Origin of the sequence: Streptomyces sp. NPDC053542, assembly GCF_044544685.1 — a bacterium.
Lineage (GTDB): Bacteria > Actinomycetota > Actinomycetes > Streptomycetales > Streptomycetaceae > Streptomyces.
The window spans coordinates 554,649-611,372 of the sequence record NZ_JBITXL010000005.1 but is presented as its reverse complement, the minus strand read 5'-3'; the positions used below and the strand labels follow the sequence as shown (position 1 = coordinate 611,372).

Genomic DNA, 56,724 nt, shown 5'->3' with positions numbered 1-56,724 from the left:
CGGGACCAAGGGCCTGTGATCCCGGTAACGTAATAGGCCGCATCCGGCCCGGCGGAAAGAAGGGGGAGGGCCCGGCATGGACCCCTCGGCACTCGGCGCGCGGCTGGCGTCGTCCGTCGTCGCGCCGCTCGTGAAGCGGCTCTTCGTGAAGGAAGGGCCCGGCGCGGGCCTCGCGGAGAAGCCGGTACGGGTGTCCGCGCTGGTGTCGTTCACGGGCGAGAAGCGGACGCTCACCGAGGGCGATCTCCGCAAGATCGCCGAGGAGCTGGTCACGCGCGCGGTGCGCGCGGCCGGGCCCGGCGAGCGGCCCGTCCCCGCCGGCGAGGAGAGCGCCGTCGCCGACGCGCTCGCGCGGACCCTGTACGGCCTGGGCGAGCTGGCCATGGACGACGTACAGGCCGTCCAGCTCGGTGCCCCGGCACTCGCCGAGCGGCTGCGGCAGGCCAACCGCGCGCGGCTGGGCACGCTCCCCCGGGACGCGGAGCTGCTGCACGACGCCCTGCTGGGCCTGGCCTGTCTGCACATCGTGCACTTCTTCACCCAGCGCTCGACCTTTGTCGCGCGCACCCTCGTCCAGCAGAGCCGGAGCCTGGACCGGCTCGTGACGCTGACCGACGAGCTCATCGCACGAACCCCCTCGCCGCGGGCCGCGGACACCGCCTTCGAGCGGGACTACCTCGGCTACCTCGGCAAGAAGCACGGCCGGCTGACGATCTACGGCATCGACCTGGCCCATTCCCCGGACCGGTGGCCACTGGACGCGGCGTACATGAGCCTGGAGGCGACGTACGCGGACCGCGCGGCGGCGAGCGCCGAGGACGCGTTCGACGGCCTGCTGGACGACGCGTGCGATGGCCTGCTGGACGCCCCCGCGCCGCCCGCTGCGCCGGTCCCCGCCGACCACGCGCTCGCCGGGCACAGCCGGGTCCTGCTGCGCGGCGTGGCGGGCTCCGGCAAGAGCACGCTGGTGCAGTGGCTCGCGGTCTCCTGCACCCCGGTGGGCGACGCGGTCGCGATGCCGCACCTGTACGGGCGCATCCCCTTCGTCCTGCCCCTGCGCACGCTCCAGCGCGCCGGCGCGGACCTCCCCACGCCCGACCGCTTCCTCGCGGCCGTCGGCTGCCCGGTGTCCGGCGCGCAGCCGGACGGGTGGGCGCACCGGGTCCTGACGAGCGGGCGCGGGCTGGTCCTCGTGGACGGCCTGGACGAGATACCGGAACGGGAGCGCGACCGGACCCGGCGCTGGCTGCGCGACCTCCTCGACGCGTTCCCGCACAACCTGTGGATGGTGACCTCGCGCCCCTCGGCCGTACGCGAGGACTGGCTCGCGGCCGACGGCTTCACGGAGCTGACGCTCGCGCCGATGAGCCGGGACGGCGTGGCCCTGTTCATCGGGCGCTGGCACGCGGCGGCCCGCGCGGAAGCCCCGGCGGACGAGGAGCGGCTGGCCGCGTACGAGCAGTCGCTGCTGCACGCCGTACGCACCAAGGCGGACCTGGCGCGGCTGGCCACCAACCCCCTGATGTGCGGCCTGATCTGCGCGCTCCACCGGGACCGGCGCGGCTATCTGCCGCACGGGCGCAAGGAGCTGTACGACGCGGCGCTGACGATGCTGCTCTCGCGCCGCGACCGCGAGCGCGACATGAACGGCCCCGACGGCATCGAGCTGAGCGACGAGCCGCAGATCCAGCTGCTCCAGCGGCTCGCGTACTGGCTGATCCGCAACGGCCGGACGGAACTGGGCCGGGAGCACGCCGAGCGCATCATCGCGGACGCGCTGCCCGCGGTACCGGCGGCGGCCGCGCAGGGCGACGCGCCCGCCGTCTTCCGCCACCTCCTGCTCCGCAGCGGCCTGCTGCGCGAACCGGCCCCGGGCGCCGTCGACTTCGTGCACCGCACCTTCCAGGACTACCTGGGCGCGCGGGCCGCCGTCGAGGAGTGGGACATCGGCCTGCTGATCGCCCACGCCCACGACTCCCAGTGGGAGGACGTGATCCGGATGGCGGTCGCCCACGGCCGGCCGCGCGAACGGGCGGAGATCCTGCGGGAGTTGCTGGCACGGGCGGACGCGGCGGACGGCACGGACGCGGGTGCGGTACGGACGCGCCTCCGGCTCCTGGCGCTGGCCTGCCTGGAACACGCCTCCGAACTGGACCCGGCGGTCCGCACCGCCGTGGAGGAAGGAGCGGCGGAGCTGCTGCCGCCCCGCTCGGCCGAGGAGGCACGGGAGCTGGCGGCGGCGGGGCCGCTGGTACTGGAACTCCTGCCGGGCCCGGAGGGGCTGAGCGAGGAAGAGGCGGTCGCGGTCACGGTCGCCGCGTCGAATGTGGAGTCGGAGCGGGCGCTGCCGGTGCTGGCGCGCTTCCGGGACCATCCGGCGCTCCGGGTCCGCTCCCAGCTCATCTGGGCGTGGCACCGTTTCGATGCGGAGCGGTACGCGGAGGAGGTCGTCCGGCATCTCGACGCGGAACAGCTGATGTTCAGCGTGCACTCCGACGAGCAGCTGCGCATCCTGCGCGGGTTGGGCGGCCCCGAGCGGATCGACGCACGGGGCGAGGTGTCACAGGAGGCGCTGGCCAGGTACGCCGGCGAGGTCGGCCCGGAGATCCTCCGTATTGAGTCCAAGAACATCACCGACCTGGATTTCCTGCGGGGCGCACGGGACCTCACGTGGTTGACCCTGTATGCCGCGCCGGTCACCGATCTGTCCCCGCTCGCCGGGCCCCCGCTGGACCTGCTGGGGCTGCACCACCTTCCCCGGGTCCGGGACCTGCGCCCCCTTGCCGCGCTGACCGGACTCACCACCCTGCTGGTCCATCTGCCGGACGTCGACTGGAGCCCCGACGACCTGCCGAAGGACGCTCCCCTCCAGAGCCTGCGGCTGGGCGGCACCGCTTCCCGTGACTGGTCCGGCCCGCTCGCCGTGCGGGCGTGGCCGGGTCTGCGGCAGCTCCTGCTCGACTCCCGTGCCTGCCCCCGTGACGCCGCGGGCTGGGAAGCGATCGCCACGCTGGACTCGCTGTCGTCGCTCAGCGTGGATGCCGACTGCCTGGCCCACTGCCCCGCCGGACTCACGTTCCCCGGTCTCGCCACCCTCAGACTGTTCTCTCCCACCGGGGAACGGCCCGACCTGGCAGCCGTCACCCGCCACTTCCCCGGCCTCCAAGATCTCTACCTCGCCGTCCCCGGCAACCCCCTCACCCGCATCGGCCTCACTCCCCTACCCTGAATTCCCGTCAGTCCCAAGGAACTTCACCGCCGACCGGGGGACACCGTATGGATCCCACGACCGCCGCCGCCCGTCTCACCCCCGAAGCCGTCGCGCCGCTCGTCAGAGCGCTGGTCAGCGGGGAGGACCCCGAAGCGCTCGCCGGACGGCTCGTCGCGATCGCGGCTCCCGGCGAGCCGGTGGCGCGTCCGGTGGCCGGCGCGCTGGCGCGTACGCTCGGCGTACTGGGCGCCGGCGGGCTGAACGACCGGCAGGCCGTACAGCTGCCGCCCGCCGACTTCGCGCGCGAGCTGCGCGCCGCCGCGCCGGGCGCGGAGCGCGGGCTGGCCCCCGACGGCCGCGCGCTGCTCACGGTCGTGCTCGACATCGTGGCCGTACACCTCCAAGGGCTGTCGGAACGAGCCGCTCCGCCCGCCCCCGCTGACGGCACGTCAGCCCCCGCACCCGCCGACGACGCCGCCTTCGAGGAGCGGTTCGCGCGGGACACCACCGCGCTCCACAACCACCTCACGATCTTCGGCATCGATCTCGCGCACTCGCCGGACAGCTGGCCGCTGGACGCGGCCTATCTGGGACTGCAGTGCGAGCGCGGCCAGCCGCGGCTGCCCGTGGCGCCGGACGAACAGCGCGACCCGGGGCCGCAGGCCCCGCCCGTCCCCGCCGAACAGGCGCTGGCCGGGCTGGACAGGGTGCTCGTCCGGGGCGTCGCAGGGTCCGGCAAGACGACGCTGCTGCAGTGGCTGGCGGTGGGCACGGTGCGCGGCGAGCTGCCCGCAGCACTGGCCGGGGAGCTGCACGGCCGGGTGCCGTTCCTGCTGCCCGTACGCCGCTTCGCGTCCCGCTCCGGCATCCCGGAACCGGCCGGCTTCCTGGCTGCCATGGGATACCCGGGCGCGGACGCGCAGCCGCCCGGCTGGGCGGAGCGGGTGCTGCGGGCCGGCCGCGGACTGCTGCTCGTCGACGGCGTGGACGAGGCGCCGGAGGACGACCGCGAGCGGCTCCGGCTGCGGCTGCGCGACTGGGCGGAGCGGTACCCGGGCAACGTCTGGGTGGTGACCTCCCGGCCGTCCGCCGTGCCCGAGGACTGGCTGGCCGCCGACGGCTTCACCGAGCTGCGGCTGGCGCCGATGAGCCGCGAGGACGTCGCGGCGTTCATCCAGCGCTGGCACCGCGCCGCTGCCCAGCAGTCGCCCGCGGACCTGGACCGGCTCGGACACTACGAGAAAACGCTGCTGAACGCCGTACGCATCACCCGCGACCTCGGGCGGCTGGCCACCAATCCGCTGATGTGCGGGCTGCTGTGCGCGCTCCACCGGGACCGGCGCGGCTATCTGCCCAGCGGGCGCAAGGAGCTGTACGACGCGGGCCTGTCGATGCTGCTGGAGCGGCGCGACCGGGAGCGGGCGATGGTGCCCACCGACGCCATCGACCTGCCGCGGCAGCCGAAGATACAGCTGCTCCAGAAGCTGGCGCGCTGGATGCTGGTCAACGGCCGCTCCGAGATGGACCGCGACGTCGCCGTGGACACCCTGGCCCGGCATCTGCCCGCCATTCCCGACGCGGCCCGGCAGGGCGACGCCGAGGACGTCTACCGGCACCTGCTGAACCGCACCGGGCTGCTGCGCGAGACGACGCCCGGCACCGTGGACTTCGTACACCGCACGTTCCAGGACTATCTGGCCGCGCGGGCCACGGTGCAGCAGCACGACTTCGGCCTGCTGCTGGAGCACGCGCACCACACGGAGTGGGAGGACGTCATACGGATGGCGGTCGCCCTCGCCCGGCCCGACGAGTGCGCCACGCTGCTGAACGGGCTGCTGGCGCCGCACGCGGGCGTACGCGCCGCGGAGGCCCGGCACCGCAAGCTGCTGGCCGCCGCCTGCCTGGAGCACGCCACGGAGCTGGACCCGGAGGTCCGGTGGCGGGTGCAGCGCTTCACGCGCGACATGATGCGGCCGACCACCGCGGCCGGGGCCCGCGCACTGGGCTGGATCGGGCCGATCGTCCTGGAGATGCTGCCGGACCCGGCCAAGGCCACCAACGCCGAGGCGTACCTCCTCGCGCTCACCGCCACCTCCATCGGCGACGACATGGCCATCGACTACCTCACCGGGCTGCGCGAGCGGCCGCACCTGGACGTGCGGGCGCAACTGGCGAGCGCCTGGCGGCGGTACGACACCGAGCGGTACGCGCGGGAGATCATCGCCCACCTCGACGACGCCGAGCTGTACTTCCCGGTGTCCGACCTGGAGGAGCTGCACGCGCTGCGCCGGCTCGGCGGCCGGCCGCACCTCCAGATCGCCGGGCGGTTCACGCCCGACCAGCTCATCGAGGGCATCGTCGCCGAGCCGCTGACCCGGCTGTGGCTCTCCTACGACCTGGGCGTCCCGATGGACTGGCTGGCCGCCTTCCCGCGCCTGGACACGCTCCTGGTCGGCACCCGGCTGCCGCGCCCGACCGGGGTGCCGGAGGGCATCGAGGTCGTGGAGCTGTAGGCACAGGCATAAAAACGCCGCTGCCCCGGAACCACTCGGTGGTTCCGGGGCAGCGGCGGTGAGCTGCGGTGACGCTTACGCGTCCTTGCTCAGGTTCGGGCCCGAGCCGGCGGACTCGATCGGCGGGGCGTCGGGCAGGGCCGACTTCTCCTCGCCGCGGAAGGTGAACTTGGCGTTCTCCCCCTCGCCCTCGACGTCGACGACCACGATGTGGCCCGGACGCAGCTCGCTGAAGAGGATCTTCTCCGAGAGAGCGTCCTCGATCTCGCGCTGGATCGTCCGGCGCAGCGGGCGGGCGCCCAGCACCGGGTCGTAACCGCGCTTGGCGAGCAGCGACTTGGCCTCGCCGCTGAGCTCGATGCCCATGTCGCGGTCCTTGAGGCGCTCGTCCACCTTGGCGATCATCAGGTCGACGATCTGGATGATGTCTTCCTCGGTGAGCTGGTGGAAGACCACCGTGTCATCGACACGGTTCAGGAACTCCGGCCGGAAGTGCTGCTTGAGCTCTTCGTTGACCTTGTTCTTCATCCGCTCGTAGCCGGACTTGACGTCACCCTGGGCGGCGAAGCCCAGGTTGAAGCCCTTGGAGATGTCCCGCGTGCCGAGGTTCGTCGTCATGATGATGACGGTGTTCTTGAAGTCCACGACCCGGCCCTGGGAGTCGGTCAGGCGACCGTCCTCCAGGATCTGCAGCAGCGAGTTGAAGATGTCCGGGTGGGCCTTCTCGACCTCGTCGAAGAGGACCACGGAGAACGGCTTGCGGCGGACCTTCTCGGTCAGCTGGCCGCCCTCTTCGTAGCCGACGTAGCCGGGAGGCGAACCGAACAGCCGCGAGACCGTGTGCTTCTCGCTGAACTCCGACATGTCGAGGGAGATCAGCGCGTCCTCGTCGCCGAAGAGGAACTCGGCGAGCGTCTTGGACAGCTCGGTCTTACCGACACCGGACGGGCCCGCGAAGATGAACGAACCGCCGGGGCGCTTCGGGTCCTTCAGGCCGGCACGCGTACGCCGGATGGCCTGCGAGAGCGCCTTGATGGCGTCCTTCTGGCCGATGACGCGCTTGTGCAGCTCGTCCTCCATGCGGAGGAGACGGGAAGACTCCTCCTCGGTGAGCTTGAAGACCGGGATGCCCGTGGCCGTGGCCAGGACCTCGGCGATCAGCTCGCCGTCGACCTCGGCGACGACGTCCATGTCGCCGGCCTTCCACTCCTTCTCCCGCTTCGCCTTCGCGGCCAGGAGCTGCTTCTCCTTGTCGCGCAGGCCCGCGGCCATCTCGAAGTCCTGCGAGTCGATCGCGGACTCCTTCTCCCGGCGCACGTCGGCGATCTTCTCGTCGAACTCGCGGAGGTCCGGCGGCGCGGTCATCCGGCGGATGCGCATCCGGGAACCGGCCTCGTCGATCAGGTCGATCGCCTTGTCCGGCAGGAAGCGGTCGGAGATGTACCGGTCGGCCAGCTGGGCGGCCTGGACCAGCGCCTCGTCCGTGATCGAGACGCGGTGGTGCGCCTCGTAGCGGTCGCGCAGGCCCTTGAGGATCTCGATCGTGTGCGGCAGCGACGGCTCCGCGACCTGGATCGGCTGGAAACGGCGCTCGAGGGCCGCGTCCTTCTCCAGGTGCTTGCGGTACTCGTCGAGCGTGGTCGCACCGATGGTCTGCAGCTCACCACGGGCCAGCATCGGCTTCAGGATGCTCGCGGCGTCGATCGCGCCCTCGGCGGCACCCGCACCCACCAGGGTGTGGAGCTCGTCGATGAACAGGATGATGTCGCCGCGGGTGCGGATCTCCTTGAGCACCTTCTTCAGGCGCTCCTCGAAGTCACCGCGGTACCGGGAGCCGGCGACCAGGGCACCGAGGTCGAGGGTGTAGAGGTGCTTGTCCTTGAGGGTCTCGGGCACCTCGCCCTTGACGATGGCCTGCGCCAGGCCCTCGACGACCGCCGTCTTGCCGACGCCGGGCTCGCCGATGAGGACCGGGTTGTTCTTCGTACGCCGGGACAGCACCTGCATGACCCGCTCGATCTCCTTCTCGCGCCCGATGACCGGGTCGAGCTTGGTTTCACGAGCGGCCTGCGTGAGATTGCGGCCGAACTGGTCCAGGACGAGGGAGGTCGAGGGCGTGCCCTCGGCGGGGCCGCCCGCGGCGGCCGTCTCCTTGCCCTGGTAGCCGGAGAGCAGCTGGATGACCTGCTGCCGCACCCGGTTCAGATCGGCGCCCAGCTTCACGAGGACCTGGGCGGCGACGCCCTCGCCCTCGCGGATCAGGCCGAGCAGGATGTGCTCGGTACCGATGTAGTTGTGGCCGAGCTGAAGGGCCTCGCGGAGCGACAGCTCCAGGACCTTCTTGGCACGGGGAGTGAAGGGAATGTGACCGGACGGGGCCTGCTGGCCCTGGCCAATGATCTCCTCCACCTGCTGGCGGACCGCCTCGAGCGAAATCCCGAGGCTCTCCAGGGCCTTAGCGGCGACACCCTCACCCTCGTGGATCAGGCCCAGGAGAATGTGCTCGGTGCCGATGTAGTTGTGGTTGAGCATCCGGGCTTCTTCCTGAGCCAGGACGACAACCCGCCGCGCGCGGTCGGTGAACCTCTCGAACATCGTTAATCGCTCCTCAGAGCGGTCAGGCAGTTAGGGGTCGGTCCCCTCCCTGTCCTTCCGCATGCTAGTCCCGCGGGGCGGGACAGCTCATTCCAACTGCCGACACCCGTCCTTGGCCTCCTGCCCCGAACAGCCGACATCTGCTCCAACCCGATGGTGCGAGACGATGTTCCCGCAGGCCAGGCATATACGCCCCATGCCAGTACGCCCATGGCGAACGCGGCCTTGCCCGACACGCCCGCGCTTCTCGCGCGGCCGTCGCGTCCATCCCGCTCAGAGCGCCGATTCATCGTCCCTCCCCTCGCGAAAAGTCTTACCCGCTGCCTCTGACAGTCCATCCGCGCGGCCCGCCTTCCTCCGCTACGGGCGAACACCCTTGCGCCGTTTTACGCACCCGCACACCCGTCCTATACCCATCGGGCGAGCACGGTACGTATCCATGCTTCAACCCAGCGTAACTTCTGAGCATTTCGGGAGTTGCACCGGTCATGGCCCTCGCGCTCCCGCGCCCCCGAGATCCGCTGTCCGCCGCAGGCTCTGCCGCGCGGCAGTGGTACGAACAGGCGCTGGGCTGGCCGACGGCCGCCGGGGAGCCCCTCCGGCTGCGCACGGGAATCCGCTTCGACGTCCTGGAGATGCCCGCGGACGCCGGATTCGCCACGCTGCGGCGTGCCGGGCGCACGGGCCCGGTCGCGCTCGGCCGGAGCCGTGGACGCCCGTACGGCCCCCAGGAGCCCGGAGAACCGGTCCTGCGCCTTCTGGTGGCCACGGGCGCGGCGGACGAGCTGCCAGGGGTGCTGGAGTGGCTGGAGTGGGGCTCGGTGGGCCTGGAGCTGACCGCTCTCGGCTCCGGTGACCTGATGCCCGCGCCACCGCCTGTGGCGCCCTGGACGCCGGCCGCGCGGGACGCGACGGCGCCGGTCCTGGCAGCGGGGCCCGGGCTGCCTGCGGGATCCGGTCCGTGGGGGGCCGCGTGGGTACGGCCTCCGGAGCCGGGCTGCGATGTCGAGGCGACGCTGCCCTCCACGGGGAGCGGGGCAGGTCTCGGGGGCGGTGGTGGGGTTCCCCGTACGTCACGTATGGGGCGCGCCCCCGACCTCGTACGGCTCGTGAGCGTGGCGGCCACAGAATGCCACCGGGCCCGGTTGCTGCGCGTAAGAAAAGGTCGAACGGATCGCTTCCGCGGTGATCAGCCGTTGGCCTTCTCGTACGCCTCGCGGACGGTGGCGGGGACGCGGCCGCGGTCATTGACCTCGTAGCCGTTCTCCTTGGCCCACTTACGGATCTCAGCGGTGTCCTTGTTGCCGGACGAGGCAGCACGCGCCTTGCCACGGCCGCTCGCGGCACGACCGGTACGGCGGCCGGCCTTCACGAACGTCTCAAGGGCTTCGCGGAGCTTCTCCGCGTTGCTGTTGCTGAGGTCGATCTCATAGGACTTACCGTCGAGCGCGAACGTCACCGTCTCGTCCGCCTCGCCACCGTCGAGGTCGTCGACAAGAAGAACCTGAACCTTCTGTGCCACCGGTTTCCCTTTCATCGAATGTGGATTACGACGGAAAGCAAACCGCTTTTCCGGGAAAAACACAAACCCCCGGGTCGGGTTCAGATGCGACGGGTCCGGGGAACACCGGCTTCGACAGCTATGAGATAGGGGCGCGATTCGGACATAGAACACTGATCACAGGTGCAGAAGCATGCGGCTGTTGCCTAGGGTGTTGGGCTTCACTCGTTCGAGACCGAGGAACTCGGCGACGCCCTCGTCATAGGAACGCAGCAGCTCGCTGTAGACATCGCCGTCGACCGGAGTCTCGCCGATCTCCACGAAGCCGTGCTTGGCGAAGAAGTCGACTTCGAAGGTCAGACAGAAAATACGGCGCACTCCCAGCCAGCTTGCTGTACGGAGCAGCTTGTCCAGGACCAGATGCCCCACACCCGCGCCCTTGAGCTGCGGGGCGACGGCGAGGGTGCGCACCTCGGCGAGGTCTTCCCACATGACGTGCAGCGCGCCGCAGCCCACCACCTCGGCATCCTCGTCGCGCTCGGCCACCCAGAACTCCTGGATGTCCTCATAAAGCGTGACGGTGGCTTTGTCCAGCAGGATCCCGTCACGCGAGTAGGAGTCGATGAGGCGGCGTACGGCGGGCACATCACTGGTCCGGGCCCGGCGGACGGTGACGCCATTCGATAGCGGTGGCATGCAAGGACGCTATCGTTCCGACTCCTCCGCTCCGGAGCCGGGTTCCGCGACTTCCTCCGGTGTCCCCGCTTGGACGACGCGCATGGCATCGCTGAGGGCCTGCCGCTGTTCCTGGGACATCATCCCGAAGAAGGCGACGAGGGCGGCCGCGGGGTTGTCGCTCACGGACCACGCTTCGTTCATCAGTGCGGCCGAGTAGGCGGCGCGAGTGGAGACCGCCTCATATCTATAGGCCCGGCCTTCCGCTTCTCGCCGTACCCAGCCCTTCTGGTGAAGGTTGTCCAATACGGTCATCACCGTGGTGTACGCGATGGACCGTTCCTTCTGCAGATCTTCGAGTACTTCCCGAACGGTTACCGGCCGGTTCCACTGCCAGACCCGCGTCATGACGGCATCTTCCAGTTCACCCAAACGTCTCGGCACACGAGAACAATAGTGGGAGATGTCCAGAATGCCGCGTGTTCACGTCGGCGAGCGACCGATTCATCGCAGAAAAAGACGTACGGCCCGGGATGTGCAATCCCGGGCCGTACGTCACATTCGCGAAGCTCGAAGACCGGAGCGGATCACACCGCTCCGGCGCGCGGCATCAGACGCCGTGCGCCTTCGGCTCCTGGCGGGCGGACTCGGCGCTCTTGAGAACGGCGTCCACGGCCGCGTCCTCCTTGGCCTTGTTCGCGCCGCCCTGGCTCTTGATCATCGTCACGATGACCGCGGTGAAGGCGATGGCCATCACTACGGGGGGCAGCAGCGCCGATACGTAATCCATGCCGAGGGCCTCCTTGTGCGACGAGGGTTCCAGAGTACGCGCCGTGCTCAGGCCGTCCGGGCCGCGGGGGGCGCGGACGGCTTCCGGCGCGGCGGGAAGACCTCGCCGGGGGTGGGGACGGGGCGGCCGCGGCGGTCCGGCTGCGGGCCCCCGGGGCCGGGCTGCGGGGGCTTCGGCGGGGGCTGCTGACCGGGCTGCGGGGCGGGCTGCGGGGCGGGCGGGCGCTCCGGCTCGTCGGCCAGCCGGCCGCCGGGCAGGGCGCGCAGCCTGGCGCGTACGGAGGGCTCGGCGGCCTGCTCGCAGCGGCGCAGCAGGGCCGTGCGGCGGGCCTGCTCGGTCGGGCCCGCGTCCACCGAGCGCAGCACCCGGAGCGCGCCGAGGTCGTCCGGGCCCGGGACGTACCCGGCCGCCAGGGCCTCCTGGAGGCGCCCCAGATAGCCGTGTACGGAGCCCGGGAGGGCGTCGCGGTACCGGGCGAGGTCGGCGAAGAGAAAGTCGCGCAGCCGGCCGCCCTCGCGGGCTGCCTCGTCCAGTGCCTCGGAGAGCCGGAGGCACTCCCGGATCTCTTCCGCGCGCCGCGGATCGCGGGTCGCGGGGACGGCGCCGACGGGAGCGTGGGCGGGGACGGAAGCGGGCTTGAGGGCGGTGGCGAGGGCGCGGCGGACCACGCGCAGTTCGTCCGCGCTGAACGCCATGCCGCCGCGGTATCCGTATGGCGTGGGCATAGGCCCGACTTTAATTACTAAACGGACAAAAACCCCGGTATTTGGAATTCCCGGGTGCGGCGCACGGGGCGCCGCAGAGCGCGCCTTACGGGGTGCCGCGCGGACGCGCCTTACGGGGCGCCGCGGGGCGCCCCGTATTCAGTTCCGCTTCGGCACGCTTCAGTGCCGCTTCACTGCCGTCCGACGTTGCGCTCGTACACCAGGCGCAGCCCGATGAGGGTGAGCCAGGGCTCGTGCATGTCGATCGTGGAGGACTCGCCCAGCACCATCGGGGCCAGCCCGCCCGTGGCGATGACGGTCACGTCCTCGGGGTCCTCGGCCAGCTCCCGCGCCATCCGCTGGACGACGCCGTCGACCTGCCCGGCGAAGCCGTACAGGATGCCGGACTGCATGGCCTCGACGGTGTTCTTGCCGATGACGCTGCGCGGCCGGGCCAGCTCGATCTTGCGCAGCTGCGCGCCCTTGACGCCCAGCGCGTCCACCGAGATCTCGATGCCCGGCGCGATCACGCCGCCCACGTACTCGCCGCGCGCGCTCACCGCGTCGAAGGTCGTGGCCGTGCCGAAGTCCACGACGACCGCCGGGCCGCCGTACAGCTCCACGGCCGCGAGGGAGTTGATGATGCGGTCGGCGCCGACCTCCTTGGGGTTGTCCATGAGGATCGGCACGCCGGTCTTCACGCCCGGCTCGACCAGTACGGCCGGCACGTCGCCGTAGTAGCGGCGGGTGACCTCGCGCAGCTCGTGCAGGACCGAGGGGACGGTCGAACAGATCGAGATGCCCTCGATGCCGTCGCCCAGCTCCTCGCCGAGCAGCGGGTGCATTCCCATCAGGCCGTTGAGCAGCACGGCCAGCTCATCGGCGGTACGGCGCGCGTCGGTGGAGATCCGCCAGTGCTCGACGATCTCCTCACCGTCGAAGAGACCGAGGACGGTGTGGGTGTTACCGACGTCGATGGTCAGCAGCATCAGGCCCCGGCCTCCCCGGCTCCCTCGTACGCGCCCTCGCGCAGGTCCAGGCCGATGTCCAGGACCGGCGAGGAGTGCGTGAGGCTGCCGACGGCGAGGTAGTCCACGCCGGTCTCCGCGTACGTACGGGCGTTCCCGAGCGTCAGGCGGCCCGAGGACTCCAGCATCGCGCGGCCCGCGACCAGCTCCACGGCCTCCCGGGTCTGCTCCGGCGTGAAGTTGTCCAGCAGGATCAGGTCGGCGCCCTCGGCGAGGATCGGCGGGATCTGGTCGAGGCGGTCCACCTCCACCTCGATCGGCACGCCGGGGAACTCGGTCCGTACGGCCTTGAACGCCTCGGCGACGCCGCCCGCGGCCACCACGTGGTTGTCCTTGATGAGCGCCGCGTCCGAGAGCGACATGCGGTGGTTCACGCCGCCGCCGCAGCGCACCGCGAACTTCTCCAGGGAGCGCAGGCCCGGCGTCGTCTTACGGGTGTCGCGCACCCTGGTCTTCGTGCCCTCCAGGGCGTCCGCCCAGGCCCGCGTGGCGGTGGCGATGCCGGAGAGCCGGCACAGCAGGTTCAGCGCGCTGCGCTCCCCGGTGAGCAGGTCGCGCGTGCGGGCGGTGACCGAGATCAGCTTCTGCCCCGCCTCGACGCGGTCGCCCTCCTCGACGTGCCGCTCGACCGCGAACTCGTCCGTGCACACGACGGAGAGCACCGCCTCGGCGACCCGCAGCCCCGCGACCGTACCGGCGTCGCGCGCGGTGAAGTCGGCGGTGGCGATGGCGTCCTCGGGAATGGTCGCGACGGTGGTGACGTCCACGCCCTGGTCGAGGTCCTCCTCGATGGCCAGGTGCGCGATGTCCTCGACCTGTACCGGGTCCAGCCCCTCGTTGACCAGCAGGGCCGCCAGGTCCGGGTCCAGGCCGCACTCCAGCGGGTCCAGCTCGTACGCGTCGTCGCCGGAGCCGCAGCCGCAGGCGTCGCCGCAGCCGCCGCCGGACGCGTCCGACGGGCTCTGGCCGGGACGGCCGATCTGGAGGAGGGGGAGGTCGTCGGGCGTGCTCACGGGTTCGGCTCCGTTTCGGGATGGGTGGCGGGGAAGTCGGCGGAGTCCGTGACCCGGAATTCCACCGTGTGGGGCGGGCGGAAGGTGACCACGGAGTGGCGCTGCCAGACCTCGTCGTTCCGGTCGGGGTAATCCTCCCGCCAGTGGCAGCCGCGGGTCTCCTCGCGCGCCCGCGCACCGGCGACCAGGGCCCGCGCGACCAGCAGGAGGTTGGTGGCCTCCCATGCTTCCACGCCCGGCTCCGCGGACTTGCCCTCCTCGGATTCCGCCGAGGCCCGGGAGGTCAGCCGTACGAGCGCCTTGTAGGCCCCCGCGATGCTGTCGGCGGACCGCAGCACCCCGACGCCCGCCGTCATGATCCGCTGGATCTCGAAGCGCGTCTCGGGCGCGAGCAGCGGTACGGGCGGGCCCTCGGGCAGCCGCGGCTCCCCGGGGCGCGGCAGCGGCCGCGATCCGATGTCGGCCGCGATCCGTTCCGCGAACACCAGGCCCTCCAGGAGGGAGTTGGACGCGAGCCGGTTCGCGCCGTGCACGCCGGTGCAGGCGACCTCGCCGCACGCGTACAGGCCCGGCACGGTCGTCCGGCCGTGCAGATCGGTCCGTACGCCGCCGGAGGCGTAGTGCGCGGCGGGCGCCACCGGGATCGGCTCGGTCACCGGGTCGATGCCGTGGCTGCGGCAGGCCGCCAGGATGGTCGGGAAGCGCTGCTCCCACATGGCCGCACCGAAGTGCCGCCCGTCCAGGTACATGTGCTCGGCGCCCTGCTCCAGGGCGCGGCGCAGGATGCCCTTCGCCACGATGTCGCGCGGCGCCAGTTCGGCCAGTTCGTGCTGGCCCACCATGAAGCGCACGCCGTCGCCGTCCACGAGGTGCGCGCCCTCTCCGCGCACCGCCTCGGAGATCAGCGGCTGCTGCCCCTCGGCCTCCGGGCCCAGGTAGAGCACGGTCGGGTGGAACTGTACGAATTCGAGGTCGGAGATCTCGGCGCCGGCCCGGAGGGCCAGCGCGACCCCGTCGCCCGTGGAGACGGACGGGTTGGTCGTCGCCGAGAAGACCTGGCCCATGCCTCCGGTGGCGAGCACCACGGCGGGCGCGTGCACGGCGCCCACGCCGTCGTGCTGGCCCTCGCCCATCACGTGCAGGGTGACGCCCGCCGTGCGGCCCTCGGCGTCCGTGAGGAGGTCCAGGACGAGCGCGTTCTCGATGGTGCGAAGTCCCTTGGCGCGGACCGCCTCGACCAGCGCGCGGGAGATCTCCGCGCCGGTGGCGTCGCCGCCCGCGTGCGCGATCCGGCGCCGGTGGTGGCCGCCCTCGCGGGTCAGCGCGATGCCCGCGCCGTCCTCCTCCGGGTCGAAGCGCGCGCCCGTGGCGATCAGCCGTCGTACCGCGTCCGGGCCCTCGGTGACCAGCGTGCGCACCGCCGCCTCGTCGCACAGCCCGGCGCCCGCCACGAGGGTGTCGTCGAGGTGCTGCTCCGGGGTGTCGCCCTCGCCGAGGGCCGCGGCTATGCCGCCCTGCGCCCAGCGCGTGGAGCCGTCGTCCAGCCGGGCCTTGGTGACCACGACCGTACGGTGGCCGGCCGCCGCGCAGCGCAGCGCGGCGGTCAGCCCCGCGACGCCGGAGCCGACCACGACGACGTCCGCGTCGATGGCCCAGCCGGGCGCGGGGGCGTCGAGTCGTATGCCGGGCCCGGTCATCGGGGCGCTCCTGCGGTCATCGTGGTGCTCCTGCTGACGGGGGTCCGCTCTGCGGTACGGCGGGCCCGAAAGTGAGGCGGATGTTGTCTATGAGGCGGGTGGTGCCGACCCGGGCAGCGACGACGAGCACCGCCTCGCCTTCGTACCCGCCCTTGTACGGCCCGTCGTCCGGGGCCCGCTCCGCGTCCGGGAGCACCGTGAACCCCTCCGGGTCGACCAGCTCCAGGTAGTCCAGCTCCAGCGGCGGGTCGAAGCGCGCCGCGTCCTCCAGGACGGCGCGGGCCGCCGCGCGGGCCACGGCCGGGCCCTGCGGGCTGTCGGCGGACGCCACGTAGGCGAGCGCGTGCGCGTCGGCCGCCGCCCGGTCCTCGCCCATCGCGGCCAGGCCCACGGCGCGCGCCTCGGAGTGCGTACCGGACTCGGCACGCACCCGCAGCGCCTCTTCGGCGGCCAGCCGGTCGCGGGCCGCGAACAGGGCGCGCGAGAGGGCCAGCGCGGTGCGGCGCTCCGGGGGCGAGAGGTAGCGGTTGCGGCTGGAGAGCGCCAGCCCGTCGTCCTCCCGTACGGTCGGCACGCCGACGATCTCCACGGGGAAGTTCAGGTCGCGCGCCATACGGGTCACGATGGCGAGCTGCTGGGCGTCCTTCTGGCCGAAGAAGGCCACGTCCGGTGCCGTGAGGTGGAGCAGCTTGGCGACGACGGTGGCCATGCCGTCGAAGTGACCGGGGCGCGAGGCGCCCTCCAGCACGTCGCCCATGGGGCCCGCGCTGATGCGCACCTGGGGCTCGCCGCCCGGATAGACCTCCTCGGCCGACGGCGCGAAGACCGCGTCGGCGCCGGCCGCACCGGCCACCACGATGTCGGCGTCCAGCGTGCGCGGGTAGCGGTCCAGGTCCTCGCCCGCACCGAACTGCAGCGGATTCACGAACACGGTGACCACGACCTGCCCCTCGGGGCCGACGTGCGCGCGCGCCGTACGGACCAGCGTCGCGTGGCCCTCGTGCAGCGCGCCCATCGTCATCACGACGGCGCGGCGGCCGCGGCGCGGCAGGGCCCGCAGCTCGGCGGCGGTGCTCACCAGGCGGGGGCCGGCGGGCGCGGGAGCGGGGGCGGCCGACGGGACGTGGGCGTCCGTAGCGGCCGGGTGGTGTGCCGTGGTGTTCATCGGGTGCCTCCCTCCGTGCGGTCCACATCTCCGGAGAGCACGCCGAGCAGGTCCTCGGCGAGCTCCGGCTTGAGCAGGCCGTGCGCGAGCGCCCGGTCCGCCGTCGTACGGGCCATCGCGAGGTATCCGGCGACCGCCTGCGGGGAGTGCTTGCGCAACTCCGCGACGTGCGCGGCGACCGTACCGGCGTCACCGCGCGCGACCGGCCCGGTCAGCGCGGCGTCACCGGAGCGCAGCGCGTTGTCCAGCGCGGCACCCAGCAGCGGTCCGAGCATCCGGTCCGGTGCGCCGACCCCGGCCGTGCGCAGCAGTTCCAGGGACTGGGCGACCAGCGTGACGAGGTGGTTGGCCCCGATGGCCAGGGCCGCGTGGTACAGCGGCCGCGCCGCCTCCTCGATCCACTCGGGCTCGCCGCCCATCTCGATGACCAGCGCCTCGGCGGCCATCCGCAGCTCCTCGGGAGCGGTGACCCCGAAGGAGCAGCCGGCCAGCCGCTGGACGTCCACGGAGGTGCCGGTGAACGTCATGGCGGGGTGCAGGGCCAGTGGCAGCGCGCCGGCCCGGGTGGCCTCGTCCAGCACCCCGGCGCCGAACCGCCCGGAGGTGTGCACGAGCAGCTGTCCCGGCCGCACGGCGCCGGTCTCCGCGAGCCCGGCGACCAGGCCGGGCAGCGCGTCGTCGGGGACCGTCAGCAGCACCAGGTCGGCGCGCGCGAGGACCTCCTCCGGCGACACGAGGGGCACGTCGGGCAGGAGCGCGGCGGCGCGCCGCCGGGAGGCGTCGGAGACGCCGGAGACGGCGACCGGGTGGTGCCCCGCCAGCTGCAGGGACGCGGCGAGCGCGGGCCCGACGCGGCCTGCCCCGACGACACCGACGGTGAGCCGGGCGGGGCGGTCCTGGGCCTCGGTAAGGGGATTCTCATTCACGCGGCAATGGCCTTCCGTTCCAGTCCGCGGGGGGTACCGGACGTTTCCTGGTCATGCTACGCGGTGTTCCGCACGCGCCCCGAGGGACGGACGGCAGGTGAGACGGGCGTCTCGTCACCGCGTCAAAACTCCCTCGCCCTCCCCGGGGCGGTACGCGATGATCGGGCGGACGTACGCGGGCGGGCGGAGGAGGCGGGCAGCACATGACCGACCAGGAGGACCGGACGCGCCGACTGGCGGCTTGGCGCGGCTGCGACCGGGCACTGATGCGCGGCGCCGGCGACGAGACCGTCGCCGAGCGGCTGGCCCGGCTGACCGCCGATGCGCCCGGTACGTACGACCTGGACACCCCGGTGGACTTCTACGCCGACGAGGAGAGCGTCGTCGGCACCCTGGAGCGGCGCACGGCGGAGCTGCTGGGCACCGAGGCCGCGGTGTTCCTCCCCACCGGCACGATGGCGCAGCAGGTCGCGCTGCGCTGCTGGGCGGGGCGTACGGGGAACGCCACGGTGGCCGGGCATGCCATGTCGCACCTGGAGGTGCACGAGCGGGACGCGTACGCGGTGGTCAGCGGCTTGCGCATGATCCACCCGACGCGGGAGCCCCGGCTGCCGACCGCCGAGGAGGTGCGCGGTCTGGACGAGCCCTTCGGGACGCTCGCGCTGGAACTGCCGCTGCGGGATGCCGGTTTCGTGCTGCCCTCGTGGGACGAGCTGGTGGCCGTGGCGGACGCGGCCCGGGAGCGCGACGCGGTGGTGCACTTCGACGGGGCGCGGCTGTGGGAGTCGGCGCCGCACTTCGGGCGCCCGCTCCCGGAGATCGCCGATCTCGCCGACAGCGTGTACGTGTCGTTCTACAAGTCGCTCGGCGGGATATCCGGTGCCGCGCTGGCCGGCGGCGAGGACTTCGTGGCCGAGGCGCGGGCCTGGCGGCACCGGTACGGCGGGCTGCCGTTCCAGCAGTGGCCGGCCGCGCTGGCCGCGCTCACCGGACTGGACCGGGAACTGCCCCGCCTCCCCGAGTACGTCGCGCACGCCAAGGTGATCGCGCGGGCGCTGGCCGAGGGGCTGGCCGAGTGCGGCGTGCCGTGGTTCCGGGTGCACCCCGACCCGCCGCACACCCACGACTTCCAGGTGTGGCTGCCGTACGCCCCCGAAGTGCTGGAAGAGGCGAGCCTGCGGCTGGCCGAGGAGACCCGTACGGCGCTCTTCCGGCGCTGGTGGGGCGGTGGCGTACCGGGCGTGGCGACGACCGAGGTCCACGTGGCCTCAGCCGCACTGGGCTGGACTGCCGCCGATGTGCGGGGCGTTCTCGCGGACTTCCTGGCGCGGGTGCGGGCGGTGGCCGGCGGGGGCTGAGGCGAGCGTACGGCGCCCGAGCAGGGCCCGTACAGCGGCGCGCAGGGCCCGGACCGGCAGCCGGCCGGCGGGCGGCGCGACGACGGCCTGGAAGCGCCGCCAGTCGCGTACTGCCCGCAGCGCCTGTACGTCGCCGGTACCGGGCAACGGCGGCCCGGCCTCCCCCCGCTGAGCTGCGCGGTAGACATCGATCATGTGCTGCTGCATCGCGTTCATGTCCTCCACGGTGGGCGGCGCGCGCCATCGGGGGCACGCCGATTGACGGGAGCCGTCAAACGTCGGCGGGCGCGCCTCACGGGTCGCGCATGATGGGCGTACCGGGCCGGCGACGGCGCGTACGCACAGGGGAGGAACACGTGGGGATCCAGATCGACATCACCGGCCTGCCGGAGGAGCGCTTCGTCTTCGCCCCCTCGCCGCTCGCGGAGCTCGGTACGGCGCTGCACGCGCTCACCGAGCCCGGCCACCACCCCGGGCTGCACGGCTGGACCACGGCGACCCGTGCCGCGCTCAAGCCGGACCTCGCCGACCGGCTGCACGAGGCGGACTTCCTGTGGGGGCCGACCTTCTCCGACATCTCGATGCCGTTCGCGGCGCTCGCCGAGACCCACGGCATGCCCGGCGCGACCCTCGCCGAGGACCTGGACCTGCTCGACCGGCTGGACGACGAGCTGTACGTCGCGGCGGCGCTGGAGATCTCCTGCGCCAGCCTCTATAGCAAGGGCGGCCCCTCGCCGCTGGTCGACGCGGAGGCGCGGCACCAGGCGCTGGAGCGTGCGGTGGCGCGCGGCCCGCGCCAGGCGGAGTTCGCGCGCCGGCTGCTGGCCGACCCGCCCGCCGTACGGGCCTGGATACGCCGCTTCTTCGAGGACTGCGACCAGGCGTTCTTCGCGGACGTCTGGCAGCGCGTCCGCGTGCAGCTGGCGGCCGACGCCCGGCACAAGACCGAGGTGCTGCGCCGCAAGGGCCTGGCCGACGCGCTCACGGAGGTGTCCACGGCCCTCACGGTGGACGAGGAGCAGCGCCGCATCACGGTCGACAAGCTGAGCAACGGCCGGACCACCGCGGTGAACCCGGGGACCGGCGCCGGGCTGACGTTCGTCCCGAGCTCCTTCGGCTGGCCGCACCTGATGGTGCTGCACGCGCCGGGCTGGCGGCCGGTGATCCATTACCCGGTGGCCGCGCCCGAGTTGTCGCGCACGGCCTCCGTGGAGCTGCTCCAGCAGCGCCTGGAAGCGCTGGCGCACCCGGTGCGCATCCGGATCTGCCGCAATCTCGCCCGGACCGCGTACAGCACCGGCGAACTCGCCGCGGAGCAGGGCATCACCGCGCCCGAGGTCTCCCGGCACCTCGGCGTCCTGAAGAAGGCGGGCCTGATCCAGACCCGCCGCCGCGGCCGGTACGTCCTGCACCAGCTCGACCTCCAGGTCGTCGCCCGGCTGGGCAGCGACTTCCTGGAGGGGATCCTGCGCTGAGGGCGGCCGCCTACGGGTCCTGTCGCTGCCGCATCCGTTCGCGTACGGCCGTCCGCCAGGCTTCGACGACCTCCTCGGGGTCGTACGGCGTGAGGCCCAGCGGCGGCCCCGGAGGCGGATTCCTGAGCGCTTCCCGGATCCGGTCGTTGATGTCCGCGACGATCCGCCGGGCCTCGCGCTCGGAGCGGGCGCCGCGCGCCGCCGCCAGCGCGTCCTCCGCCTCCTTGCGCAGCGCGAGCGTGGGCGGGAGGTAAGAGAGGCTCTCCCGCTCCATCTTGGCCCGCACCCACCACAGCTCGTCGTACGGCTTGTTCAGCCCCTTCAGGGGCTTACCGGCGCCGGGCAGATCGTCGAACTCGCCCCGCTCGGCGGCTTCCCTGATCTGCCGGTCGACCCAGGTCTCGAAGCTGACGCCCGGCGGCTTGCGGTCGGTCACGGTGCGCTCCCTCGAAGCGGGGGGACGGCGGTACTTCTATGATGCGCCGCCGCCCGCCCGCACCAGGCCCGTTTCGTACGCCAGCACGACCGCCTGGACGCGGTCCCGCAGCTCGAGCTTGGTGAGGATGCGGCCCACGTGCGTCTTGACCGTGGCCTCGGAGAGGACGAGACGGGCGGCGATCTCACCGTTGGACAGGCCCTGCGCCACGAGGAGCAGCACCTCGCGCTCCCGTTCGGTGAGCCGCCGCAGCTCCGGGCGGCCCTCCTGCGGTGCGGCCGACGGCAGCATCGGCGTGAAGCGGTCCAGCAGGCGGCGGGTGGTGGACGGCGCGACCACCGCGTCACCGCTGTGCACCGCGCGGATCGCCCCCAGCAGCTCGTCCGGCGGCACGTCCTTGAGCATGAAGCCGCTGGCCCCGGCCTTGAGCGCGGAGAACGCGTACTCGTCCAGGTCGAAGGTGGTCAGGATGAGCACCTTCGGGGCGTCCTCGGCCGTCCCGTCCGCGCAGATCCGCCGGGTCGCCTCCACGCCGTCCAGGTGCGGCATCCGCACGTCCATCAGGATCACGTCGACCCGGGTGGACCGCAGCACCTCGAGGGCGGCCACGCCGTCGCCCGCCTCCGCGACGACCTCCATGTCCGGCTGGGCCGCCAGCACCATCCGGAAGCCGGTGCGCAGCAGCACCTGGTCGTCGACGAGCATCACGCGGATGGTCATGCGGGGGTCCGTCCCTTCGGGGGCATTCGGTCAACAGGATGGCGCGCCACGGGCGGCGCACCGGGTGGGTGGTGGCGCGTCCAAGGAGGGGTGGCGCGCCCAAGTGCCCTAACGCGCCGGTGCGAGCGGCAGCACGGCGCTGATACGGAAGCCGCCGCCCGGCCGCGGCCCCGCGTCCAGACTGCCGCCGACCATACCGACGCGTTCCCGCATGCCGATGAGGCCGTGGCCCTGCCCGTCGGCGCCGCCCTCCTCGTACAGCTCGTGCTGCGCGCCCCGGCCGTCGTCCTCGACGAGCAGCTCCAGGCGCTCCTCCCCGTAGACGAGGCGGACCGTCGCACCGACCCCCGGCCCGCCGTGCTTGCGGGTGTTGGTCAGCGCCTCCTGGACGATGCGGTACGCGGTCAGCTCCACGCCGCTGGGCAGCGGCCGCTCCCGGCCGCCGACCGTGAACTCCACGGGCAGGCCCGCGCCGCGCACCTGCTCCACGAGGTCGGCGAGCTGGTCGACGCCGGGCTGCGGCACGTACTCGCCGCCCTCGGCCCCCTCGCCGGTCCGCAGCACGCCGAGCAGCCGCCGCATCTCGGCGAGCGCCTGCCGGCCCGTGCCGGAGATGGTCTCCAGCGCCTGCCGGGCCTGCTCGGGCGCGGACTTCAGTACGTACGCCGCGCCGTCGGCCTGCACCACCATCACCGAGACGTTGTGCGCGACGACGTCGTGCAGCTCGCGGGCGATCCGGGCGCGCTCGGCCGCCACCGCCATCCGGGACTGCGTCGCGCGCTCCTTCTCCAGCCGCGCCGCGCGCTCCTCCAGCTGCGCCCAGTAGGCGCGCCGGGTGCGCAGCGAGTCGCCCATCACCCAGGCCAGTACGAACGGGACGGTCAGGAAGACGACGACGACCACGTCCTGCCACATCGTGTAGTACGGGTCGGGCTGGTGCCAGCGGAGCCTGGACAGGATCGGCGCGAGGATGCCGCCGGCCAGCGCGTACCAGGAGGCCCAGCGGACGTTCCCGTACGCGACGGTGTAGATGATCACCAGCATCGCGAAGTCCGCCGGGTTCGACTCCACGTCGAAGACCAGCTGCGCGACGCCCGCGAGGGTGGCCAGCAGCAGCATCCTCAGCGGCGCCTTGCGACGCAGCGCGACGACCGTGCACAGCGCGAGGACGACCAGCACTCCGACGACGCGCTGGACCGGGCCGGTGAGTATGTCGGAGACCAGCCACAGGCCGCAGAACGCGAGCAGCAGCAGCGCCCAGAAGGTGTCCACACCTGTCGGGTGCCTGCGGAAGAAGTCGTAGAGACGCTGCACGTCACCCAGCGTAGGCAGCGCGTATAGGTGTACGGGTCAACCGAAGGAGCGATCCTCGGCGCGCGCCCTACTCCCCAAGGTGGATGCCGGACGGTACCCCGGCCGCCCGTACGGTGGGGCGGTGACGAACGAGTGGTGCGGCTGGCGGGACGCGACGGAACGGGCGCTGTACGGGCCCGGCGGCTTCTACACGCGCGCCGACGGCCCCGGGCCGGCCGGACACTTCCGCACCTCGGTGCACGCCTCGCGGCAGTACGCGGGCGCCGTGGCGAGGCTGCTGGAGCGCGTGGACGAGGCGCTGGGGCGTCCGGAGCGGCTGGACGTCCTGGACGTCGGAGCGGGGCGCGGCGAGCTGCTGAGCGGCGTCCTGGCGGCGCTGGACACGGCCGGGGCGGAGGCCGCCGAGTCGCCGGCCGGGGAGGCCGCTCGCACGCTCCCGGGGCGGCTGCGGGCGTACGCCGTCGAGAAGGCGCCCCGCCCCGAAGGGCTCGACCCCCGCATCACCTGGCTCGCCGAGCTGCCCGCCCCAGGGACGCTCACCGGGCTGCTCTTCGCCAACGAGTGGCTGGACAACGTCCCGGTGGACGTCGTCGAGACGGACCCGGAGGGCGTGGTGCGCCGCGTACTCGTACGCGCGGAGGACGGCGCGGAGCGGCTCGGCGAGCCGGTGACGGGCGAGGACGCGGCGTGGCTGGCGGAGTGGTGGCCCACCGGCGGGGCCGGCGGGCCGCTGGACGGGGACGGCGGGCCGGGGTGCCGGGCCGAGATCGGGCGGCCCCGGGACGCGGCGTGGGCACGTGCGGTACGGACGCTGCGCCGCGGGTTCGCCGTGACCGCCGACTACGCGCACCTTCGGGAGGCCCGCCCGCCGTACGGCACGCTCACCGGCTTCCGCGACGGCCGCGAGGCCGCCCCCGTACCGGACGGCAGCCGCGACATCACCGCGCACGTCGCGCTGGACGCCTGCGCGGCGGCCGGCGGCACCGGGGCGCTGCTGCTCACCCAGCGGGCCGCGCTGCGCTCCCTGGGCGTCGACGGCAGCCGCCCCCCGCTGGCCCTCGCGACCACCGATCCGGCCGCCTACCTGCGGGCCCTCAGCGGCGCCGGCGAGGCCGCCGAGCTGACCGACCCGGGCGGCCTGGGGGCCTTCCACTGGCTGGTCCAGCCGGTCGGCCTGCCGGCGGGAGCTGTCAGACTGTCCCCATGACGGAGACGATGGTCGGCATTGGCGGTGCGGCGGAGAGCACGGACATGGTGCTCAACATCGGGCCCCAGCACCCCTCCACCCACGGAGTGCTGCGGCTGCGCCTGGTACTGGACGGCGAGCGCATCAGCCACGCCGAACCGGTGATCGGTTACATGCACCGGGGCGCGGAGAAGCTCTTCGAGGCGCGCGACTACCGCCAGATCATCGTGCTCGCCAACCGCCACGACTGGCTGTCGGCGTTCTCCAACGAGCTCGGCGTCGTGATGGCCGTCGAACGGATGCTCGGCATGGAGGTCCCGGAGCGGGCGGTCTGGACGCGCACGCTGCTGGCCGAGCTGAACCGCGTACTGAACCACCTGATGTTCCTCGGGTCCTACCCCCTGGAGCTGGGCGGGATCACCCCGGTCTTCCACGCCTTCCGCGAGCGCGAAGAGCTGCAGAACGTCATGGAGGAGCTCTCCGGCGGCCGGATGCACTACATGTTCAACCGCGTCGGCGGCCTCAAGGAGGACCTGCCGGCGGGCTGGCTGGGCCGGGCCCGGCACGCGGTCTCCGAGGTCCGCTCCCGTATGGACGTCTTCGACCGCCTCGTCCTCGGCAACGAGATCTTCCGCGGCCGCACCCGCGGGGTCGGCGTGCTGACCCCGGAGGCGGTGCACGCGTACGGCGTCTCCGGACCCATCGGCCGCGCCTCGGGCGTCGACTTCGACCTGCGCCGCGACGAGCCGTACCTGGCCTACGGGGAGCTGCAGGACACCCTGAAGGTCGTCACCCGCTCCGAGGGCGACTGCCTGGCCCGCTTCGAGGTGCTGCTGGAGCAGACGCACAACGCGCTCGACCTGGCCGACGCCTGTCTGGACCGGATGGCGGAGCTGGCCCCCGGGCCGATCAACCAGCGGCTCCCGAAGGTGCTCAAGGCCCCCGAGGGCGCGACGTACGCCTGGACCGAGAACCCGCTCGGCATCAACGGCTACTACCTCGTCTCCAAGGGCGAGAAGACCCCGTACCGCCTCAAGCTCCGCTCCGCCTCGTTCAACAACATCCAGGCCCTGACGGAGCTGCTCCCCGGCACGCTGGTCGCCGACATGGTCGCGATCCTGGGCTCGCTGTTCTTCGTGGTGGGCGACATCGACAAGTGACCTTCAGGGCATGGCCCGCTGTACGACGGGTAGCGCGCGGGCCAATGCCAACAGGGTCATCCACAGGGTGTGGATAACTTTTCCGCGCTCTGGGGCACGCAAAGCTCCGGATGCCGGCTCCGGATGCCGGCTCCGTACGCCCGCTCCGGACACTCGCTCCGGACACTCGCAAAAACGCCCGCACCGGTCAGCGACCGGTGCGGGCGTTTCCCGTGTTGCTCGGCTTACTGAGAGGCCGCGCTGCGGAGCTCGACGACGTCGATCTGCTCGGTCTCGTCGTGCGCGGTCAGGTCGATGACCTCACCGGCGGCGGGCTCACCTGCCTCGGACTCATCGGCACCGGGCTCATCGGCAGCGGGCTCACCGGGGGCTTCCGGCGCGGCCTCGTCCCGCGCCTCTTCCCGCGCCTCGGGCTCGGCCTCCGCGGCGGTCTCCGGCGCGGCCTCCGCGGCGGCCTCCGGGGCTGTCTGCCGGGCGGTCTCCGGAGCGGCCTGCTGCGGGGTCTCCGGAGCAGTCTGCTGCGCGGCCCGGCGGGCCGCCGCGCGGGCCGACTGTTCGGCCACCGCCTCGTCGCCCAGCACGTCCGCCAGGTCCTCCTCCAGCGGCTCCGCCGGGGCCTCCTTGGGCACGGCGGCCGTGCCCGTGCCCGTACCGAAGAAGTCGAAGCCGCCGGTCGTCCGCGAGGCGGGCCGGCGCTGCGCGCTGAGCGGCGCGACCGCGGCGGCCGGCACCGGACGCAGCGCGGGGGCACCCTCGGCCGTCGCACGTATCTGCGCGGCCGCGCGGGCCTGTTCGGCGGCGCGCTGCCGCTCCGCCCGCTCGCGCTCCGCCCGCTGGGCGGCGTCGCGGCGGGCGGCCTCCTGCCGTACGGCGCTCTCGTTCAGCCGCAGCAGCGCCTCGTCCGCCTTGCGGAAGTCCCGCGCGGTGGGGGCCGCTGTGGGGGCCGCGGAGGCGGCTCCGGCAGCCGGGGAGGCGGCGTCGGTGTCCGTGGCCGGGTGAGCGGCGGCGCGGCCGGGAGCCGCGGCCGGCGCGCCGGGCGTGATGGCGGCCGCCGCCGTGCCGTCCGCGACGGGGCCGACGGCGGCGGGCCGAACGGCCGTCAGACCCGGTACCGGCACGGCGCCGCCCGCGGTCAGCTCGCGGGCCGGAGCCGTGGCTTCGATCGCGAGCCGGCGACGGCCCTCCAGGGCGCTGGCCCGCTCGGTCTCGGCCGTGGCGTACCGGCGCAGCAGCGCGGCGTGTTCATTGCGCAGCCGGGCCAGCTCGGCGCGCTTGGCGCGCAGTTTGGTCTCCAGCGCGGCCCGGATCTCCCGCGCCTCCTCGACGTCCGTCTCCAGTTCGGCGACGCGCTCCTCGGTCCGCCACTCGTCGCGCACCCGGGCGCGGGTGAGTTCGGCGACCCGCTTGCCGGCCCTCCGGTCCCAGGTGCGGGCCAGCACGGCCCCGCCGACCGCGGCAACGGCCGCGGCACCGACCAGGATCCGGAGCACCAGCGCATCGCCGACCAGCCAGGCACCGGCGGCGCAGGCAATTGACGCACCGGCGACCGTCGTAGGGGGAAGAAGCCGGTGCAGGGGTGGGGAATGGCGATGGCGTCCTCGTGGCATGGCCTGAAATTTACCGTGCGTACGAGGCTGGTGGGGCCCCGCCCTGCAATCCGTTTCCCGCTGGTTACTTCTTGAGCAGGTCCTTCTCCTTCAGATAGGCCGTCGCGACATCCGCCGGCTTGCGCCGGTCGGCATCGACCTGACGGTTCAGCTCGATCAAGTCCTTCGTCGTGAGCACCTTCGTGAGCTCGCCGAGCGCACTCGCGATCGCGCTGTCACCGGCGCTCTCCGCATTCACCACCGGCAGCACATTCTCGGCGTTCTGCAGGTGCTTGTCGTCCTTGAGGAGCACCAGCCCGAAGCTGTCGAGCGTGGCGTCCGTCGTGGTGGTCAGCACCAGCTGGTCCGTGCCGTCCTTGACCGCCTGCTTGGCCTGCACCGTGCCCACGCCCTTGGGGTCGATGGACGTCACGGCTATGCCGTACGTCTTCTTCAGGCCCGGCAGGCAGTACGGCCTGGTCTCGCACTCCTCGCCCGCCGCGAGCTTCACCTTCTGCTTCGACGCGCCAAGGTCCGAGAGAGTCTTCAGCTTGTGCTTCGCTGCGAATTCCTTGGTGACCGCGAAGGCGTTCTGGTCCGCCGCCGCGCCGTGCGGGAGAACCTTCAGTCCGCGCGGCTCGGCGAGCTTCTTCAGTGCCGCGACGGTCTCGTCCGCGTCGTTGGACGCGACGGACTTCGCCTTGGCACCGTTCTCCTTGGCGTTGAGAAAATCGGCGAGCGTGGAGGCGTATTCCGGAACGACATCGACCTCACCCTTCTCCAGGGCCGGTTCGTAGAGCTCGCGATTCTTCAGCGTCTGCACGGACGCCTTGTACCCGGCATTGGAAATGATCTTGGAATAGAGCTCGGCGAGCACCTGCGACTCGGTGAATCCCGCCGAGCCGACGACGATCGTCCCCTTGCCGCCCGAACTCTTGCCGCCCTTTTCCTCAAGGCTCTGGCCACCGCACGCGGACAGCCCGGCGGCCAGCGCCAGCACCGTCCCCGCGACGAGCGCCGTCCGCGCGGTACGCGACTTGCTGTTCATCCGAACTCCCCATCCAGTCGTCCACTGACATCCGCTCACACCGCGGCTGCGTCCTTACGGGCCGTCCGTATGCCCCGGCGGGCCGTGCGCGCCGGGCGCTTGCCCCGCATCGGGTCGCACAGCCGCTCCACCGCCACCAGCACCGCCTCGACGAGCAGCGCCAGCCCCGCGACCAGCACGGCCCCGGCCACCACCTGCGGGGTGTCGTAATTGCCGAAACCCGCCGTGATGATCCGGCCGAGGCCGCCGCCGCCGGCCAGCGCGGCCAGCGTCACCGTCGCCACGACCTGCACCGACGCCGACCGCAGCCCCGTCATGATCAAGGGGTACGCCAGCGGCAGCTCGACCCGTATCAGCAGCTGCGAGCCGGACATGCCCATCCCCCGGGCCGCCTCCACCACATCGCGGTCGGCCTCCCGCATCCCGACGTACGCGTTGGTCAGCAGCGGCGGCACCGCGAACAGCACCAGCGCCACGATCGTCGGCCAGTCCCCCGCCCCGCCCAGCGGACTGAGCGTCAGCAGCACCAGTACCGCGAAGGTCGGCACCGCGCGGCCGACGTTGGCGAGATTGACCGCCAGCGCCCCGCCCTTGCCGATGTGGCCCAGATACAGCGCCACCGGCAGCGCCAGCAGAGCGGAGATGACCAGGCACACCACGCTGAGCTGCACATGCTGGCCCAGGCGGTGCCATACGCCGTTCTCCCCCACCCAGTTGGCCGCGGAGCCCAGCCAGTCCCACGCGCCCGTGATCGCGTCCATCGCTCAGGCCACCGCCTTCCGCTCGCGCCCGGACCTGCGCATCCCGCCGGCCCCGCCACGCACCCGCCGCGTCCGGCCGGCCCGCGTCCAGGGCGTCAACGCCCGCTGCAGGCCCACCAGCAGCAGATCGGCGACCAGTGCCAGCAGCACGCACAGCACGGATGCCGTGAGCACCTCGGCCTTGAAGAAGCCCTGCATCCCGCTGTCGATGAGATTGCCCAGCCCGCCGAAGCCGACGACCGCGCCGATCGTCGTCATCGCCACCGTCGAGACCGTGGCGATCCGCAGCCCCGCCATCAACGCGGGCAGCGCCAGCGGCAGTTCGACCTGGAAGAGCAGCCGCAGCGGGCCGTATCCCATCCCGCGGGCCGCCTCGCGCACCTCCGCGGGGACCGCCTGCAGGCCCGCGAGGATGTTCCGCACCAGGATCGTCAGGGAATAGAGCACCAGGCCCGTCACGACCACGGCGGCCGAGACCCCGAACACCGGGGTCAGCAGCGCGAACATGGCCAGCGACGGGACCGTGTACAGAATCGTCGTCAGGCCGAGCACCGGCCCGGCCGCGCCGCGCCGCTGCCGGGCGAGCAGCGCCAGCGGGAACGCCACCAACAGGCCGAGGGCCACGGAGAGGACGGTGATCCAGACGTGCTGGACGGTGGCGTCCACCAGCTCCTGGCCACGGCTGCGGAGGTACTCGCCGCAGATCCAGTCGTTCGCCCGCAGGCAGTCGCGCGGGCTCGATGCCGCGCTCACGTACGCATTCGGGGCCGCGCTCATGTACGTACTCGCGACCGTGCTCATGGGCGTGCTCACGCCACGTCACCTCCCCCGTCCGCTCGTTCACAAATCCGGTGACTGTCTGCGACCTTATCCCCCGCCACTGACAATCGGACCGGACCGCCATTCACTCGCAACATCCCGTTCATCCCGCCCCGGGCGGACCGACGACAATGGGGAAGCATGATCCGTTTCGAGCACGTCACCAAGCGCTACGCGGACGGCACCACGGCCGTCGACGACCTCTCGTTCGAGGTCGCTGAGGGCGAGCTCGTCACGCTCGTCGGCCCGTCGGGCTGCGGCAAGACCACGACCATGAAGATGGTCAACCGCCTCATCGAGCCCAGCGACGGCCGCATCTTCCTCGACGGCGCCGACGTCTCCACCGTCGACCCGGTCGAGCTCCGCCGGCGCATCGGATACGTCATCCAGCAGATCGGGCTGTTCCCGCACAAGACCGTGCTGGACAACACCGCCACGGTCCCGCATCTGCTCGGCCGCCCCCGCAAGCAGGCCCGCGCCCGGGCCGCCGAACTCCTCGACCTGGTCGGCCTGGACCCGTCCGTGTACGGCGACCGGTACCCGGAACAGCTCTCCGGCGGCCAGCGCCAGCGCGTCGGCGTGGCCCGCGCCCTCGCCGCCGATCCGCCCGTGCTGCTGATGGACGAGCCGTTCGGCGCCGTCGACCCGGTCGTCCGCGAGCACCTGCAGACGGAGTTCCTGCGCCTGCAGTCCTCGCTCCGCAAGACCGTCCTCTTCGTGACGCACGACATCGAGGAAGCGGTACGGCTCGGCGACCGCATCGCCGTCTACGGGGCCGGACGCGTCGAACAGTTCGACACTCCCGCGACGGTCCTGGGCGCGCCCGCGACACCGTACGTAGCGGAGTTCGTGGGCGCCGACCGGGGGCTGAAGCGGCTGTCCGTCACCCCCATCGAGACCGGCGACCTCGAACAGCCGCCGGTCCTTCACCTCGACGACCCCGTGGGGCGCGCGCTGGCCGGGATGACGGCGGACGGCGCCCGCTGGGCGGTCGTAGTGGATCACGAGGACCGGCTGCACGGCTGGGTCGCGGCGGACACCCTCGCGCTCGCGAAGGAGGGCACGGTCCGGGAGCACGCGCGGCGCATGGAGGCGTGGCTGCCGGTCGGGGCGCCCCTGAAGCAGGCGTTCAGCACGATGCTGCAGCACGACGCGGGCTGGATCGCCGTACTGGACGGCGACCGCTTCCTCGGCGTCCTCACCCCGGGCCGCCTCCACGAAGCCCTGCGCCGCTCGACCACGGCGGACGCGGCAAAGATCTCCCGCGCGGAGGTGGCCCTGGAGTCGGTACTGGACGCGTGAGGCCGCGACGCGAAGAAGGCGGGCGGACCGGGCAAAGGGGCGGCGCGCAAACGGGGCGCGGGAAGGAGCGGGCGGGGCGGGAAGCAGGGGGCGGGGCGGGCGCTGCGCTTACAGGTGCAGCTCGCCACTCCCCCACCTCGGGGGTTACCCGGGGGAAGCCGCCGACGCACCCGAGCAGCCCCGAGTGCACTCGAAAGGGGCCCGCGGGCTCTCAGGGCAAGGCAGCCCCCTACGCGGCCGCCGCACCCGCCTCGTCGTCATCGTCCGGGAGCTTGCAGACGCGCTCCAGGAAGACGGCGGCGGCCACCACCGCCAGGCCGGCGAGGACCGCCAGGCCCGCGTACACCGTCTGGTCCCCACGGCCCTGGGCCGCGGAGCCCGAAGTCAGCAGAAAGACCGCGACGCCGCCGTACAGGCCGCTCACGACCGCGGCGACCAGCGCGCTCGCCTGGCCGAACAGCACGGCCCGCGCCGCCATCATCGGCTCGACGCCCTTCGCGCCGGGCACCCGCTCACGCTGGGCCTTCAGCCGGCTGCGCAGCGACAGGGCCGTCGCCGCCAGCACGGCCGCGATCAGCGCCAGCACGATCGGGGCCGCCAGCGGCACGCTGGGCAGCGAGCCGAGCGCGTCCCACAGCCGGGCGCCGGCCCAGGCCAGCACGCCTGCCACCACGAACAGCCCGACCAGCACCTTGATCCGTAGCTGCTTCACCGAGCTCTTCGCCCCTCACACCGTTCTGGCCACGCGCCCGCGCGGGCGCGCCGGCCGTCATGTCCACCGGACACCATCATGATCCCTGCACCGGCCCCCGGAGAGCCGTAGGGACAACGATCACTCCGGCAGTCGCAGTTCCAGGTCGGCGCGCGGAGAAATGCCGCTCCGGCCCAGCGTCGCCAGCAGCTCGGCCACCGGGCCGTGCCCGGGGACCTTGGCCTCGGGGTCGACGTCGTGCCACGGCACGAGGACGAAGGCGCGCTCGTGGGCGCGCGGGTGCGGCAGGGTCAGCACCGGGTCCTCGGAGACGACGTCCTGGTACGCGACGATGTCGACGTCGATCGTGCGCGGACCCCAGCGCTCGTCGCGCACCCGCTCGAACGCCTCCTCGATGGCGTGGCCGCGCTCCAGGAGCGAGGACGGCGGCAGCGTGGTCTTCAGGAGGACCACGGCGTTGAAGTACGTCGGCTGGGAGCCCGGCTCCACGCCCCACGGCTCGGTCTCGTACACCGGCGAGACGGCCTTCACCCGCACGCCGGGGGTGTCCTCCAGCGCGTCGATGGCGCCCTGCAGCGTCTCCAGGCGGTTGCCCAGATTGCTCCCCAGGGAGATCACCGCGCGTTTGGGGTTGGTGAGCGTCACGTCCGCCGCGTCAACCTGCTCCACCACGGAGGCGGGCACCGGCTGTACGGTCGGGTCACTGCTGGTCATACTCGGCTCCGGGTGATGGTGATGGTCACGTCGTCAAAGGGGACCGTGATCGGGGCATCGGGCTTGTGAACGACGACCTCGACCTCCTCCACCCCCTCGTGCTTCAGGCATTGGGCGGCGATCCGCTCCGCGAGCGTCTCGATGAGGTCGACCGGCTCGCCCTCGACGATCGCCACGACCTCCTCCGCCACGACTCCGTAGTGCACGGTCTTCGCGAGGTCGTCGGTCGCCGCCGCCGGCCGGGTGTCCAGGCCCAGGACCAGGTCCACGACGAACGCCTGGCCCGCCTCGCGTTCCTGGGCGAACACGCCGTGGTGTCCCCGGGCCTTCAGCCCGCGCAGCGCGACACGGTCCACGCGAATCACTCCCACTGGTACCACTGATCGTCGGATTACCGGGCACGCACCGGACACCGTCCGGAACACCACCCGGTCATCGAATTTACCTGCGAGCACTGACAGTGCTCGCCCACGGGGGCCGTGGACGGCACCCCGCACAGCTGCCGCACAGCCGAGTCCCCGTCCGCGCGGCCATTTACCCCGCGGCCCCTCGCTCCACCCCTACCCCGACCCGACTTGGCTCGAACGAGTGCGCCCTCGGTCACCCCGCTGACCCTGACCGCTGACCCCGGACACGGTATCCGGCCACGTCAGCGCGGTGCACGCGGCCGTTCAGCAGTCTCAGCAGGCGGACTCGCAGCCGCCGAGACGTGCCTCACAGGCCGCCCGGCAGCCCGCCCACGCCGTCGTCCTCGTCCTCCGGGCCGTCCTCGTCGTCCTCGTCGTCCCGGTCGGCGAGCACCGGCGACCCGTGGTGCGACCACACCCGCCAGCCGTCCTCCGTGCGCCGGAAGACGTTCGTCGCCACGACCAGCTGGCCGATCAGCGGGCCCACCGAGCCGTCCTCCTCGGCCGGGCCGCCGCTGAGGATGTTCTCCGTGCAGGTCACCAGCGCGGTGTCGGCCACCACGTCGATCTCCACATCGGTGAGGAAGAACTGGATGTACTCGGTGTTCGCCATGATCAGCGCATAGGAGCGCAGCACCTCGCTGCGGCCGCGCAGCACCGGCCAGCCAGGGTGCACCACGCTCACCTGGCCGTCCAGCCACAGCTCGGACATCGCCTCGTGATCCCCGCGCTCGATGGCCTCGTAGAACGCGGTATTGGCCTGCTCCACCAGCTCGATGTCCGTACGTGGGCTCAAACCGCTCACACCGCTCCCGTCATGGTCCTCGTGCGTACTTCGCGTTCTTTTGGGCGTGCACAGGTACGTGCACGCATACGGGCCCCGCGCCCAGCGACCCCGTTACCGGAGACACCGCGCGCCACCTGGCTGCCCTGTGCCCTGCCGGGCCCCGTTCTACGCCGTGCGCCGGGCCGCGGCGGAACCGGCGGCCTCCACGGCGCGCGCGACCCGTACGGCGTCGGCGCTGGCCCGCACTTCATGCACGCGGACCGCCCAGGCGCCCTCGCGCGCCGACAGGGCGGTGACCGCCGCCGTCGCCGCGTCCCGCTCCCGCGCCGGCGGCACCGAGGCGGAGGCGCCGGCACCGGCCAGCACCCGGCCCAGGAACCGCTTCCGGGAGGCGGCCACCAGCAGCGGCCGGCCCAGCTCGTGCAGCCGCTCCAGGCCCGCGACCAGCTCCAGGTCGTGATCGGCCTGCTTGGCGAAGCCCAGGCCCGGGTCGATCACGATGCGCTCCGGGTCGATGCCCCCGGCGACCGCACGGTCCATCGAGACCCGCAGCTCGGCCACGACCTCGCCGACGACATCGCGGTAGACCGCCCGGTCGTTCATGTCGACGGACTGGCCGCGCCAGTGCATCACCACGAACGGCGCGTGCGCCGCGGCCACCACCGGGATCATCGCCGGGTCGGCGGCCCCCGCACTCACGTCGTTCACCAGATGCGCGCCCGCCTGCAGCGACTGCTCGGCGACGGAGGCCCGCATCGTGTCCACGGAGATCACCACGCCGGCCGCCGCCAGCTCCCGTACGACCGGGATGACGCGGCGCAGCTCCTCGGCCTCGTCCACCCGCGCGGCACCGGGCCGGGTCGACTCGCCGCCCACGTCCACCAGGTCGGCCCCCTGGGCCACCAGGTCCAGGCCGTGCTTGACCGCGAGCTCGGTGTCGAACCAGTCGCCGCCGTCGGAGAACGAGTCGGGGGTCACGTTGACCACGCCCATGACCGCGCACCGGTCCCACTCGGGAAGACCGGCCACCCGGCCACGCAAAGTACTCATACATCCAGCCTAGGCGCTGTGACCGGGCCGCTCGCCCCCAGCACCGCGCGTACCTGGGCGAACGCGGACGTATGGGCACACCTGTACGTCCCTGTACGTACCCGTTCGCCGACTCCCCCGCCGGCCCGGCCGCCACCGCGCCCGCCCCTCGGGCTCTCAGGCGGCCCGCCCGACCGACGTACCGCACAGCCCCGAGGCCCGGTGCGCACACGGGCGCGCCACCGGCTCCGGACGCCGCCGGCGCAGCAGCCGGGGCAGCCCCAGCTGCACGAACCCCTCGGCCTGCATCGCCGCGAAGCCGATCCGCGGCAGATCGCGGGTGGCCCGGAAGACCACGAAGCGCGGCTCCCAGCGGGGCTGGAACTTGGCGTTGAACTTGTACAGCGATTCGATCTGGAACCAGCGCGAGAGGAACACCAGCAGCCCCCGCCACGTACGCAGCACCGGCCCCGCGCCCAGCTTCTCGCCGCGGGCCAGCGCCGAGCGGAACATCGCGAAATTCAGCGAGACCCTGGTCACGTCCAGCTTCGGGGCCGCCTGCAAAGCAGCCACGATCAGCAGCTCGTTCATCCCCGGATCGGCGCTGCGGTCGCGCCGCATCAGGTCCAGCGACATGCCGTCCGCGCCCCACGGCACGAAGTGCAGTACGGCCTTCAGGTCGCCGTACGGGCCCGGCACCTCGCCCTCCTCGGGGGCGCGGTGCGCCGTGGCGATCACCGCGTCCCCGTCCCGGGGATCGCCGATCCGGCCCAGCGCCATCGAGAAGCCGCGCTCGGTGTCCGTGCCCCGCCAGCCGTCGGCGGCCCGCTGGACCGCCTCGATCTCCTCGGCGGACAGTTCGGCCACCCGGCGCACCTTGGTCTCGTAGCCGTTGCGCTCGATGCGCTTGACCATCTGCCGTACGTTGCGCATCGCACGCCCCGAGAGCGTGAAGTCCGCCACGTCCACGATGGCCTCGTCGCCCAGCTCCAGCGCGTCCAGACCGGTCTCCCGGGTCCACACCTCGCCGCCGGTCTCGGAGCAGCCCATCACCGCGGGCGTCCAGGAGTGCGCCCGCGCCTCTTCCATGAAGCGCTCGATCGCACCCGGCCACGCCTCGACGTCCCCGATGGGGTCGCCGCTGGCCAGCATCACCCCGGAGACCACGCGGTAGCAGACCGCCGCCTTGCCGCTGGGCGAGAAGACCGCGCCCTTGTCGCGGCGGAGCGCGAAGTGGCCGAGGGAGTCCCGGCTGCCGTGCCGGGCCAGCAGCTCCCGCAGCCGGTCCTCGTCCTCCGGCGTGAGCCGGGCGGCCGGCTGCTCGGGCCGGAAGGCGAGGTACGCGGTGGTCGCCAGGGTCAGCAGGCCGAGCGCGCCGAGCGAGTAACCGACCGTGTAGTCGACGTGATGGGTGTACGCCACGGGCCCCTCGAAGCCGAACAGGCCCCACACGACGTGCTGCAGCTCCGCCCAGACCGTCGGGTCACCGACGGTGCGGTGCGGATGGGAATTGACGATCACCATGCCGAGAGCGACGCTCACGCCGCCCAGCACGAGGAAGTTCAGCAGCGCCTTCCAGCGGCTGCGCGGGTCCGGCAGCGCCGCGAACTCCCGGCGGTGCCGCACCAGATAGGCCAGCAGCGCCAGCGAGAGCACCGCTCCGATCACGGAGTGGCGATACGCGAACTGCGCCGCCGCGCCCACCGGGAGCAGCGTCACCGCGGCGATCCACACCCGCCGCTTGCGCCGCTTCAGGCCGTGCGCCAGCAGCAGGAGCAGCAGGCCCACCACGATCGCGGCGGCCGCGGCCAGCGGGCTCACCGCGCCGGGCAGCACCTCCGCCATGGCGTGCATGCGGCTGTGCCGGAAGCGCGGGAACACACCGGAGGCCACGTTCAGCAGACCGATCAGCGTGCAGGCCGTACCGACCGCCGTGGGCACCGCCTCCGGGCGCGGACCCCGCACCCAGCGCGCGCGACGCCACGCAACCACTCCGGACTTTTCGCCATCTAGCCTGTCAGACATCACTTTCCCGTCGCCCGCTCCTCAAGCCGCCTGACCTTCAGAACGCGGAGCATCAAGTCGCCACTACGCGGACAATTCGCGCTGTAGGACGGCACTTCAGGGCCCGGGGTTCCCTCAGACGACCGGACCGGCCGGCCGCCCGGCAGGAAGTGGACATGGACCTCACCAGTAAGACCGTGCTGGCGCTCACCGTGCTGGTAGCGGTGGCCCTCTTCGCCTCCACCGTGCTGCTGTGGCCACGCCTCGCAGACCGTACCTGGCGTGCGGTGACAGGCCGAATCGGCCTGCTGCTGGCGACCCAGTTGTCCCTCTTCGCCTCGATCGGCCTCATCGTCAACAACGCCTTCGGCTTCTACGCGTCCTGGGCCGACCTCTTCGGCCAGGAACACCAGACCGGTGTCGTGGTCGACCACACGACCGGCCCGGGCGGCACCGACCTGAAACGGCAGGGTGTGGAGCGGACCGGGCTGCCGCACGACAAGCGGCGCGCCGACGTCGCCGGCCGGCTGGACAAGGTCCTGATACGGGGCGAGGCCACCGGCATCACCAGCCCCGCGTACGTCTACCTGCCGCCGGAGTACTTCCAGCCCCGCTACGCCCACCAGCGCTTTCCCGCGGCCGTGGTCCTCACCGGCTACCCGGGCACGGCCGAGGCGCTCTACACCAAGCTGCACTACCCGCAGACCGAGCGCCGGCTCGTCGCGAAGGGCCGGATGCGGCCGACCATCCTGGTCATGCTCCGCCCGACGGTCGCGCCGCCGCGCGACACGGAATGCATGGACATACCGGGCGGTCCACAGACCGAGACGTTCTTCACCAAGGAGCTGCGGGCGGACATCGCGGCGCACTACCGCACCGGCACGGCCGCCCGCAGCTGGGGCGTGATGGGCGACTCCACGGGCGGCTACTGCGCGCTGAAGATGACCATGCGCCACCCGGAGGCGTACTCGACGGCCGCCGCCCTCTCCGGCTACTACAAGGCCCCCCTGGACCCCACCACCGGCGACCTCTTCGCCGGCAACGCGCAGCTACAGCGCGAGAACGACCTGCTCTGGCGCCAGCGCCACCTGCCCCCGCCCCCGGTGAATCTCCTGGTCACCACCAGCCGCCAGGGCGAGTCGAACTACGCCGACACGATGCGCTTCATAGAGGGCACCAAGTCCCCCACCCGCATCTCCTCGATAGTCCTGCAAAGCGGCGGCCACAACTTCAACACCTGGCGCCGGGAGATCCCGGCGGCCCTGAGCTGGCTGGCAGGCCGCCTGAGCACGTGACCCGCACCGGCCTGTCTTTTCACCCACCACCGACGGGAGGGGACGGGCCGGAGCGGGTGGGGGTCCGGCACCGTAACGTCAAGCCCCGCGCAGCGGTATCGGCCCGCCGCAGGCGCAATGGCGCCGCACCCGGCAGACCTACCGAGCCAGAATCAGGCTCATCGCCTCGGCGCGGGTCGCCGCATCCCGCAGCTGCCCGCGCACAGCCGACGTAGTCGTCTTCGCGCCCGGCTTCCGTACGCCGCGCATCGTCATGCACATGTGCTCGCACTCGACCACGACGATCACGCCGCGCGGCTCCAGTATGTCCATGAGGGAGTCGGCGATCTGCGTGGTCAGCCGCTCCTGGACCTGGGGGCGGCGGGCGAAGACGTCCACCAGCCGGGCCAGCTTGGACAGCCCGGTGATCTTGCCGTCGGTGGACGGGATGTAGCCGACGTGCGCGACACCGACGAACGGCACCAGATGGTGCTCACAGGAGGACATCACCTCGATGTCCTTGACCAGCACCATCTCGTCATGACCGAGGTCGAAGGTCGTCGTGAGGACGTCCTCCGGCTTCTGCCAGAGGCCCCCGAATATTTCCCTGTACGCGCGCGCCACCCGCGCCGGCGTCTCGAGGAGGCCCTCACGGTCCGGGTCCTCGCCGACCGCGATCAAGAGTTCGCGCACGGCGTTCTCGGCGCGCTTCTCGTCGAACTCGCCGATCTTGCCTTCGCCGTCCAGCGTCACCGGGTCGGTCATCTCGTGCCTCGTTCCGTGTTTCACCCCGCTACGAACCGCGGAATGCCGCGTCCCCCAGGCTAGAACCTGGGGGACGCGGCATTCATTCCGGGGCCGCTGTGGCGAGCGGCCGACGGGTCACGCCTCGCTGCTGCCGGAGTCCTCCGGGAGCTCCACCTTCTCCGCGGAGACGGTGGGCGTCGCGGTGGCGGAGCCATTGGCCGCGGCCAGCTCCTTGGGCGCGAGCACCGGCGGGCGGGTGGAGGGCGTACGCCGCGAGGAGCCGGTCCACGCGGGGCGGGACGGGCGCTTCACGATGTGCTTGAAGATCTCGGCGATCTCCTCCTTGCCCAGGGTCTCCTTCTCCAGGAGGGCCAGGACCAGGTTGTCGAGGACGTCGCGGTTCTCGACGAGGATCTCCCACGCCTCGTTGTGCGCGGTCTCGATCAGCTTCTTGACCTCCTCGTCCACCAGGGCCGCGACCTCTTCCGAGTAGTCGCGCTGGTGGGACATCTCGCGGCCCAGGAAGGGCTCGGAGTTGTCGGAGCCGAACTTGATCGCGCCGAGCCGCTCGGTCATGCCGTACTGCGTGACCATCGCGCGGGCCGTGGCGGTCGCCTTCTCGATGTCGTTCGCGGCGCCCGTCGTCGGGTCGTGGAAGACCAGCTCCTCCGCCGCGCGGCCGCCCAGCATGTATGCCAGCTGGTCGAGCATCTCGTTGCGCGTGGTGGAGTACTTGTCCTCGTCCGGGAGCACCATCGTGTAGCCGAGCGCGCGGCCGCGGGACAGGATCGTGATCTTGTGGACCGGGTCGGAGTTCGGTGAGGCCGCCGCGACCAGGGCGTGTCCGCCCTCGTGGTACGCGGTGATCTTCTTTTCCTTGTCCGACATGATCCGGGTCCGCTTCTGCGGTCCCGCCACGACCCGGTCGATCGCCTCGTCCAGGAAGTGGTTGTCGATCAGCTTCTTGTCGCTGCGGGCGGTGAGCAGCGCGGCCTCGTTGAGGACGTTGCTCAGGTCCGCGCCGGTGAAGCCGGGCGTACGGCGGGCGACGGCGCTGAGGTCGACGTCGGGCGCGACCGGCTTGCCCTTCTGGTGGACCTTGAGGATCTCCAGACGGCCCTGCATGTCCGGGCGGTCGACCGCGATCTGCCGGTCGAAGCGGCCGGGGCGCAGCAGCGCCGGGTCCAGGATGTCCGGCCGGTTCGTGGCGGCGATCAGGATGACGCCGCCCTTCACGTCGAAGCCGTCCATCTCGACGAGGAGCTGGTTCAGCGTCTGCTCGCGCTCGTCGTGACCGCCGCCCAGGCCCGCACCGCGGTGCCGGCCGACGGCGTCGATCTCGTCGACGAAGACGATCGCCGGGGCGTTCGCCTTGGCCTGCTCGAAGAGGTCACGGACGCGCGAGGCGCCGACACCCACGAACATCTCGACGAAGTCGGAGCCGGAGATCGAGTAGAAGGGCACGCCCGCCTCGCCCGCGACGGCGCGCGCGAGGAGCGTCTTGCCCGTACCGGGCGGGCCGTACAGCAGTACGCCCTTGGGAATCTTGGCGCCCACGGCCTGGAACTTCGCCGGCTCCTGCAGGAACTCCTTGATCTCATGGAGCTCCTCGACCGCCTCGTCCGACCCTGCGACGTCCGAGAACGTCGTCTTGGGGGTGTCCTTGGTGATGAGCTTGGCCTTGGACTTGCCGAAGTTCATGACCCGGGAGCCGCCGCCCTGCATCTGATTCATCAGGAACAGGAACACGACGACGATCAGGACGAACGGCAGCAGCGAGAGCAGCATGCCCACGAAGGGGCTCTGCTTCTGCGGCGAGACGGTGTAACCGTCCTTGATGTCGCCCGTCTGGTACTTGGACTGCAGGGTCTTGGCCAGGTCCACGCCCTGGTCGCCGATGTAACTCGACTGGATCTTGTCGGAACCCTCGACCTTGTTGCCGCCGGAGAGCTCGACCTTGATCTTCATCTCGTCGCCGGTCGTCAGCTCGGCGGACTTCACCTTGTTGTCCGTGATCGCCTTGACGACCTGACCGGTGTCCACCGTCTTGTAGCCGCCGGACGAACTGACGACCTGCATCAACACGACCACGGCGAGGACGGCCAGCACGATCCACATGACCGGCCCACGGAAGTATCGCTTCACGTCCATCCATACGGAGCCCTAAAGGCCCCGTCCCTCCTGCCACAGTGAGGCACTCCAGCCCTCGGGGAGGTCTGGTCGTGCGTACGGTGTATTACTGGCCCGAAAAAGACTGACCTTCGGACGGTACCCCAGCATTGTCACCCGACGCCGCTGCCCGTGGGGAACAATGCGACTTGGATTCCGCCCTCCCTGCTCCAACGGCGGGAGACCGCTGAGGGTTCCCGCCGTCCGGCAAGAGGCACTTTCCAGGCCCTGTCCGGCACCGCCGAAGCGGCGTCAGCCGCCGTAGACGTGCGGCGCGAGCGTGCCGACGAACGGCAGGTTGCGGTACTTCTCGGCGAAGTCCAGGCCGTACCCCACGACGAATTCGTTGGGGATGTCGAAGCCGATCCACTTCACGTCGATGTCGACCTTGGCCGCTTCCGGCTTGCGCAGCAGCGTGCAGACCTCCAGCGAGGCCGGCTCGCGCGAGCCGAGGTTCGACAGCAGCCAGGACAGCGTCAGGCCGGAGTCGATGATGTCCTCGACGATCAGGACGTGCTTGCCCTTGATGTCGGTGTCCAGGTCCTTGAGGATGCGGACCACGCCGGAGGACTGGGTGCCCGCGCCGTACGACGACACGGCCATCCAGTCCATCGTGACGGGGGTGGACAGCGCACGTGCCAGGTCCGCCATCACCATCACGGCGCCCTTCAGGACGCCGACGATGAGCAGCTCCTTGCCCGCGTACTCCGCGTCGATCTTCGCGGCCAGCTCGGCCAGCTTCGCGTCGATCTCTTCTTTGGTGATGAGCACCGACTGAAGGTCGGAACCCATGTCCTTGTCGTCCACCCGTGCCACTTTCGCTCGGTTCGGTGTCATAAGACCGTCATCGACTCGGCCGTCCCGGCGGTCCCGCTCGGCTCAGCCCTGCCGGATGACCAGTTTGCCACCCTGCCGTCGCACACCCACCAGCCCGGGGAGGTCGATGGCTCCCTGGCCGCGCCAGGCGGTGATCAGCCGGTCGACCTCCTCGATGTGCCGGGCGAAGAGCGAACCCGCAGGTGAGCCCGCACGCAGCAGGGCCCGGCGGAGCACTCGGCGGCGTACCGCCGGAGGGAGTGCGTACAGCGCGGCCACGTCCAGCGCACCGGTGGCATCGGCCACACCGCGCTCGGCCTCGACGGCCCAGGAGTCCAGTGCGTCGGCGTCGTCGCGGGAGAGCTGCGCCGTACGGGCGAGAGCCTCGACGACGCCCTTGCCGAGCGCCTTCTCCAGGGCCGGCAGACCCTCGTGGCGGAGCCGGGAACGGGTGTACGAGGGGTCGGTGTTGTGCGGGTCGTCCCAGACGGGCAGCGACTGGATCAGGCACGCCTTGCGGGCGGTCTGCCGGTCGATCTCGAGGAAGGGGCGGCGGTAGCGGCCGTCGGTGCCGGAGACGGCGGCCATGCCGGACAGCGAGCGGGTGCCGGAGCCGCGGGCGAGGCCGAGGAGCACGGTCTCGGCCTGGTCGTCGCGGGTGTGGCCGAGGAGGACCGCGTCGGCGCCGTGCCGCCGGGCGGCGTCGTCCAGCGCGGCGTACCGGGCGTCGCGGGCGGCGGCTTCGGGTCCGCCGTCCCTGCCGACCTCGACGGCGACGGCCTCGGCCGGGTCCAGGCGGAGCGACTGCATACGGAGGACGACCTCGGCGGCCCGGGTGTCGGAGCCGTCCTGGAGGCCGTGGTCGATCGTGACGCCGCCGGCGCGGACGCCGAGGCGCGGGGCTTCGAAGGCGAGGGCCGAGGCGAGCGCCATGGAGTCGGCGCCGCCGGAGCAGGCGGCGAGCACGAGGGGCGGCGGGGCCTCGGGGCCGGACCGCCGGTTGTGGGACGTGAGGACGTCGTGGAGTACGCGGCGGACCGCCAGGCGTATTGCGGCGACCGCTGGATGGGGACCCATGTCCGTTTCCAATCGTTCAGCTGGGGGAGCCTCGGGCCGGGCGGCGGCTGCCGTCCGGCCCACCGGGAGCATCTCGGGGTCGAGCGCCGGGGGGATCGCCGGGCGATTCCCGGGGCGGTCACTCAGAGTGTCTCGATGGTGACAGAGATGAGCTGTTACCCGAGCATTGCACGCCTCTCCCCGGGCCACGGTCCCTCAGAAGGGTGATTGAGGGGGCGTTCTCCTGTCCTACGGCGCGTCCATGGCGCCCTGCCTTCCTAGGGCGCACCATCCGCCTTGCGGTGCACCCGCGCGACCCAGTCCGCCGGTTTGGCGATCTCCTGCTTGGTCGGGAGGGTGTTCGGCGAGGTCCATACGCGGTTGAAGCCGTCCATGCCGACCTCGTCGACGACGGCCCGTACGAAGCGCTCGCCGTCCCGGTACTGGCGCAGCTTGGCGTCCAGGCCCAGGAGCTTGCGCAGCGCCTGATCCAGGCGGCCCGCGCCGCTCGCCCGGCGCTGCTGGAACTTCTCGCGGATCTCCGTCACCGAGGGCACGACCTGCGGGCCGACGCCGTCCATGACGTAGTCGGCGTGCCCCTCCAGCAGGGACATCACGGCGGTCAGCCGGCCGAGGATCTCGCGCTGCGCCTTGGTCTGGACGAGGTCGACGAGGCTGCGGCCGCCGTCGTCCTCGCCGGCCTCGCCCTCGGGCTTGGCCCCGGTCAGCGACTGGGCGGCCTCCCGCAGCCGTTCGAGGAGCGTGCCGGGGTCGATCTCGGTCTCGCCGAGGAAGGACTGCACCTCGCCCTCGATGTGGTCGCGCAGCCAGGGCACCGCGGTGAACTGCGTGCGGTGCGTCTCTTCGTGCAGGCAGACCCAGAGCCGGAAGTCGTGCGGCGCCACCTCCAGCTCGCGCTCGACGTGGACGATGTTCGGCGCGACGAGCAGCAGCCGGCCGCCGCGGGAGCCCGCGGGCAGGTCCCGGGTGGGCGGCGCGAACGTCTCGTACTGGCCGAGCACGCGGGATGCCAGGAAGGACAGCAGCATGCCCAGCTCGACGCCGGTCACCTTGCCGCCGACCGCGCCTATCACCGCGCCGCCGGGGAGCGAGGAGCGGCGCTCCTGCATCTTCTCCAGCAGCGGCTTCAGTACGGCACGGAAGCCGGCGACGTTGGCGCGGATCCAGCCGGGCCGGTCGACGACCAGCACGGGGGTGTCGTGGGCCGCCGCGCCGCCCTCGCTCCCCGGTGGGGTCATGCGGGTGAACGTGCGCACGTGCTCCTCGGCGGCCTTCGCGTGCCTGCGCAGCTCGGCGACGACCGCGCGGGCCTCGTCGCGGCTCACCTCTGGGCCCGGCCGTACGAAGCGGGACGCGGTCGTCACCGCGAGATTCCAGTCGACCATCTCGGCACCACCGATGCTCGTCATGACTTCACGGTACGGGGCGCGCTCCCCTGGGGGTAGCCGACTTGGCGGTTCCTCGTCGTGGGGGTGCGGCCCGGCCGCCGGGTGCGGCTCCCCGGGCTCAGCGGCACCCGCAGTTCGCCACCGCCGAAGCGAGCCGGTCGAGGGAGCGCTGCGCCCCGAAGGGGTCGCTCGTGCCGTTGGTCATGAAGGCGAAGGTCAGCAGCCGGCCGTCGGCGTCGACGACGGTGCCGGCGAGGGTGTTCACGCCGGTGAGGGTGCCGGTCTTGGCGCGTACGGCACCGGCGCCCGCCCGCTCGTCGGCGTACCGGGCCTCCAGGGTGCCGGTGAAGCCGGCCACGGGGAGGCCGGTGAGGACCGGGCGGAGCTCCGGGTGATCGGGGGCCGCGGCGAGCAGCAGCACGTGGGACAGCAGGCCGGCGGAGACCCGGTCGTCGCGGTCCAGGCCGCTGCCGTCGTGGAAGACGGTCCGCGCCACAGGGAGGCGGAGCTGTTCGAGTGTGCGCTGTACTGCGCGGCCCCCGCCCTTGAAGGTCGTCGGCGCTCCGGTGGCCACGGCCGTCTGGCGGGCCAGCTGCTCGGCGATGTCGTTGTCGCTGTGCGTGAGCATCCGCTCGACGATGACCGAGAGCGGGAGGGAGCGGGCGGCGGCGAGCCGGGTGGCCGTGCGGCGGGCCTCGGCGTCCCGGGGCGTCCCGGTGACGGCGATGCCGTGGGCGCGCAGATCGTCGGCGAAGGCGCGGGCGGCCTCGGCGGACGGGTCGGCGGCGCGGGGCGCGGGGCCGTGGCTGCTGGAGTCCAGGCGGGCCTCGTCGGCGGTGAGGGCGGTGACGGGCGCGAGGTTCTCGTTCGGGCCGATCGGGTGCTGCGGCGACCCCTTGTAGAGCGAGTCGTCGTAACCGAGGGTGACCTTTTTCGTGCCGCGCTTCTTGAGGGCGCGCGCGGTGTCGGCGGCGAGGTCGCCGAGCGCGGCGGGGCGCTGCGCGGCCGGAGTGCCGGCCCTGGGCTTACGGGCGGTGAGGGCCGGGTCGCCGCCGCCGACCAGTACGACCCGTGGGGTGCCGTCCTTCGTGCGGCCGTCCTGCACGGCCTTCGTGGTGAAGCGGTGCTCGGGGCCGAGGGCGGTGAGGGCTGCCACGGCGGTGCCGAGCTTGATCGTGGAGGCGGGCGTCGCGGTCCGGCCCGGATGGCTGGCGAAGACCTCGCGGCCGGTGGCCACGTCCACGACCGAAGCGGTCCGTACGGGACCCAGCTCGGGCGCCTTCAGCAGGGGCGCCAGGGCGTCCGCGAGGCCGTTGCCGGTCGGGGGCGGGGCGCTGTCGCCGCCGCCCTTCACAGGGGCGCCCAGGGCCGCCAGGACGGGCGCGGCGCCGGGAGCCGAGGGTCCGTCGCCGTGACGCTCGCCACCTCGGCCGTCCCAGCGGGCCGCGCGGGCCCGTTCGGCCGTACGCTGGCCGGAGTCCCATGGACCGGCCGTCGCCACCGCACCGGCCGCGACCGCGAGACCGGCAACGGCGGAACCGGCTGTGACCTGCCACGTCCGTTTGCGCTGTACAGGAGTCCGCCGCCACCACTGGCGGGCGAAGAACCATTCGTCGGCCACGAACTGTGCGGCGCCCCGGCCGGCGCCGGCTGTCGCCCGTATGCAGGTACGGCACCGGCCGACCCACCTGACCTGCCACGACCTGGTCTCCGGCACCTTTGACCCAGCCCCTTTCGCCACCACACACCTGCGTGGGGGACACTTAATCACCAGACGTATGTGTTGATCATGGAGGAGCCACCCGTGGAGTTCGACGTCACCATCGAGATCCCGAAGGGTTCGCGGAACAAGTACGAGGTGGACCACGAGACCGGTCGGATCCGCCTGGACCGTCGACTCTTCACCTCGACCAGCTACCCGGCCGACTACGGCTTCGTCGAGAACACCCTCGGCGAGGACGGCGACCCGCTGGACGCGCTGGTCATCCTGGACGAGCCGACCTTCCCGGGTTGCCTCATCAAGTGCCGCGCCATCGGCATGTTCCGCATGACGGACGAGGCCGGCGGCGACGACAAGCTGCTGTGCGTCCCCGCCTCGGACCCGCGCGTGGAGCACCTGCGCGACATCCACCACGTGTCGGAGTTCGACCGCCTGGAGATCCAGCACTTCTTCGAGGTCTACAAGGACCTGGAGCCGGGCAAGTCGGTCGAGGGCGCGAACTGGGTCGGCCGCAGCGAGGCCGAGGCCGAGATCGAGGCTTCGTTCAAGCGCCTGGAGGCGCAGGGCGGCAAGCACTGAGCCTGGCGGCTCGGTTTTCCGACAGAGTCGGGCTGAGTGATACGTCGATGGGCGGGCACCTGCGGGTGTCCGCCCATCGACGTACAAGATGTCCTCAATCGCCGGACGGGCTGGAATTGCCGGACGGGCTGAACTAGAAGCCGCGGGTGCGCTTTGCTGCGCGGCGGGTGGCGGCTTCTTCGCCGCTGGGGGCCTTGATGAAGAGGCGGGCGACCTCGCCACCCAGGTTCACGCCCACCGCGATGGCCAGGGCCAGGGAGATGGCCTTGATCAGCGAGGAGACGCCGGAGTCCAGGTTGCCCTGGGCGAAGTTGAGCAGCGCGAAGTACGTCGCGCTACCGGGGAGCAGCGGGCCGATGGCCGCCGTGACGTACGGCAGCGCGGACGCGTAGCGGTACCGGGACAGCAGCTGGCCGAAGAGGCCGACCAGGCCGGCCGCGATCGTGGTGGCGACCACCGGGTGGATCCTGGCGTGGATGAGGGCGCCGTATATCACCCAGGCCACGCCGCCGTTGAAGGTCGCGAACAGCACGGTGTGACGTTCCTGCTGGAGCAGCACACAGAAGGACAGCGCCAGCAGCAGCGAGGCGATGATCTGGACCACCGGCTCGTCGAACGATCCGAAGCCCTCTTCCGGGTTCAGCGTGTGCGCGCTCAGCTGGACGCCGATGTACAGCACGCCGAGCACCCCGATGACGATGCCGACGATGAGGTAGCCGACCTCCAGCAGACGTGCGGCGGCGGTGATGTAGTAACCCGTCAGGCCGTCCTGTACGCCCGCCACCAGCGCCCGCCCCGGGATCAGCGCGAAGAGGCCACCGGTGATGACGGCCGACGCCTGCACGCCCGTCTCCGTCATGCTCAGCGCCACGCCCATCGCGGCGGGCGGCATCGCCGCCGCCACGAACTGGTAGAACTCCGGCAGTCCGCGTGCGGACGCCAGCCACGCCAGCCGGTCGCCGAGCATGGACCCTATGGCCGCCGCGACGAAGACCGTCAGGCCACCGCCGACCAGCATGCTCGCCGCGCCGGACAGCAGGCCGGACGCCACGGTGAGCGCCCAGCTGGGGTACGGGTGGCGGTTGCGCCGGATCTCGGCGAGGCCGCGGTACGCCTCCTCCAGGGTGATGCCGTCCGAGGTGATGTCGTCGACCAGCTGGAAGACCGCGGAGAGCCGGGTGTAGTCCACGCCGCGCCGGCGGACCGTGCGGCTGGCCGTCACCGGGTCGTCCACCAGCGAGGGCTGGTGCGAGATCGACAGCAGCGTGAACGTGACCGTGGGCTCGACCCGTTCCAGACCGTACGCGTGGGCGACGCCGAACATCGCCGCCTCGACGTCCTCGGCCCCCTCACCGCCGGCGAGCAGGATCTCGCCGATACGGAGCGTGAGGTCGAGCACGCGCGGCACGGCGGGCCCCGTATCGTCGGCGCGTTCGATCCGCTCCGGAGCCGGGCGCTCGGTGACCGGCATCCGCAGCATCGTGCGCATCCGGTCCTGCCAGGGGACGTCCTTGGTCAGGCTGACGACCGGTATGCCGTGCGGCGGGGTGAAGGCGGGCCAGCCGGCGGGCGTGGTGGGCAGCTGGTGGGTGCCCGTGGTGGAGCCCGTGGTGCCGCTCGACGTGCTGCCCGGGGGCGCGAAGGCGGACCCCTCCGGCTCGGCGGGCGCCTCGGCCCGCATTCCCTCCGGGAGGGCGAATTCCGAGGTGGGGTGCTCGTCCTCGTGCAGTGGGGGCTGGGGCACGCCGAGCGGCGGGGTGAACGCGCTCCGCGCTTCGTCCGATTGGGGTTTGCGGTCCTCGGGGGGTTCCGGGTCCGACGCCACTGCTCCTCGCTCCTCGTGCGCCTGCTGCGTCCGTCGTCAAAGCCACCATGCCTGATCACCGCCCCTGGCGCGCGGGGCGGGGGTTCGCAGGGTGGGAAATGGGGTGGGGGGTGAACCCGCCCTGGACGCCGCGAAGGCGCCCCTGGACCGCCCCGCTGCGATGCGGAACGGAAGGGACGCCCAAGGGCGGTGCGGTACGGGGTATGTGCTGCGCAGCCGGTCAGCGCTTGGCGTGGCGGCCGCGACGGCCCTCTCCCGGAGGCTGCTGGTGATCCTGGGGGTGCGGCTGCTGCGGCCCCTGCTGAGGGTGCTGCGGCTCTGAATGATACTGCTCCGGCCCGCCCTGCTGCTGCGCGGGACGGCCGTACGGAGCGGGCCCGGACTGCCCGCCGTACGGGGGCTGCTGGGGCTGCTGCGGCTGCTGTCCGTAGGGCGCCTGCGGAGGCCGCTGCGCGTCCTGCCGGCCGTACGGGGACTGCTGCGCCCGGGGCGCCTGCTGCTCACCGTAGGAGGATGCCTGCTGCCCGCCGTAGAGGTCCTGCGCTCCGCCGTAGGAGGCCGGATCCTGCCGCCCGTAAGGCGCCTGCTGCCCCTGCCCGTACGGGGCCTGCCCCTGGCCGTACGGACCCCGGTCCTGGCCGTACTGGGCCTGTCCGCGGCCGTACGGGGGCTCCTGGCGGCCGTACGGGGGCTGCTTCCCGCCGTACGGGGGCCGGCCCTGCTGCGCGCCGTACTGGGACGGCTCGTGCCCGCCGCCGTACGGGGCGCGCTCCTCGCCCTCGTACGGGACGCGCGGCATCGGCTGGGTGGCGTCCGTGTGACCGCCCTGCGGCAGGTTCTGCCCCGCAGCGCCCTCAGGACCCTCAGGGCCCTCAGCACCCTCGGCGGCCGCCTTCTTGCCCTTCTTGCGGCCGCGCAGGTACTCGATGACGATCGGCACGACCGAGATCAGCACGATCAGGACGAGGATGGCCTCGATGTTCTTGTGCACGAACTCGATGCCGCCCAGCGCCGCGCCGAGCAGCGTCACGCCCGCGCCCCACAGCGCGCCGCCGACGACGTTGAAGATGAGGAACGAGCGGTAGTTCATCCGGCTCACGCCCGCGATGATCGGCGTGAACGTCCGCACGATCGGCACGAAGCGGGCCAGGATCAGCGACTTCGGGCCGTGCTTCTCGAAGAACTCGTGGGCCTTCTCGACGTTCTCCTGCTTGAACAGCTTGGAGTCGGGCCGCTTGAACAGCGAGGGCCCGACCTTCCGCCCGAAGAGATAGCCCGCCTGGTCGCCCAGCACCGCCGCCAGCACCACCAGCAGACACACCAGCCACAGCGGCTTGTCCAGCTTCCCGGCCGTGACCAGCAGGCCGGTCGTGAACAGCAGGGAGTCGCCGGGCAGGAAGAAACCGATCAGCAGACCGGACTCCGCGAAGACGATGACCAGAACGCCGATCAGGCCGAAGGTGCTGATCAGATAGTCCGGGTCCAGCCACTGGGGGCCGAGCGCGAGAGTGTTCACGGTGGGCAGGGCTCCTGGGTCGAGGGCGCCGGATCGGTCGGTAGGCGGGAAGAGGGGTACAGGCGCAGTATGCGGCCCAAAGCTATCAACGCCTTGTGACGCCCCTTGGTTCCAGCTGTCCGGCCCGGCGCCCCGGGCCCCTCAGGAGTGACGGACCGCGTTCGCCAGCATCGCGTCCCGCATGTACACGGCCAGGCCCGGCCGGATGGCCTCGTACGTGGCGGTGAACCGCTCGTCCGCGACGTACATCTCGCCGAGGCAGGTGTGCATCTCGTACGAGCACTCGTAGTGGTGCCGGGAAATGAAGCTGCGGTGCTCCTCGGCCACGTCCATCGCCGCCTCGGAGCCGGCGGGCACGCCCTCTCCCAGCAGCTCACCCATCCGGCGGTGGATCGCGTCGAAGTCCGCCGTCAGCCGCTTCCAGTCCTCCTTGGTGTACGAGGCGGCGCGGCGCTGCGACTCCTTGTACGCCTCCGTGCCGCCCCAGCGCCGCTCGGTCTCCTCGGCGTACTGGTCCGGGTCGAAGTCCCCGAAGACCTCGAACTTCTCCTCGGGGGTCAGATTGATGCCCATGCTGCGTGCCTCCATCGCGGTCGCCACGGCCGCGGCCATCTTCTGGAGCTTCTCGATCCGGGCGGTCAGCAGATCGTGCTGCCTGCGCAGGTGTTCCTGCGGGTCCGCGTCCGGGTCGTCCAGAAGGGCCGCGACCTCGTCGAGCGGGAAGCCGAGCTCGCGGTAGAACAGGATGCGCTGCAGCCGGTCGAGGTCGGCGTCGTCGTAGCGCCGGTGGCCCGCGTGGCTGCGGGCGCTCGGCGAGAGGAGTCCGATCTCGTCGTAGTGGTGCAGGGTGCGCACCGTGACGCCGGCGAAGCCCGCGACCTGTCCCACGGAGTAACTCATGCGTCCGCTCCTTTCGGTACGCCCTTCACGGTGGCTCCTCACGTCGCGTGAGGTGCAAGTCCGCATAACGGAAGTCGGGTGAAGCGGCCGCCCGCGGGATGGCATCCTTTCCGCCATGCTGGGGATAACGGATCTTTCGACGTATCTTGCGGGTCTCGCGCTGATCATCCTGCTGCCGGGCCCGAACTCGCTGTACGTCGTCTCGGTCGCCGCGCGGCGCGGCCCGAAGGTGGCCTACCGGGCCGCCGCCGGCGTGCTGTGCGGCGACGCGGTACTGATGACGCTCTCGGCGGGCGGCGTGGCGTCGCTGCTGCAGGCCAGCCCGCTCGCCTTCGGCATCGTGAAGTTCGCGGGCGCGGGCTATCTGACCTGGCTGGCGGTCGGGATGCTGCGCGGCGCGGTGGCCATGTGGCGCGGCCGGGAGGCCCGTAAGGCCGAGAGGGACGGGGCGGACGCCTCGCCCGCGCGCCCCAAGGAGGAGACCGAGCGGCCGTACCGCCGCGCCCTCGTGGTCAGCCTGCTCAACCCGAAGGCGATCCTGTTCTTCATCTCCTTCTTCGTGCAGTTCGTCGATCCGCACTACGCGCACCAGGCGCTGTCCTTCCTGGCGCTCGGCGCGTGGGCCCAGCTGTTCAGCTTCACGTACCTGTCGATCCTGATCTTCAGCGGTACGTACCTGGCCGCGACCTTCCGCAAGCGGCGCCGCCTCACCGCGGGCCTGACCGCGGGCGCCGGCGCCGCCTTCCTGGGCTTCGCGGCGAAGCTGTCGATGGCCGGCACGAGCTGAGAACCCGCGGCTGAGCGGCTAACCCCGGAACGGCGGCTTGTCCGCGAACGGGTTCGGCGCGCCCTCGGGCAGTACGCCCACGAAGGGCGCGCCCTCGCCCGCGAAGACGTAGGCGCCCCCTTCGATGCGGGCGATCAAAGAGCGGGCCCACTCCGCTCCGGTGTCCGCCGCGTGCACCCACATGTTCATGATCTCGCCGATGTGGCCGAGCTGCTCCGGGCCGTCCTCGGGGACGTAGTGCCCGGTGACCTCGGCGCGCCACGCCTCCAGGGCCCGCACCCGCTCCCTCAGCAGGGCCACCGCCTCCTGGCGCGGCAGGTCGACCATGAAGCCGATACCGGCGCTCAGCACGTCCACCTTCTGGTCGTGCTGGGAGAGCGCGGCACGCAGCAGCGCGAAGTACTCCGCCTCCCCGGCGTCCGTCAGCTCGTACTCCGTGCGCGGCGGCCCGCCGGCCGTGCTCGGCGCCGTCTCGTGCGCGCGCAGCAGTCCCTGCTTCGCCATCTGCTTCAGCGCGTGGTAGATCGAGCCGGGCTTGGCGTTCGACCACTCATGCGCGCCCCAGTACTCGAGGTCGCTGCGTACTTGGTAGCCGTGGGTCCGGCCGTGCTGCCGCACGGCTCCCAGTACCAGCAGCCGGATCGCCGACATCGCCCGCGCTCTCCTCGTCCCCGGGTGACCTTGCCGGTCAGCACGCTACTGCCCGGCGGACTCCGGCCCCCGCACCGCCTCCTTCTCGCGCAGCGCCCGCTCCTCGTCCACCAGGGCGAAGGCCGTCGCGCCGTCCAGGGACTCGCGGATGATGTCGGCGTGGCCCGCGTGCCGGGCGGTCTCCTCGATCAGGTGCAGCACCAGCCAGCGCATGGACTGCCGGGCGTCCGGCGGGAACCACGGCGCCTCGGGGAGCGGAAAGGTGTCGTCCAGGCTCGGCACCGCGCGGATGAACTCCTCGGTCTCCCGCGCCACCTTGTCGTAGAAGGCGAGCATGCCGGCGACGGTCTCGCCCTCCGTCAGCCTGAAGCCCAGGTGCCAGGTGCTCTGGTCCCGCTCGATGGAGCTCGGCCGCTGCTTGGCCATGTCCAGCCAGTTCAGCTCGGTCTCGGCGACGTGCTTGAGCAGCCCGGAGAGGGACAGCTCGCTGGCGCTGGGGCAACTCGCGGCCGCCTCGTCGGTCAGCCCGAGCAGCGCGCGGCGGAGCCCGCCGCGCTGGGCCTCCAGGAAGGCCAGGAGCGCGCCGCGCTCGTCGCCGTGGGCCTCGGCAGGCACGTGAGTGGGCATGGCAGCCGCCTTTCGTCGCTTCGCGGTGGCCGGGGAGGGCTTCTCCCCGACACCGATGAAGCTACGGGCCCTTGCGGTCAGGTTCTGTCCGCAAGGGCCCGCCCGAAGGAAATCCGTCAGTACCCGTCAGTACCGTCAGAAAGGGAACGTCGTCCGCTCGTGCTGGATCGAGACCCACTTCTGGGTCGTGAACGCCTCCACCGTCGACTCGCCGTTCAGCCGCCCGACCCCGGACGCCTTCTCGCCGCCGAAGGCGACCAGCGGCTCGTCCTGGACCGTGCTGTCGTTGATGTGAATCATGCCGGTCTCGATCTCCCGGGCCACCCGCGCGCCGCGCTCCACGTTGCCGGTGTGCACCGCGCCGCTCAGGCCGTACGGGGAGTCGTTGGCGAGCCGGATCGCCTCCTCCTCGCCGTCGAACGCGCCGAGCAGCACCACGGGCCCGAAGATCTCCTGCCCGTACAGCGCGGAGCCGGCGGGCAGCCCCGAGAGCACCGTCGGCTCGACGAGATTGCCCTGCGTACGGCCGCGCACCAGGGGCGTGGCGCCCTCGGCGACCGCCCGCTCCACCAGCGCGGTCAGCGCCTCGGCCTGGAAGCTGTTGATGAGCGGCCCGATGTGGGTGTCCGGGTCCCGCGGGTCGCCGGTCTTCAGCTTCCTGACCCGGGCCACGAACTTCTCGGTGAACTCCGCCTCGACCTTGCGGTCCATCAGGACGCGGTTGGCCGCCATGCAGACCTGGCCCTGGTACACGAAGCGGCTGAAGACCGCGGCGTCGACCGCGTAGTCGATGTCCGCGTCGTCCAGGACGATCAGCGCGCTGTTGCCGCTCAGTTCGAGGATGGCGCGCTTGAAGTGGCCCGCGGTGACCGCCGCGACGTGCCGGCCGACCTTGTCCGAGCCGGTGAAGGAGATGACCCGGGGCACCGGGTGCTCTATCAGCGCGTCGCCGATCTCGGCGATGTCCGTGATCAGGACGTTCAGCAGGCCGGCCGGCAGGCCCGCGTCCTCGAAGATCTTGGCGATCAGGCCGCCGCCGACCACCGGGGTGTTCTGGTTGGGCTTGACGACCACGGCGTTACCGAGGGCCAGCGCGGGCGCCACGGACTTCAGCGTGACCAGGAACGGGAAGTTGTACGGGCTGATCACACCGATGACGCCGACCGGGAGCCGGTAGACGCGGTTCTCCTTGCCCTCCACCGGGGACGGCACTATGCGGCCCTCGGGGCGCAGCGCGAGCTGTACGGCCTCGCGCAGGAACTCCTGCGCGGTGCGCACTTCGTAGGCCGCTTTGACGCGGGTGCCGCCGAGCTCGACGACGATCGCCTCGATGATCTCGTCCTCGCGCTCCTGGACGATGCGCAGCGCGTTCTCGAATATCAGCCGGCGGCTGTACGGATTGGTGCGCGCCCACTCGCGCTGCGCGCGCTCGGCCGCCCGGTACGCCTCGTCGACCTGGTCCACGCCCGCGACCGTGACGGAGGCGAGTTTCTCCTGGTCGTACGGGTTGAAGTCGATGATGTCCCACGAGCCGCTGCCGACCCGCCACTCACCGTCGATGTACTGGTAGGCCAGGTCGGAGAAGAAGGACATGGTCGTTCCTACTCTGTGCGGGCGCCTGTGGGGTGGGCCGATCCGGCGTCATTCTACTGGCGGGTCACGTCAGTTGAAGGAGTCCACGGAGAAGATCCCGGGTGCGCGAGGGATCCAGGCTCTCCTCCTGGAGGCTGCTCATCACCCGCTCGTACTGGCCGACCTCCTCGGCCTTGTCCAGATACAGCGCGCTGGTGAGCTGCTCCAGATAGACGATGTCGGAGAGGTCGGACTCGGGGAAGCGCAGCATCGTGAAGGCGCCGCTCTCGCCCGCGTGGCCACCGAAGTTGAAGGGCACGACCTGCAGCCGCACGTTCGGGCGCTCCGAGATGTCGATCAGGTGCTGCAGCTGGCCGCGCATGACCGAGCGGTCGCCGTACGGGCGGCGCAGCGCGGCCTCGTCCAGTACGCAGTCGAACTGCGGCGCCCGTTCCGCGATCAGCAGCTTCTGGCGTTCCTGGCGCAGCGCGACGCGGCGGTCTATCTCGGCCGCGGGGGCGCCGCGCATGCCGCGGCTCACGACGGCGTGCGCGTACCCCTCCGTCTGCAGGAGCCCGTGCACGAACTGCACCTCGTAGGTGCGGATGTGCGAAGCGGCTCCTTCCAGTCCCACATATGTCTGGAACCAGCCGGGAAGTACATCGCCGTAACTGTGCCACCAGCCCGCCACGTTGGCCTCACGGGCCAGCCCGAGGAGGGAGTCGCGCTCGGCCTCGTCCCCGACGCCGTAGAGGGTGAGGAGGTCCGCCACGTCCCGCGCCTTGAAGCTCACCCGCCCCAGCTCCATACGGCTGATCTTCGATTCCGATGCGCGGATCGAGTAGCCGGCCGCCTCACGTGTTATCCCGCGGGACTCTCGCAGCCTCCGCAGCTGCGACCCCAGCAGGATGCGCCGCACCACAGATCCGCTCGACTCACTTGCGGTCACAACTTCGACCCTCCCGTGACCCACCCCGTCCAACAATGAGCGGCAGTCTGCCACGTTCGGGCTCCGTTGCGTGCTCAACCGGTTACGGAGATGGGCCAGTTCTCGCGGCTTCGGTAAAGCCGGGCACAAGAGTGCGTAGGAAGAATTACGCCTCTATGCCCACGGCCATACACAAAGTGGGCACGTGCACGTGCATCTGCCCTTGCATCTGCCGTACGCATTCGGAACCATGGAGGTCGCACACATGCACGCTCGTGAAAGACCCGCGAGATCTGGGCACACCCGTCTGGATCGTGACGTCCGCGAACGCCAGGAGTGCCTCGCATGGGGACCAAGGTTTCGGCCATGCTCGCGCCGTTATGGCAGGGGCTTCCGCCAGTCGACCCCGCAGCCATTTCCGGCTCCGTCACCTGGACCCTGCAGCCGCAGTACGAATCGGTGCGCGGCGCACGGCAGTTCACCCGCGAGACACTGCAGCGCTGGAACATGGACGAGCTCTTCGACAGCGTCGCGCTGGTCGTCTCCGAGCTCGTCACCAATGCGCTGCGGCACGCGGCGCCGGGGCGGGAGGACGCGCCGGACGGTCGCGCCTACGGGGCCGCCGACGGCACCCCGCCGAGACTCCACCTGATCCGCTGGGCGGGCCGGCTGGTCTGCGCGGTGCGGGACGGCAGCGACGCCTCGCCGGTCGAGGGCGAGGCGGACTTCTCCGCGGAGTCCGGGCGCGGGCTCTACCTGGTGGACTCCTTCAGCGACAGCTGGGGCTGGCACCGCCTGGAGGACGTCCCGCACGGCAAGGTCGTCTGGGCGCTCTTCCAGCTGCCGCAGGTACCGGCCCAGGCCACGGCCGCCTCGCGGGCCCAGGCGAGCTGACCGCTCCGCACCAGTACCGGATCGGCGCCCTCTCGGGCACCGTGCGTGCACGTGCATATTCGCATGCGCGTGCGATCCGCCGAGGGCGCCGGCCGCGGCCGCGCCCCGCAGGCCCCGCGGGTCAGTCCCGAATCAGGTGGTCGAACTCGCCGTCCTTGATGCCGAGCAGCATCGATTCGATCTCTGCCGGCGTGTAGACGAGCGCCGGCCCGTCGGGGAAGCGGGAGTTGCGCACCGCCACGTCGCCGCCGGGCAGCTTCGCGAACTCCACGCACGTACCGTTGGAGTTGCTGTGCCGGCTCTTCTGCCACACCACTCCGTCGAGATCCGATGCGGCCATGCCGTTGTACGCGTGGGGCACTGGTCTCTCCCGGTGAGGAATGGCATCAACTGCCCGGGATCATAACTCTGTTCATATGCCAATGCTCGGGCAGATGCACGTGCACGACAGCCTGTGGCCAGCCCGTCACAGGTCGTCGGGCCGCGTTCCGTCCGTCGAGCGCCTTCCCCTCCCGCCCCTCCCCCATGCCCGGCGGCGCACGGTCAGCGGGAGGCGTACGGCAGCAGCGCCATCTCCCGGGCGTTCTTGATCGCCGCGGCGATCTGCCGCTGCTGCTG

52 protein-coding genes (1 of these 52 cut by a window edge) are annotated in these 56,724 nt (G+C 71.9%); 12 read left to right on the top strand and 40 right to left on the bottom strand.

Going from position 1 to position 56,724, the window contains the following annotated elements:
• Positions 1–76 precede the first annotated feature (76 nt).
• Both ACIGXO_RS17705 and ACIGXO_RS17700 read left to right on the top strand, forming a co-directional pair.
• Positions 77–3,229, top strand: coding sequence for an NACHT domain-containing protein (locus ACIGXO_RS17705; RefSeq protein ID WP_399786995.1), 3,153 nt, complete (start codon positions 77–79; stop codon positions 3,227–3,229).
• Between the two features lie 47 nt (positions 3,230–3,276).
• The gene (locus tag ACIGXO_RS17700; protein ID WP_399786992.1) at positions 3,277–5,724 is read left to right on the top strand and encodes an NACHT domain-containing protein; all 2,448 of its coding nucleotides are present in this window, start codon (positions 3,277–3,279) and stop codon (positions 5,722–5,724) included.
• 75 nt (positions 5,725–5,799) lie between these two features.
• Here the strand turns inward: ACIGXO_RS17700 and ACIGXO_RS17695 are convergent, their stop codons facing one another.
• Positions 5,800–8,319 (bottom strand): ATP-dependent Clp protease ATP-binding subunit, encoded by a 2,520-nt coding sequence (locus ACIGXO_RS17695; RefSeq protein ID WP_399786989.1) that lies wholly within the window; start codon positions 8,317–8,319, stop codon positions 5,800–5,802.
• A 488-nt stretch (positions 8,320–8,807) separates the two neighbouring features.
• On the opposite strand from ACIGXO_RS17695, the gene ACIGXO_RS17690 reads away from it, so the two are divergent.
• On the top strand, positions 8,808–9,578 hold the full coding sequence (locus ACIGXO_RS17690; RefSeq protein ID WP_399786986.1) for an SCO3374 family protein: 771 nt from the start codon (positions 8,808–8,810) through the stop codon (positions 9,576–9,578).
• Here ACIGXO_RS17690 and ACIGXO_RS17685 read toward each other — a convergent pair.
• From ACIGXO_RS17685 to ACIGXO_RS17640, 10 genes are all read right to left on the bottom strand, one after another.
• On the bottom strand, positions 9,509–9,841 hold the full coding sequence (locus ACIGXO_RS17685) for an Lsr2 family protein (protein WP_399786983.1): 333 nt from the start codon (positions 9,839–9,841) through the stop codon (positions 9,509–9,511). The genes ACIGXO_RS17690 and ACIGXO_RS17685 overlap by 70 nt on opposite strands.
• A 156-nt stretch (positions 9,842–9,997) precedes the next feature.
• Positions 9,998–10,516, bottom strand: a complete 519-nt coding sequence (locus tag ACIGXO_RS17680; protein WP_063761818.1) for an amino-acid N-acetyltransferase — start codon at positions 10,514–10,516, stop codon at positions 9,998–10,000.
• A gap of 9 nt (positions 10,517–10,525) precedes the next feature.
• A complete protein-coding gene (locus ACIGXO_RS17675; protein WP_078600582.1) occupies positions 10,526–10,939 on the bottom strand; it encodes a BlaI/MecI/CopY family transcriptional regulator in 414 nt (137 codons plus the stop codon).
• 166 nt (positions 10,940–11,105) lie between these two features.
• Entirely contained in the window at positions 11,106–11,285 is a 180-nt protein-coding gene (locus ACIGXO_RS17670) for a hypothetical protein (RefSeq protein WP_399786978.1), read from the bottom strand.
• A gap of 47 nt (positions 11,286–11,332) precedes the next feature.
• Positions 11,333–12,010, bottom strand: a complete 678-nt coding sequence (locus tag ACIGXO_RS17665) for a hypothetical protein (protein WP_399786976.1) — start codon at positions 12,008–12,010, stop codon at positions 11,333–11,335.
• Between the two features lie 170 nt (positions 12,011–12,180).
• Positions 12,181–12,978, bottom strand: coding sequence for a type III pantothenate kinase (locus ACIGXO_RS17660; protein WP_030260419.1), 798 nt, complete (start codon positions 12,976–12,978; stop codon positions 12,181–12,183).
• Complete coding sequence (nadC, locus tag ACIGXO_RS17655; protein WP_399786973.1) at positions 12,978–14,030, bottom strand: carboxylating nicotinate-nucleotide diphosphorylase; 1,053 nt, start codon at positions 14,028–14,030, stop codon at positions 12,978–12,980. The genes ACIGXO_RS17660 and nadC overlap by 1 nt, the downstream gene beginning before the upstream one ends.
• Positions 14,027–15,727 carry an L-aspartate oxidase gene (locus ACIGXO_RS17650; protein ID WP_399786970.1) on the bottom strand — a complete coding sequence of 567 codons (1,701 nt, stop codon included), beginning with the start codon at positions 15,725–15,727 and terminating at the stop codon, positions 14,027–14,029. Before ACIGXO_RS17650 ends, nadC begins: the two co-directional genes overlap by 4 nt.
• Positions 15,728–15,743: 16 nt before the next feature.
• Positions 15,744–16,892 (bottom strand): pantoate--beta-alanine ligase, encoded by a 1,149-nt coding sequence (panC, locus tag ACIGXO_RS17645; RefSeq protein ID WP_399786967.1) that lies wholly within the window; start codon positions 16,890–16,892, stop codon positions 15,744–15,746.
• Positions 16,889–17,818 carry a Rossmann-like and DUF2520 domain-containing protein gene (locus tag ACIGXO_RS17640; protein ID WP_399786964.1) on the bottom strand — a complete coding sequence of 310 codons (930 nt, stop codon included), beginning with the start codon at positions 17,816–17,818 and terminating at the stop codon, positions 16,889–16,891. The genes panC and ACIGXO_RS17640 overlap by 4 nt, the downstream gene beginning before the upstream one ends.
• A gap of 203 nt (positions 17,819–18,021) precedes the next feature.
• Here ACIGXO_RS17640 and ACIGXO_RS17635 point away from each other — a divergent pair, with 203 nt between their 5' ends.
• Positions 18,022–19,176 (top strand): threonine aldolase family protein, encoded by a 1,155-nt coding sequence (locus ACIGXO_RS17635; RefSeq protein WP_399786961.1) that lies wholly within the window; start codon positions 18,022–18,024, stop codon positions 19,174–19,176.
• Here ACIGXO_RS17635 and ACIGXO_RS17630 read toward each other — a convergent pair.
• Positions 19,087–19,392 (bottom strand): hypothetical protein, encoded by a 306-nt coding sequence (locus tag ACIGXO_RS17630; RefSeq protein ID WP_399786958.1) that lies wholly within the window; start codon positions 19,390–19,392, stop codon positions 19,087–19,089. The genes ACIGXO_RS17635 and ACIGXO_RS17630 overlap by 90 nt on opposite strands.
• Positions 19,393–19,538: 146 nt before the next feature.
• On the opposite strand from ACIGXO_RS17630, the gene ACIGXO_RS17625 reads away from it, so the two are divergent.
• Complete coding sequence (locus ACIGXO_RS17625; protein WP_399787132.1) at positions 19,539–20,651, top strand: DUF5937 family protein; 1,113 nt, start codon at positions 19,539–19,541, stop codon at positions 20,649–20,651.
• 10 nt (positions 20,652–20,661) lie between these two features.
• On the opposite strand, the gene ACIGXO_RS17620 is transcribed toward ACIGXO_RS17625, so the two are convergent.
• The 3 genes from ACIGXO_RS17620 to ACIGXO_RS17610 form a co-directional block, all read right to left on the bottom strand.
• Positions 20,662–21,087, bottom strand: coding sequence for a DUF1992 domain-containing protein (locus ACIGXO_RS17620; protein WP_399786955.1), 426 nt, complete (start codon positions 21,085–21,087; stop codon positions 20,662–20,664).
• A 36-nt stretch (positions 21,088–21,123) separates the two neighbouring features.
• Positions 21,124–21,807: a response regulator gene (locus tag ACIGXO_RS17615; RefSeq protein WP_399786952.1), complete on the bottom strand. Its 684-nt coding sequence runs from the start codon at positions 21,805–21,807 to the stop codon at positions 21,124–21,126.
• 108 nt (positions 21,808–21,915) lie between these two features.
• A complete protein-coding gene (locus tag ACIGXO_RS17610; RefSeq protein ID WP_399786950.1) occupies positions 21,916–23,121 on the bottom strand; it encodes a sensor histidine kinase in 1,206 nt (401 codons plus the stop codon).
• 121 nt (positions 23,122–23,242) lie between these two features.
• Here ACIGXO_RS17610 and ACIGXO_RS17605 point away from each other — a divergent pair, with 121 nt between their 5' ends.
• A complete protein-coding gene (locus ACIGXO_RS17605) occupies positions 23,243–24,328 on the top strand; it encodes an SAM-dependent methyltransferase (protein ID WP_399786947.1) in 1,086 nt (361 codons plus the stop codon).
• Positions 24,325–25,467, top strand: a complete 1,143-nt coding sequence (locus ACIGXO_RS17600) for an NADH-quinone oxidoreductase subunit D (protein WP_030260381.1) — start codon at positions 24,325–24,327, stop codon at positions 25,465–25,467. Before ACIGXO_RS17605 ends, ACIGXO_RS17600 begins: the two co-directional genes overlap by 4 nt.
• Before the next feature lie 224 nt (positions 25,468–25,691).
• Here the strand turns inward: ACIGXO_RS17600 and ACIGXO_RS17595 are convergent, their stop codons facing one another.
• From ACIGXO_RS17595 to ACIGXO_RS17580, 4 genes are all read right to left on the bottom strand, one after another.
• Positions 25,692–27,074 (bottom strand): hypothetical protein, encoded by a 1,383-nt coding sequence (locus ACIGXO_RS17595; protein WP_399786944.1) that lies wholly within the window; start codon positions 27,072–27,074, stop codon positions 25,692–25,694.
• 64 nt (positions 27,075–27,138) lie between these two features.
• The gene (locus ACIGXO_RS17590) at positions 27,139–28,101 is read right to left on the bottom strand and encodes an ABC transporter substrate-binding protein (RefSeq protein WP_399786941.1); all 963 of its coding nucleotides are present in this window, start codon (positions 28,099–28,101) and stop codon (positions 27,139–27,141) included.
• Between the two features lie 35 nt (positions 28,102–28,136).
• Positions 28,137–28,862, bottom strand: a complete 726-nt coding sequence (locus tag ACIGXO_RS17585) for an ABC transporter permease (protein ID WP_399786938.1) — start codon at positions 28,860–28,862, stop codon at positions 28,137–28,139.
• A gap of 3 nt (positions 28,863–28,865) precedes the next feature.
• A complete protein-coding gene (locus tag ACIGXO_RS17580) occupies positions 28,866–29,639 on the bottom strand; it encodes an ABC transporter permease (RefSeq protein WP_399787129.1) in 774 nt (257 codons plus the stop codon).
• Positions 29,640–29,822: 183 nt separating this feature from the next.
• Here ACIGXO_RS17580 and ACIGXO_RS17575 point away from each other — a divergent pair, with 183 nt between their 5' ends.
• Positions 29,823–30,983, top strand: coding sequence for an ABC transporter ATP-binding protein (locus tag ACIGXO_RS17575; protein ID WP_399786935.1), 1,161 nt, complete (start codon positions 29,823–29,825; stop codon positions 30,981–30,983).
• 229 nt (positions 30,984–31,212) lie between these two features.
• Here ACIGXO_RS17575 and ACIGXO_RS17570 read toward each other — a convergent pair whose 3' ends face one another.
• The 6 genes from ACIGXO_RS17570 to ACIGXO_RS17545 all read right to left on the bottom strand — a co-directional run bounded on the left by ACIGXO_RS17570 (position 31,213) and on the right by ACIGXO_RS17545 (position 36,657).
• A complete protein-coding gene (locus ACIGXO_RS17570) occupies positions 31,213–31,695 on the bottom strand; it encodes a DUF3180 domain-containing protein (RefSeq protein WP_351592746.1) in 483 nt (160 codons plus the stop codon).
• 120 nt (positions 31,696–31,815) lie between these two features.
• Entirely contained in the window at positions 31,816–32,409 is a 594-nt protein-coding gene (gene folK / locus ACIGXO_RS17565) for a 2-amino-4-hydroxy-6-hydroxymethyldihydropteridine diphosphokinase (RefSeq protein ID WP_399786931.1), read from the bottom strand.
• The gene (gene folB, locus ACIGXO_RS17560) at positions 32,406–32,765 is read right to left on the bottom strand and encodes a dihydroneopterin aldolase (protein WP_351592742.1); all 360 of its coding nucleotides are present in this window, start codon (positions 32,763–32,765) and stop codon (positions 32,406–32,408) included. The genes folK and folB overlap by 4 nt, the downstream gene beginning before the upstream one ends.
• 358 nt (positions 32,766–33,123) lie before the next feature.
• Positions 33,124–33,612, bottom strand: coding sequence for a nuclear transport factor 2 family protein (locus tag ACIGXO_RS17555; RefSeq protein WP_030260354.1), 489 nt, complete (start codon positions 33,610–33,612; stop codon positions 33,124–33,126).
• A gap of 156 nt (positions 33,613–33,768) precedes the next feature.
• Positions 33,769–34,653, bottom strand: coding sequence for a dihydropteroate synthase (gene folP, locus ACIGXO_RS17550; protein WP_399786928.1), 885 nt, complete (start codon positions 34,651–34,653; stop codon positions 33,769–33,771).
• A 156-nt stretch (positions 34,654–34,809) separates the two neighbouring features.
• The gene (locus tag ACIGXO_RS17545; protein WP_399786925.1) at positions 34,810–36,657 is read right to left on the bottom strand and encodes a phosphatidylglycerol lysyltransferase domain-containing protein; all 1,848 of its coding nucleotides are present in this window, start codon (positions 36,655–36,657) and stop codon (positions 34,810–34,812) included.
• 155 nt (positions 36,658–36,812) lie between these two features.
• Between ACIGXO_RS17545 and ACIGXO_RS17540 the strand changes: the two genes are divergently transcribed.
• Positions 36,813–37,931, top strand: a complete 1,119-nt coding sequence (locus tag ACIGXO_RS17540) for an alpha/beta hydrolase (RefSeq protein WP_399786922.1) — start codon at positions 36,813–36,815, stop codon at positions 37,929–37,931.
• A gap of 138 nt (positions 37,932–38,069) precedes the next feature.
• On the opposite strand, the gene folE is transcribed toward ACIGXO_RS17540, so the two are convergent.
• The 6 genes from folE to dacB form a co-directional block, all read right to left on the bottom strand.
• A complete protein-coding gene (gene folE / locus ACIGXO_RS17535) occupies positions 38,070–38,675 on the bottom strand; it encodes a GTP cyclohydrolase I FolE (RefSeq protein ID WP_399786919.1) in 606 nt (201 codons plus the stop codon).
• A 117-nt stretch (positions 38,676–38,792) separates the two neighbouring features.
• Positions 38,793–40,808, bottom strand: a complete 2,016-nt coding sequence (gene ftsH, locus ACIGXO_RS17530) for an ATP-dependent zinc metalloprotease FtsH (RefSeq protein WP_399786916.1) — start codon at positions 40,806–40,808, stop codon at positions 38,793–38,795.
• 270 nt (positions 40,809–41,078) lie between these two features.
• On the bottom strand, positions 41,079–41,618 hold the full coding sequence (gene hpt, locus ACIGXO_RS17525) for a hypoxanthine phosphoribosyltransferase (RefSeq protein ID WP_031058519.1): 540 nt from the start codon (positions 41,616–41,618) through the stop codon (positions 41,079–41,081).
• 87 nt (positions 41,619–41,705) lie between these two features.
• Positions 41,706–42,719, bottom strand: coding sequence for a tRNA lysidine(34) synthetase TilS (tilS, locus tag ACIGXO_RS17520; RefSeq protein ID WP_399786912.1), 1,014 nt, complete (start codon positions 42,717–42,719; stop codon positions 41,706–41,708).
• A gap of 257 nt (positions 42,720–42,976) precedes the next feature.
• Positions 42,977–44,128: a zinc-dependent metalloprotease gene (locus ACIGXO_RS17515; RefSeq protein WP_399786909.1), complete on the bottom strand. Its 1,152-nt coding sequence runs from the start codon at positions 44,126–44,128 to the stop codon at positions 42,977–42,979.
• A 97-nt stretch (positions 44,129–44,225) separates the two neighbouring features.
• Positions 44,226–45,824, bottom strand: a complete 1,599-nt coding sequence (gene dacB / locus ACIGXO_RS17510; RefSeq protein WP_399786906.1) for a D-alanyl-D-alanine carboxypeptidase/D-alanyl-D-alanine-endopeptidase — start codon at positions 45,822–45,824, stop codon at positions 44,226–44,228.
• Positions 45,825–45,911: 87 nt separating this feature from the next.
• Between dacB and ACIGXO_RS17505 the strand changes: the two genes are divergently transcribed.
• Positions 45,912–46,406, top strand: coding sequence for an inorganic diphosphatase (locus tag ACIGXO_RS17505; RefSeq protein WP_030260327.1), 495 nt, complete (start codon positions 45,912–45,914; stop codon positions 46,404–46,406).
• A gap of 133 nt (positions 46,407–46,539) precedes the next feature.
• Here ACIGXO_RS17505 and ACIGXO_RS17500 read toward each other — a convergent pair whose 3' ends face one another.
• From ACIGXO_RS17500 to ACIGXO_RS17490, 3 genes are all read right to left on the bottom strand, one after another.
• Positions 46,540–48,231, bottom strand: coding sequence for a threonine/serine exporter ThrE family protein (locus tag ACIGXO_RS17500; protein WP_399786904.1), 1,692 nt, complete (start codon positions 48,229–48,231; stop codon positions 46,540–46,542).
• A 220-nt stretch (positions 48,232–48,451) separates the two neighbouring features.
• A complete protein-coding gene (locus tag ACIGXO_RS17495; protein WP_399786901.1) occupies positions 48,452–49,747 on the bottom strand; it encodes a VTT domain-containing protein in 1,296 nt (431 codons plus the stop codon).
• Positions 49,748–49,888: 141 nt separating this feature from the next.
• Positions 49,889–50,647: a MerR family transcriptional regulator gene (locus ACIGXO_RS17490; protein ID WP_399786898.1), complete on the bottom strand. Its 759-nt coding sequence runs from the start codon at positions 50,645–50,647 to the stop codon at positions 49,889–49,891.
• A gap of 115 nt (positions 50,648–50,762) precedes the next feature.
• Between ACIGXO_RS17490 and leuE the strand changes: the two genes are divergently transcribed.
• Positions 50,763–51,434, top strand: a complete 672-nt coding sequence (leuE, locus tag ACIGXO_RS17485) for a leucine efflux protein LeuE (RefSeq protein ID WP_399786895.1) — start codon at positions 50,763–50,765, stop codon at positions 51,432–51,434.
• A gap of 18 nt (positions 51,435–51,452) precedes the next feature.
• Here the strand turns inward: leuE and ACIGXO_RS17480 are convergent, their stop codons facing one another.
• The 4 genes from ACIGXO_RS17480 to ACIGXO_RS17465 all read right to left on the bottom strand — a co-directional run bounded on the left by ACIGXO_RS17480 (position 51,453) and on the right by ACIGXO_RS17465 (position 55,233).
• A complete protein-coding gene (locus tag ACIGXO_RS17480) occupies positions 51,453–52,085 on the bottom strand; it encodes a PadR family transcriptional regulator (RefSeq protein ID WP_399786892.1) in 633 nt (210 codons plus the stop codon).
• 45 nt (positions 52,086–52,130) lie between these two features.
• The gene (locus ACIGXO_RS17475; protein ID WP_399786889.1) at positions 52,131–52,712 is read right to left on the bottom strand and encodes a DinB family protein; all 582 of its coding nucleotides are present in this window, start codon (positions 52,710–52,712) and stop codon (positions 52,131–52,133) included.
• A 135-nt stretch (positions 52,713–52,847) separates the two neighbouring features.
• Positions 52,848–54,305 (bottom strand): aldehyde dehydrogenase family protein, encoded by a 1,458-nt coding sequence (locus ACIGXO_RS17470; protein WP_399786886.1) that lies wholly within the window; start codon positions 54,303–54,305, stop codon positions 52,848–52,850.
• A gap of 64 nt (positions 54,306–54,369) precedes the next feature.
• The gene (locus ACIGXO_RS17465; RefSeq protein WP_030260299.1) at positions 54,370–55,233 is read right to left on the bottom strand and encodes a helix-turn-helix transcriptional regulator; all 864 of its coding nucleotides are present in this window, start codon (positions 55,231–55,233) and stop codon (positions 54,370–54,372) included.
• A gap of 324 nt (positions 55,234–55,557) precedes the next feature.
• On the opposite strand from ACIGXO_RS17465, the gene ACIGXO_RS17460 reads away from it, so the two are divergent.
• Positions 55,558–56,106: an ATP-binding protein gene (locus ACIGXO_RS17460; RefSeq protein ID WP_399786883.1), complete on the top strand. Its 549-nt coding sequence runs from the start codon at positions 55,558–55,560 to the stop codon at positions 56,104–56,106.
• Positions 56,107–56,227: 121 nt separating this feature from the next.
• Here the strand turns inward: ACIGXO_RS17460 and ACIGXO_RS17455 are convergent, their stop codons facing one another.
• Both ACIGXO_RS17455 and rpsR read right to left on the bottom strand, forming a co-directional pair.
• Complete coding sequence (locus ACIGXO_RS17455; protein ID WP_030260294.1) at positions 56,228–56,467, bottom strand: DUF397 domain-containing protein; 240 nt, start codon at positions 56,465–56,467, stop codon at positions 56,228–56,230.
• Positions 56,468–56,649: 182 nt separating this feature from the next.
• Positions 56,650–56,724, bottom strand: the end of a protein-coding gene (rpsR, locus tag ACIGXO_RS17450) for a 30S ribosomal protein S18 (RefSeq protein WP_399786879.1). Its footprint extends 162 nt past the window's final position; the window shows 75 of its 237 coding nt (coding positions 163–237); the start codon falls outside the window, past its right edge; its stop codon occupies positions 56,650–56,652.

Coding starts and splice junctions, on each gene's coding strand:
- ACIGXO_RS17690 (WP_399786986.1), top strand. CDS start 8,808: ATGGCCCTCGCGCTCCCGCGCCCCCGAGATCCGCTGTCCGCCGCAGGC.
- ACIGXO_RS17615 (WP_399786952.1), bottom strand. CDS start 21,807: ATGACCATCCGCGTGATGCTCGTCGACGACCAGGTGCTGCTGCGCACC.
- ACIGXO_RS17705 (WP_399786995.1), top strand. CDS start 77: ATGGACCCCTCGGCACTCGGCGCGCGGCTGGCGTCGTCCGTCGTCGCG.
- ACIGXO_RS17700 (WP_399786992.1), top strand. CDS start 3,277: ATGGATCCCACGACCGCCGCCGCCCGTCTCACCCCCGAAGCCGTCGCG.
- ACIGXO_RS17590 (WP_399786941.1), bottom strand. CDS start 28,101: ATGAACAGCAAGTCGCGTACCGCGCGGACGGCGCTCGTCGCGGGGACG.
- ftsH (WP_399786916.1), bottom strand. CDS start 40,808: ATGGACGTGAAGCGATACTTCCGTGGGCCGGTCATGTGGATCGTGCTG.
- folP (WP_399786928.1), bottom strand. CDS start 34,653: ATGAGTACTTTGCGTGGCCGGGTGGCCGGTCTTCCCGAGTGGGACCGG.
- ACIGXO_RS17580 (WP_399787129.1), bottom strand. CDS start 29,639: ATGAGCGCGGCCCCGAATGCGTACGTGAGCGCGGCATCGAGCCCGCGC.
- ACIGXO_RS17475 (WP_399786889.1), bottom strand. CDS start 52,712: ATGCCCACTCACGTGCCTGCCGAGGCCCACGGCGACGAGCGCGGCGCG.
- ACIGXO_RS17665 (WP_399786976.1), bottom strand. CDS start 12,010: ATGCCCACGCCATACGGATACCGCGGCGGCATGGCGTTCAGCGCGGAC.
- leuE (WP_399786895.1), top strand. CDS start 50,763: ATGCTGGGGATAACGGATCTTTCGACGTATCTTGCGGGTCTCGCGCTG.
- tilS (WP_399786912.1), bottom strand. CDS start 42,719: ATGGGTCCCCATCCAGCGGTCGCCGCAATACGCCTGGCGGTCCGCCGC.
- ACIGXO_RS17635 (WP_399786961.1), top strand. CDS start 18,022: ATGACCGACCAGGAGGACCGGACGCGCCGACTGGCGGCTTGGCGCGGC.
- panC (WP_399786967.1), bottom strand. CDS start 16,892: ATGAACACCACGGCACACCACCCGGCCGCTACGGACGCCCACGTCCCG.
- folE (WP_399786919.1), bottom strand. CDS start 38,675: ATGACCGACCCGGTGACGCTGGACGGCGAAGGCAAGATCGGCGAGTTC.
- ACIGXO_RS17670 (WP_399786978.1), bottom strand. CDS start 11,285: ATGGATTACGTATCGGCGCTGCTGCCCCCCGTAGTGATGGCCATCGCC.
- ACIGXO_RS17630 (WP_399786958.1), bottom strand. CDS start 19,392: ATGAACGCGATGCAGCAGCACATGATCGATGTCTACCGCGCAGCTCAG.
- ACIGXO_RS17515 (WP_399786909.1), bottom strand. CDS start 44,128: ATGACGAGCATCGGTGGTGCCGAGATGGTCGACTGGAATCTCGCGGTG.
- ACIGXO_RS17600 (WP_030260381.1), top strand. CDS start 24,325: ATGACGGAGACGATGGTCGGCATTGGCGGTGCGGCGGAGAGCACGGAC.
- ACIGXO_RS17695 (WP_399786989.1), bottom strand. CDS start 8,319: ATGTTCGAGAGGTTCACCGACCGCGCGCGGCGGGTTGTCGTCCTGGCT.
- ACIGXO_RS17650 (WP_399786970.1), bottom strand. CDS start 15,727: ATGACCGGGCCCGGCATACGACTCGACGCCCCCGCGCCCGGCTGGGCC.
- ACIGXO_RS17595 (WP_399786944.1), bottom strand. CDS start 27,074: ATGCCACGAGGACGCCATCGCCATTCCCCACCCCTGCACCGGCTTCTT.
- ACIGXO_RS17460 (WP_399786883.1), top strand. CDS start 55,558: ATGGGGACCAAGGTTTCGGCCATGCTCGCGCCGTTATGGCAGGGGCTT.
- folK (WP_399786931.1), bottom strand. CDS start 32,409: ATGACCAGCAGTGACCCGACCGTACAGCCGGTGCCCGCCTCCGTGGTG.
- ACIGXO_RS17490 (WP_399786898.1), bottom strand. CDS start 50,647: ATGAGTTACTCCGTGGGACAGGTCGCGGGCTTCGCCGGCGTCACGGTG.
- ACIGXO_RS17545 (WP_399786925.1), bottom strand. CDS start 36,657: ATGTCTGACAGGCTAGATGGCGAAAAGTCCGGAGTGGTTGCGTGGCGT.
- hpt (WP_031058519.1), bottom strand. CDS start 41,618: ATGGGTTCCGACCTTCAGTCGGTGCTCATCACCAAAGAAGAGATCGAC.
- ACIGXO_RS17470 (WP_399786886.1), bottom strand. CDS start 54,305: ATGTCCTTCTTCTCCGACCTGGCCTACCAGTACATCGACGGTGAGTGG.
- ACIGXO_RS17585 (WP_399786938.1), bottom strand. CDS start 28,862: ATGGACGCGATCACGGGCGCGTGGGACTGGCTGGGCTCCGCGGCCAAC.
- ACIGXO_RS17660 (WP_030260419.1), bottom strand. CDS start 12,978: ATGCTGCTGACCATCGACGTCGGTAACACCCACACCGTCCTCGGTCTC.
- ACIGXO_RS17680 (WP_063761818.1), bottom strand. CDS start 10,516: ATGCCACCGCTATCGAATGGCGTCACCGTCCGCCGGGCCCGGACCAGT.
- ACIGXO_RS17540 (WP_399786922.1), top strand. CDS start 36,813: ATGGACCTCACCAGTAAGACCGTGCTGGCGCTCACCGTGCTGGTAGCG.
- ACIGXO_RS17575 (WP_399786935.1), top strand. CDS start 29,823: ATGATCCGTTTCGAGCACGTCACCAAGCGCTACGCGGACGGCACCACG.
- ACIGXO_RS17480 (WP_399786892.1), bottom strand. CDS start 52,085: ATGTCGGCGATCCGGCTGCTGGTACTGGGAGCCGTGCGGCAGCACGGC.